The organism is Candidatus Gracilibacteria bacterium, assembly GCA_041660965.1.
GTDB lineage: Bacteria > Patescibacteriota > Gracilibacteria > BD1-5 > JAGOOR01 > JAGOOR01.
This window is the reverse complement of sequence record JBAZVH010000001.1, coordinates 1-57,671: the sequence shown is the minus strand read 5'-3', so window position 1 is coordinate 57,671 and position 57,671 is coordinate 1. Positions and strand designations below refer to the sequence as shown.

Sequence of the window (57,671 nt, the reverse complement as noted above, 5' to 3'; positions counted from 1 at the left end):
GTGAGATTGATAGTCTGTATTTCCGGAAGCACTTTTGTGACTTTCCATGTTGCGAGAATAGTTCCTTTTGAGAGATTGATTGGATTTTTTAGAGTGAGTGTCATATTTTGACTAAAATCTTCATTTATTATTGTGATAACGCCGAGAGTACTTTCTGGTGAGGAGAGCACGAGAGACTCATCATTGTAGCCGAGAGATGCAGTGATTTTTGTAGCACTTGGGATATCTTTTTGGAGCTTCAGCGAAAGTGTACCATTATTGAGTGTCAGAGCGACATCCGGCATAACCGTGACTCAGCTCTCAGTAATCGCTCATTGTATGCGGTGTCCAGCATCAGTAAAGAGAACTGTGTGAACTCCGATAGCACAAAGGATGGCAAGAATAACGGGTGCTTTTATACTCTTTTTTTGCATAATCTTAGGAGAATATTCTTTCGATCCAATGTCGTGTTTTACTTACCACACCATTATCTATGGTCACGACAATAGCAACACTTTCATCTTCTTTGTGTTCGACTGCTACAGTAAACGAAGCTAAAGGAAACAATTCACTTGTTACTTTTTCAGTAACTTCGTCGCCATCTACCATATTGTATGTGATAGTATGCTTTCGAGCATCAGGTATACCATCTTTTTGCCTGGCAAGTTCGATGATGCTTTGTACCTCATCGAAGTCATCTGCCGGTGTAATAGTGGTGTTATCATGAGCATTAAACCATGGGTCTTCTTTCCATGCATGTCGTGGAAATTGATGAAGTGTTGTGTCACAACCCTTCAAGGCAGTTCAGTTTACCATAAAAAGAGATTAAATACAGGATTTCCTGTTTTCTGTTTTTGACATGCTTCACAGATTTCTTCTTCTCCAGAGACGATATACCCACATCGTTGGCAGGTAGTGAAAAAAGGAGCCGGACGTCTTGTTTTTGTTGCTATCATAGAGATATGGTATCATAGGTTTTTCTGAAATGCAAATTTGGTAAATACTTTTTTCTCTCTACAATGAGGATATGCGCACGATTCTCCTCGATATAGCTCCAAAAGATCCGAAACTTCTCGCTTGATTTAGTCTGGAAGACCGTATCTCCGAGCTGGAAAAGCTCGTTTCCACCTATCGTGGAGTCGTCGTCTTGCAGACACTGCAAAAAAGAGACGAGCCGGATTATAGTACCTACGTCGGAAAAGGCAAGCTCGATGAAGTCCTCAATCTTGCGGTTGAGCTCCAGGCGGATACGCTGATTATCGGGAATATCCTGAAACCTCGACAGATTTATGCGATTATCCAGGAAATTGAGAAGCGAAAAATGACGCTCCAAATCTGGGATCGTGTGGATCTTATTTTAAAAATATTTCAGCTTCATGCGAAGACTCCAGAGGCAAAACTCCAGATCCAGCTCGCCTCTATCAAACATATGGGTCCTCGAATATTTGGTATGGGGATGGAGATGGATAGGCAGTGAGGAGGTATTGGCACCTCTGGTATCGGTGAGACAAATACTGAGATTATGCGACGACATTTACGAGAACTGGAAAAGAAGACGAAAGTAAGAATCGATCATTATCGCCGTGTCCGTATACAAAATAGATCTGCTCGTAAACGTTCCAACGCCCTCACGGTCGGTATTGTCGGGTATACCAATGCTGGGAAATCGACTCTGATGAATGCTCTGACCGATAAGATGGTACTGGCAAAAGATGAGCTCTTTGCTACGCTCGGTACGACTGTGGGGAAAATGAAACTACCAAAAGGTGCGTATACCAATAAAGAAGGACAATTCATTATACGTTCAGATATTCTCATCTACGATACTATTGGTTTTATCCGTGATTTACCACCTGAATTGATAGATGCTTTTTCTTCGACGCTGGAAGAATCCCTTTCCTGCGACATTCTCCTCGAAGTGGTGGATGCGAGCGATCCTCACTGGCAACATCGTATCGATGTGACAAATGATATCCTGGACAGAATCGGCGCAAAGCAACCTCGTATCTATATCTTTAATCAAATAGATAAGGTCTCACCAAAAGAATTGAAAGATCTCAAGAAAGTTGCCAAAAACTATACACCGATCTTTGTTTCAGCAAAAACAGGGGAGGGGATTGATCACATCAAAAAGCACATCCTTTAAGAGTTCGGCATAAGCGTTCGAAGAGCTCTTTTTGTCCCTCAGGTAGTTTGACTTTTTTCTTCTTCCCAACCACTCAGTAAAGTTTCGAGTTCTCCCTTGATTTCTTCACGCATTGTTGCGACAAATTCAGCTCATTTTCACGTAATTCGTACCATGATATTTCTTCGATCTTCATGACTGTGTGTACGCTCTACAAGTCCTAATTTTTCCATACGATCGATGAACCCCGTAGCAGCTGCACTAGAAAAATTCATTTTCTTGGCAATATCTGTTGGGGTCTGATAGTCCACGCTTGCGAGATAGGCAAGAAAAAAGAATTGTGGGAAAGAGACATTTCCCTCGTTAAGGGTTTTAGATAATCATAATATAGTTGATCTTTGTGCAAAGAGAACAAAGTCAGCAAGACGTTCTGCATCTGCTTGATGTTCAGGAGTTGGTGTTGGTGATGCAGGGTTCCCCATAGAATAAATTAAGATATATTTAATATTACTATATTAACTATTTATACTATGTCAAATATATTTTACCGTGTTTTTTTATGAGCCATTTTTTTCACAATTCTTTCTTACCACCAGTACGAGTTGAGAGAAACCGGTCGATCTCGAGAAGGAGAGCGAGAGAGAGACCATGAGTGGAGCCATTTGTGGCTTCATACAGACATCGAAGAAGCTCGTGTTGAAAGCCAAGAGGAAGAGCATGATACCAGTCGTAGTTAAATTCTTTTTGTGCAATAACTTCTGCGAAATAGCAATCAAAACTCGATTTCAATTCTTGGGCAGACTCACTCAGTCGAGAAAGTGCTTTTGAGACTTCTGGATTAATATTCTGTAACTGCGGAAGTATCACTTGTCGAAGGAGATTTCTCGGAATCGAGGTATCATCGTTGGTTTCATCATATCCTGAGGAGATAGAATGAATTGTATTGTAGTCTAGAATATCTTTTTTCGTGAGTGTGAGAAGTGGTCGGAAATAATATCCAGAAAATCGTGCTATACCAGAAAGACCTGTAATGCTTGTTCCTTTTGTGATACGGTAGAGGATGGTCTCTGCCTGATCATCCGCATGATGTGCTGTGAGGATGTAGTCTGCTTGATGCTTTATTCGGATCTCCTCGAGCCATTTTTTTCTGATATTTCTCCCACATTCTTCGAGCGTCGTTTTTGTCTTTTTTGCTTCCTTTCGGATATCTACTCGTAGGCATTCGTAGGGGAGGTGGTATTTTTTGCAATATTCTTGGACGAGTTTCTGGTCTCTCTCGGCGCTTTCCCGTAATCAATGATGGATATGAGCGACGACGATAGTATCTGAGGCACTTTCTCCCGAGAAAACTCGTACCATCTCAAGAAGTCACATCGAGTCAGGACCCCCAGAACATGACACGATAACTCGCTTATCGGTGATGGGCGAGAGCAGATTCTGGATATTTCTCTCTCAAATAGGTGATTTTTCAGATTTCATACGCACATATTGTATGAATATTTTTGCAAAATGAAGAAATATAGGGTACTATGTATCCGTGACACAACAAAAAAACACCATTGAAGATATAAAAAAGCTTATCACGAAGGAGTATACCGGTGAAGCTTTTTATCGATCAGAATTTCATACAATTCTAGATGATATGAAGATGGCGCTCGATCGTCAGGACTCTGATAGTGCTCTGAATACACTGATTCAGTGAGCTATTACTCTCAAGGCATCCGATGTGCATTTGGAAATTCAGGAGTATGATTCTGTGCCACGATTTCGTATCGATGGTAATCTCGCCCCTCTTTGAAAACTCTCGATGAAAGAACACGAAACACTCGTAGAACGACTCAAATATCGCTCCAATCTCAAGCTCAATATCCATAATGTCCCTCAAGATGGAAAATTTCGTCTTGGGAAAGATGGCAAAGAAGCAAAAATAGATATCCGTGTCTCTGTGATGCCGACGAGATATGGAGAGAGTGTGGTGTGTCGTATCCTCGATGCGACGAATAATGTCCTCACCATCGATGCGCTCGGTATCATCGGCACGCAAAAAACTGATATTCTGCATTCTCTCGAGAAGAAACAAGGGATGATCCTCGTCACTGGTCCGACTGGTTCTGGTAAGACGACGACACTCTACACATTGATAGATATGCTCAAAAACCCAGAAGATAAGATTATCACCCTCGAAGACCCGATAGAATACCAGATACCTGACGTCTTACAATCAGAAATCAACGAACGAGAAGGATATACATTTGCGTCTGGAGTACGATCGGTACTTCGTCATGACCCAGATATTATTATGATAGGGGAAATCCGTGACCTCGATACAGCCAATACTGCTATACAAGCTGCTCTTACTGGGCATCTTGTTCTCTCTACACTTCATACAAAAAGTGCCATTGAGACGGTAGATCGTCTCGTGAATATGTGAGTTTCAAACTATGATATTGCTGCTTCAGTCGATATCATCATCGCACAGAGATTGGTACGACGTGTCTGTCATCACTGTGGAGTAAGCGATGAAAATGCTGAAATACGTCCAGAAGATATCGAACTCCTCAAGAGATATGGATCCGAAAAGGCATTTATCCAGCACTGAGTCGGCTGTGAAGAGTGTGGATATACCGGATTTAGTGGCCGAGTCGGTATCTATGAGGTCTTCGCGGTCACTGATGCTATCCGTGATAGTATCCGATCAGGACATACTGATACTGAGATGTTTCAGCTTGCGCGCAAGGATGGATTTCTCACTCTCGCTGATGATGCTCGTGCCAAGGTCCTCCTCTGAATGACCACAACGGCAGAGTGTGAGGGGAATGGATTGCTGTAATATTTATTGTTGAAAATATACTGTTTTATCTATTATATTTCATGTTTTTGGATTCACTTTCATCCAAACTGGCGTGAGGTCTTCTCAGAAAAAAACTCTACCATAATGCGTTCCATCCGGCATCTCTTTACCAATATCCAGAGCGACGAAGTATTCTCTTTTCCTCAACAACTTTCTGATAACTGCAAAAGGTCGAGTTCATTTTGGTTGTTTTATATGTGAAAGAAATGTGTGTTGTAAATTAAGAGTTCATTGTAGACTCGTTCTGTTTTCTATTAATCACGCTTTTTGTGCATCATCAGAACCTAAGAGTATGAGGGCTATGGCATCTAAGCTTTTTTGAATCAATCGAGCAACATCTTCTGGTGGAAGCTTTTCTAGATCTCCTCGTGTGCTATCTGTTCAGGGAATTTCTGTTACTGGTGCTGCTGCATCCATGGAAGAATTTATGAAGTGTGAAGATGAACATTGTATACTGCCTATATAAATGTCAATTATCATTCAAAGAGATCTCATCCCATAACATACGTTTTTGCTTCCGGGGAATATATAGAAAGTTGGTATACTAATTTTCTTGCTCTCAATTATTTGCTTTATTTGATAGTAAAAAATAACTTTGTCATCAAAGAATGCTTGAAATGGCGTAATAATACATACTCTATCTCTATATTTCTTAATTTTTTCTATGGTAAAGTCTTCCCCGAAGAAAAAAGCTGCTCCTAAAAAAAAGGCAGCTCCGAAGAGTGTCGCAGTATCTGCCGTTCCTGCTGTCTCAAAGAAGCCCGTTAAAAAATCTGCTCCTATCAAAAAAACTGTTACAAAAAAAACCACGAAACCGGCTCCAAAAAAATCTCCTTCAAAAACACCTGCTAAAGTAAGTCCACCAGTTACGAAAAAAGTCTACAAGGAAGTTGCTCCACAAAAAAAAGAAACTAAAAAAGACACGAGCGATAAGATTCTTTCATCAACAATTATTACATTGATTCTTATTTTAGTTTTCGTAGCCACTCTCTATATTTATTCTGTGGTGTGTGTCGGCAGATTTTAGTGTTTTTTTCGATGCATCCTCATATTATTGCCAATTTTCCTGCGAGTTTCTCGAGTTATTTTGATACGAGTATTATGCGTATCGCTCGAGAAAAAGGTTTGTTTACTCCAGAGTTTTATAATCTGGGAGATTTTTCGACGCAGGCACAGCATCGTGTCGACGATAAGCCATATGGTGGGGGAGCAGGGGCATTGATAGAGATAGAGCCGATGTACCTTGCAATCATGGATATTGAAGAGAAATACAAAATACAAAATACAAAATACAAAAATGGTATGAGAAAAATATATCTCTGACCTCGTGGTGAACGGCTTCGACAGCCAAAAATAGAACAACTCTCGCGAGAATTACGAGATGAAGAATTTATCATCCTCTGCTGACATTATGAAGGAGTCGATCATAGAGTATTTGAGATGTTTGAGTTTGAAGAATATTCTATCGGAGATTTTGTCGTAAGCAGTGGAGAGCTGGCAACGATGGTATTTCTCGATGCTCTAGTGCGTTTGATCCCAGGAGTTGTCGGGAATACGGTCTCACTTCATGAAGAGTCTTTCTCTGAGGCGTTGGAGTGAAAAGCTGAATACCCGCAATACACACGTCCAAGTGATTTTATGGGATATAAAGTTCCTGAGGTTCTCCTCTCAGGTGATCCAAAGAAAATCCAGAAGTGGAGAAAGGAAAATAGTTTTTAGGCAGCTGCAGCATGAGTTGGCAGAATTGCTAAAATTCTTGCTTTGTTAAGCACTATAGTTTGGTCTCATCATGTAATCTTATCTGGCAATAATTGGATACTCGCTGTGATATCGCGTATTTGGACTCATTCTCCTTGCTGAAGTATCTGTGCTTGTTTTACTAATCTTGAAAGACGCACATGTTCAGCGAGATCACAAATTGTCTTGTTATAATTTCAGTTATCCCTTCTCTCGCAACTATCATGGACATATATGTTTCTATTCTTGAGGAGTGATTCTCTGGAGAGCATTCTGCTCAATTCCTGAGTAGTTTTTTCAAGTATTCGTGTGATACATTCTCCTGTATTTTGAGCGAGCTGAAGTATTCGAGAATATCATTCCATGAGCTCCTCTTCTGTTGCCTGATTGACTCAAGCATTTGCTCGTTGCAGGTGCCAGAGGGCATCTTTTAGTTCCAATTCATCCATGAGTTCTTCGAATCGAGGTGAGAGTGGCATAAAAAAATGATTAAAAAAAATCTCCTAAACAGGAGATTGGAAAAGAAAATACAAAAAATGAAATGCAAAACGAGTTTCGTTTTTTAATAAAGAGACGTGTAGGCGTTTGTGCTTCATCAAAAACTTATTGTATGTATTTTTTCTGAAAGTAAAATTTTTTATTTGATTTGCGATTGGTGTAATTTTCTTATAATTGAAATCCTATGGAACCTTCTCTTTCTCTCGGTTTTTTGGCCAATTTGGACATCAATATGCTGATGCGTGGGCTGATAGCATATATTTTTATTATCTGGTTTTGTATCGTCGTGTGGGTAGCAAAGGATATCAACAATCGTACACGCTCTGTTTTGTTACAAATCTTTTGTATCCTTATTGTGCTCTTTTTGACTCCTCTTGGTATCTTTATTTACCTCTTGATTCGTCCGCAAAAGACTCTTTTTGAAAAGATATTTGAAGAAGAATTTCTCAAACTCGATGCAGAATATAAACAAGAAATCTCTCCTGAACAAAAAAAAGCACATATTCATCATAAAACTCCTGGTATCGACATCCAAAAAGAAAAACATCATCACAATCCTCAATAAATATGCTCGTGATGACTTTTGGGACATTCGATAGATTTCATCCTGGGCATGAATACTATCTTCAGGAGGCGAAAAAGCTCTGAGATACTCTTGTGACTGTCGTAGCTCGTGATAGTACTGTGGAGCGATTAAAATGAAAACCTCCTCGTGATACTGAAGATATACGCCTCCGGAATGTTCTCGATTCTGGCTTGACAGAACAGGCGATTCTCTGATCCCTCTCGGATCCGTATCAGGTTCTTCTCAGCTATACACCAGATGTTCTCTGTTTTGGGTATGATCAAAACTCTTTTAATGGTGTAGCGTTGGACGAATTTTTGCAAGAACACAATCTGACGCCGAGAATTATCCGAATGAGCTCGTTTGAGCCGGAGAAGTGGAAGAGCTCTTTGCTCTAGAAAGTAACCATTCTTCTGTTTCATTGAGTTGTTTCATAGAACCAATATCAAACCATTTTCCCCGAAGATGATATCCATAAATATCCTCTACCTTGCAAATAGAAGCGATAAGATCTCATGCTCTATCTGCTTTTCCTAGCTCAATAACATCCTGTATGTGTCAGAGGGTTGATTTCTTGAAACAATAAATCAGTGTAGCAATGAGTGTAGAAGTGGGATTTTCTGGTTTCTCAATAAAGTCTAAAATCTTATTTTCCGCGTTCATCGTGAGAGTGCTGAGTTGTTTTACGAGCTCCAAATTTTCGACATCGTAGAGAGCGATACTATCTCATTTTTTTTGAAATATTCTTATCATCTCAGAAAGGTCATCTTCGAAAAAGTTATCTCCTCCGAGTATCATCACATCTTCGGTAATCTCATAGTTATCAATCACAAATTGTATATCTCCGAGAGATCAGAGGCGATCCTCATTTGAGAGAGTTCCATCATTGACGATGATGATGTCATCTCTCCTTTTCTCTTCTTTCCAGGCATCAAAAACATGAGCAAATTTATCATTTGTCACGATAAAAATCTGAGTGAAGCATCCAAGAGCATTGATTTTGTCTAATAAATAGTCTACCATCGGTCGGCCTCATACGGGCACCATTGGTTTAGGGGCATTGAGAGTCAGGGGATAGAGGCGAGTACCATACCCGCCTGCGAGGATAATTGCTTGCATCGTAAAAGTATATTTGTATGAAGAGTAGTTTATGCGGTCGAGTTTTTTTGCAAATTAAAACTTTTTCATATACTACTGAGACATATTTTATACCTATTTTTATGGCTCAAAAAAAGTTTGAATTCTCCGATGGTGTCAAGAAAAAGCAACTTGAAAGCTCTGGGGCTGGCACTCCAGGTGGTAAAATGAAAAATAAAAAGCCCATGAAGCAGAGTTACTCGGCTCTTTTGGTATTACTCATTATTTCTCTCTTATTTTGAGGGGTATTTTTTGCTTTACAGGGATCATCCGAGGTAGAGGATGTCACTATCTCCGAGCTCGTTCAATCCTATAAAACAGGGAAATATTCGGCTCTTGAAGTGCGGGATCAGACTATCACGGGGACTTTGCAGGAAGGTCTTCCTGGAGAGACAGTAGCGACACCACCGAGTTCTGCTTTTTCACTGATAGCGACACAAATCACGCCAAAACAAGAAAAAGCGATTTTGCCACTCAATGATAATCTGAAAGACATGGGAATAGATATCGAAAATCCTGGTACAACAAAGATATCTGTCAAAGATACGACATCGCTACATTTTTGGGCCGATCTCGCCCCTACCATTGTGGGAAGTGTGCTTTTTCTCCTTATTTTTATCGTCCTGATGGGGAAAATGATGTCCGGAGGTGGTGGGCCGATGTGATTTATCAAAAATAAAGCAAAGCGCTATGAACCCCAAAAAGGAAAAATCATGTTTATCGATGTAGCTGGTTCACTTGAGGAAAAACAAGACCTCCAAGAGTTTGTGGACTTTCTCAAAAATCCAAAAAAATATCAAAAGCTCTGAGCGAAGATTCCTCGAGGAGTGCTGATGGTATGACCTCCAGGTACAGGAAAGACGTTGCTGGCTCGTGCAGTAGCAGGAGAGGCAGGTGTACCATTTTTCTCTATCTCTGGTTCAGAATTTGTCGAGATGTTTGTCGGTGTGGGTGCGGCACGAGTGCGTGATCTCTTCGCAGAAGCAAAAGCAAATGCACCAGCGATTATCTTTATCGATGAAATCGATGCTATTGGTAAAAAACGTTCAACTGGATTCGGCGGAGGACATGATGAACGAGAGCAGACACTCAATCAGATTTTGACAGAAATGGATGGTTTTGATAATGAAACAAATGTCATCATCATGGGAGCAACAAACCGTGCAGATGTCCTCGATAAAGCGCTGCTCCGACCAGGACGCTTTGATCGTAAAGTCACTATCAATCTGCCAAATCTCGAAGATAGAATTGCGATTTTGAAAGTGCATGCTCGAAATAAACCTCTGTCGAAAAAAATAGACTTTCGAAGTATCGCGAGTTCTACCATCGGATTTTCTGGAGCAGATCTCGAAAATCTCCTCAATGAATCAGCTATACTCGCTGGTCGTGAAAATGCTGAAGAAGTCACTCAGGCCATGATACAACAAAGTATCGAAAAAATCGTGATGGGAAATATCAAAGCATCACATGTTATGACAGAGTTTGAGCAAAAACTCACTGCCTACCATGAAGTCGGTCATGCTATCGTTGGCAAGATGACAAAGCATTCAGATCCTGTTCACAAGATCTCTATCATCTCTCGTGGTTCTGCAGGAGGTGTGACATGGTTTTTGCCGGATAAAGATCGTACGTATATTACCAAGGCAAAAATGCTTGATGAGCTCGTGGTCTATTTTTGAGGTCGAGCAGCTGAAGAAATCTTCTTCTGAAAAGAGTATATCACTACGGGTGCTTCCTCTGATATAGAAAGAGCGACAGACATCGCACGAGCCATGGTGACTCGATATGGATTTGATGCTGATATCGGTATGGAAAATATCGCAGGGCGAATGGTAGCGGATAATTACCTTGGAGAAACAACAGATAGTAACGCTATCTCTGATGAGACAAAGTTTTTGGTTGACAAGAAGGTACGAGAACTCCTCCAAAAATCCTATGAGGAAGCGAAGAGAATTATCTCAAAACACAAAGATCTTCACGAACAAATCTCTGCTATTCTGATGAAGAAACAAGAAATGCTCCGAGAAGAATTTGATCTTTTCTTTGAAGGCATGGATGTGCCAGAAAAGATGGCTCTCTAATATTATTATGTCTGACTCTTTATCGTCCCCAACCTGAGAATGAGAAATACCACAACAAGCATCGTGGGTACGACTTCCTAATCCATGATTTTGGCGGTCTTGGATAAATAGCAGTATATACAGTTATACAGAAACTTGGGAGCTTCTGGAATGAGCATACCTGTGAAGGAATGGGGCTATAATATTTGATACAGATGGAAACTATTTATATGAAAGATATTGTAGAGGTATAGTGGCGTGTGACCCAGGAGCAAGAAAGATGTCAAAGATCTTACCCGATATTTTTTGTTGAAGAATTCTTGCCGTGCTCGATGCAACGGGAACTCCTGACAGGAGCATCACTTTCCCAGAAGCAGTACAAGAGGGATGGCTCGAGGAGAAGACCTATCCAGAGGCATGGAGATATGTAGGTATAGAAAACCCGGTACTCAATCCTGGCCAGGAAAGACTCATCCAGACAGGTATCGTCCCACGAGAGGTATATCAAGTCACACGCTCCTGAGCTGGAAAAATAGATATTACTGATTGGGAGGTTCGAAGACCGAGTATTTTTCATTTCTTTGGTTTACGTCCTCGTACCTAAGCTATAGTTACTTTTCGTATATTTGCAAGAAAAGATTTTATTATAATAAATAATATTGTATATTTGTACACAATAAAAAATAGTAAAGTATTATACTTGTTCTTGATAAAAAAATAAAGCAGGTAATATAGAGGTATTCTATCTCCTATATTTCTATATGAATTTTACAGATAAATTAGAGCAATCTATAAAAGAAAAAGATTCTCTTCTCTGTGTAGGTATAGATCCTGACATCTCAAAAATCGAAGGGGGAGCGAGTAAGATGGTGGATTTTTGTAAAAGATTTATCGATGAAACTGTATCGTATGCTGCTATGTTTAAGCCACAATTTGCATATTTTGCAGCATACAAGTGATGAGAACAACATTTATTGGAGATAATGGAATATTTAAGAAAGATCTGAGCAATCACTGGTCTCGATGTAAAACGAGGAGATATCGACAGAACGAGCGCACAATACGCAGAAGAAGTATTTTGAAAATTTGGTGCGGATGCTGTTACTCTAAATCCCTATATGGGGCAGGATGTCGTAATCCCATTTATAGAGAGATATCCAGATAAGTGACTATTCTTACTGGGGAGAACATCAAATGAACACGCGAGAGATATCCAGGACCTGGAATTAAAAGATGGCAGAAAAGTATATGAAGAAGTTGTTCGTATGATGTCTCATGAGTGGAACACAAATGGGCAAATAGGTATCGTAGCAGGAGCTACATTCCCAGAGGAATTGGCGAATATTCGAAGCATAGTAGGGGATAGGGTCAATCTTCTCGTACCTGGAATAGGCACTCAGGGTTGAAGTATCGCAAATGTCGTACCAGCCGCTCAGAATTCACAATGAGCATGATGCGTTATCAGTTCATCCAGTGCTGTTATGTTCCCAAAAAAACCAGGAGAAACTCCTGCGATTGTTGCCAGGGCAACTCGGGACGAAATTAACAAATACAGAAGAAAGGCAGCATAGTTCTTTATTTTTAACTTTTCTCTTATGTCAGCACTCGATAGGGATCCTAATGGTGTTCTAGTTTCCATGAAAGAAAACTGTTCTTATGTAGACGGGATTCACGTCGTCTATAAGGCCAGTACTCATGGCAGGCGATACCTCGACAAAGATGCTCATCTCAAGCAACCAGGAGTAGCAAAAAGAGTCATCGAATTGCTCTCACAGGGAATAATTCCTGGAGCAGTAATTATCGCTCCAGAAACAAGTGCTGAGACGAATCTTGGACAAGAAGTGGCACGTCTTATCGGGGCAGATTGTATACCAACAAAAAAAGTAGCAGACAAACATACTTTTAATCCAGAACACTTACGATGACTTCATGGACGGCATCCACGGATCCTGATAGATGACATCCTCAACAACTGAGCGACTCTGGAACAAATCCAAGAGGCATTATGAGGTTTTGGACTTACGATAGACCAATTCCGTGTCATGGTGGATAGGAATCCTGAAAAATCTTCACAACTTTGAGTCCCAGTTTCTGCCTTGGCAACTGTACAAATGGATCAATGGAACGAGAGTGATGTCCCAGATGATTTAAAACAACAGTCAATTACTACTAAATTAGGAAAAGCACGAAATTGGATATTAAAAGATGGCAATCAACCGAATGGACAATTTCTCCTAGAAAGACTTCATAAAGAGAGATTTGGATTCCACCTGGATGATGGTATGAAAGTAGGTGGCTCAGAAGAAGAGAGTCTCATACTTATACCGAGATAGGACAAAATTTTACTTCGCGCTTCTCCACGTCTTGCCAGAGCCCACCTCGACGGTCATCGGGATTTCCCAGGTGACGATATGTTCCATGATATTTTTCATAGTATCTTCGACGACTTCGATTTCTACATCAGGACATTCGACCACGATTTCATCGTGCACGGACATGATGAGTTGTGCCTCGAGTTTCTTTGCTCGAAAACTTTCCTCGATTTTTACCATCGCGTATTTGATAATATCGGCACAGGTTCACTGTATCGGCATATTCATCGCCTCACGCTTTGCCTGTTCTCGTGCCATAGAGTTATTATCTGAGAGTCCTTTTATCGCACGTCTTCTTCAAAAAAATGTCTCTGCATACCCGATGCGTTTGGTTTCCGAGACGATATGGTCGAAATATTCCCGAGTGCGAGGATAGAGTGTAAAAAATCCATCGATAAACGCCGCACATTCTGCTTGAGTCTTGGCAATCATCTTCGAAAGTCCAAATGGTGTGATACCATACATCACGCCAAAATTCACTGCCTTTGAGAGTTTGCGTTCGGCTGAAGTAATTTCTTCTTTGCCGAGGATAAATCGTGCAGTTTCTAAGTGGAGGTCTCTGCCATTATGAAAGATATCGAGCATCGTCGGATCACCAGAGAGGCAGGCGAGAATCCGTATCTCAATCTGAGAATAGTCAGCCACGACATAGGACCAGTCAGGATCTTCAGGACGAAAAGCGCTCTTTATCTCATCACTCCACGGGTCTCATGCGGGTATATTTTGGAGATTTGGACTATCGCTCGACATACGACCCGTCGAAGCTCCGAGTGAATCATACGTGGTATGGATCCTATACGTCTCAGGATTGATATGTTTGGTCAGTCCTCTCACATAGGTGCCAAGGAGCTTGCTAGCATGTCTGTGGACGAGGATTTGCTGGCATATCTCATTTTCTTCTGCAAGTATGGCAAGCGTTTCTTCGTCGACGCTCCATCATGTTTTCGTCTTTCTGATAGGTTTTATCTTGAGTATTTCGAAGAGAAGCTTCTGAAGCTGAAGAGGGGAGGCGAGATTCACGGATGTTTCTCACGTCTGTTCCGCTACCGTAGCTTCTATTTTTTGAATGGTTTGCGTGAGCTCTTCTTCGAGCTTACTCAGTATCGTGACATCGATAAATACTCCTCGTACCTCCATCATAGCCAGCACTTGTGCCATCTGACATTCGAGGTCGAGAATAGGATGTTCCATCGTCTCACGCTCTATCAGCTGCATCGAAGCGGCTTGTGTCGCGACATCAGCTCAAGAAGGGAGTTTTTGTTCTGTCATTTGTTCAAAAAAAGCCTCATAAGAGGTATTTCTTATGTGAGGCCAAAAGAGGGCATTTTCGAGTCGGAAATCTCGCATCGTGAAAAGTGGTAAAGATTTACAATCACTTCGTTATATCATCCACAAACGCATCCAATTCTTTTGTAAGATCCTCGGTTGAAACGGTTGGTTTTGGTGTGTTATCTCCTGGAGTTGTTGGAGTCTTTCCGGTAGGAGTTTTGGTTGTATTGTCTGGGGTTTTGTCCTCTCAGGAAACTGTTGCAGGAGTTGTCGTGTCTGGAGCAGTTATCGTGGTCTCTACTACAGGAACACTCTCATCTGGTATTGATCGTATCAGAGAACAGCTTGAGAGTGTGAGAGAGAGGATTATGAGAGGGAGGAAAGAGTGTTTCATAGTTAAGAAAGATAGAATTAGAGAAAGAGCTAGAGCAGAAGCAGAAGATAGAGAAAGGAACTTATTGGTTTGATAACAACTTATTAAACTTATTAAACCTATAAAACTTACTAAACTTGTAAGCCTATTTTAGTATACTTGCGAAAAGAAAAAAGCAAAAAATTTTGCAACTCAAGACTTTTTGCTATAATCCCTGCACGCGCTCGTAGCTCAGCTGGAAGAGTACCGGTCTTCGAAACCGATGGTCGTAGGTTCGAACCCTACCGGGCGCACCATGTAGAATCAAAAAACCTCTGTTTTTCACGGAGGTTTTTATATAAAATCTTATTCATAAAAACTTTATGGTGGACCCACCTGGGATCGAACCAGGGACCAATCGGTTATGAGCCGACTGCTCTAACCCCTGAGCTATGGGTCCATATGCTGATAGCACGTGATGATTGTATGCAAAAATCGTGACGAGCAAGTTTTTTTCAAATTCTGATAGTATTTAATTGTTCTCTTTTTTTTCACCGAGATGGAAAAACATATTTTCCTCTGGAAAATTCAGCGTTTCGAGTGATTCACGAAAGGCCTTGATTTGAGATTTGAGGAGGTCGAGTTTTTCTGGTATATAGTCGAAATAGAGACGATTCACGGTCGCTCATGGGGCATCTTCTACGAAGTCCAGAGCGCCTCGTACGAGTGTGCGAGATTCGCCGATTCCGTCCCAGAGGAGCTTATAAAAATAGAGTTGTCGCTCATAGTCTGCGAGTTGTTCAGCAGATTTTTTTGCTTTGCCCGTTTTGAAGTCTATGACTTGAGCATTGTTGTCTGGCAGATACTCCACTCGGTCGAGGATACCCGTGATTTGCATCCCTTCGACGATGACTTTTTTCCAGCCAAATTTTTCTTCCACTCGTGCTTTTTCTAGGAGAGGGCAGTCAGTTTTTGCGAGGTATTCTTCGAGAGTTTTAACCGTCAAAATAAGGAACTCATCCTGTTCTCTTTGGGTAAGTATTTCATGGAACAACACCTTTCACACCGCTTCATGCCAGAGCTCAGACCCAGGGAGTGTGCCATGCTCATTGACATATTCACCAATAAATGAGAGTCCTGCATGGACGGCTGTACCAAAGGACGCACTTGGCATCTTACCCGCTGGCTGACGAATCAGATATTTCTCCATAAACTGCCGAGGAGAGGCGAGCCAGGTGTTGAGCCCTGTGACGGAGAGGGTGTATTTCTTCGCTCGTTGCTCCAGCTCAGCTCGTGTCGCTGCCAGCCAATCAATCGATGGCACTGGCGCCGTCGTCATCACACTGATGGTCTCGATATTGTCGACGAGAGGAAGGAGAGTGGTTTGCTCTTCTGGTATTTCAGCAGCAAAGGTTGAGGGTTTACTTCTCATATCATCGTTATCGGTCGCACAGATAGTGAGGTAGCGCTTGGCACGCGTCATCGCGACATACCAGAGTCGGCGTTCTTCTTCGAGCTTCAGGTCTTTCTTTTCTTCCTTGGTCAGGAGTTCTTTTTCAAAGAGAGAAATAGTGACCGAGAGTTTGGATGGATCACGAGAGGACTCCCAGTTTCCACTGGTCGCATTAAAGATATACACCGCTTCAAATTCTAACCCTTTACTTCCGTGGGCAGTCATCAGCTCGACAGCATCGCTCTGTGTGCGGATGGGCTGTGTCATAGGGGAGAGACCATAGTGGTCGAGGTCTTCCATATAGGTGATAAAGTCGCTGATGCTGTACTCAGGATGAAGGTAGGCAATATTTTTTATCTCATCAAAAAAGCTATTCAAGACTGAGAGTCGCTCGATACGATCTTCTTGGGCAAGAGCAAAACTTCGGTATCCAGATATTTCAAGGAATTCTTCGAAAAATTGTACGAGTGTCTTGTTTGCCGAGAGCTTTTCAAAGCTGATAAGTTTTCGTACGACAGCGGTGATAAACATATCATTATCTGCGAGAAATGCTTCAAAGAGCGAGTTTCTGAGATGATGATCCTGAGATTTTGCTTTATTCTGAAGTCGCAAGAGATGTCCGAGATCCATTCACCAAAAATCAAACAGCATCACTTCCCAGAAAAGATCATTGCGATGCATATTCCCGATAAGCATGAGCGTCTTCATCAATTTCTGCGCTTCGGGATGGTGAAGAAGATTTTCACCTTTTTGCTTGTGAAAGGGGACACCCTCTCGGCGCATCACTTCGATGAGATGGACAGGATTGGCATTCTTTCGGTAAATAATCGCTATCTCAGACCAGGGTATGCCTGCAGCGTGCTTGGTTTTGATATCGTGAATCAATGTCGCTATTTCAATCGCTGGATCTGGTGCCTTTATGAGAAAAATCGGCTCTTCACTAATATCGGCTCTTGCTTGGAGGGATTTATCAAGTTCCAGTGCGCGTTCGAGGGATTGAGTATTCTCTCGGATAACTGCACGAGAGCTATCCAGAATCGTCTGAGTTGAGCGATAGTTTTCGACAAGAGTAATGATTTTGAGGTCTTGAGAGCGGTATTTATTACAGAAATTGAGGACATTTTCCATCACAGCTCCTTGGAATCGGTAGATAGATTGTTCATCATCACCTACGACGAGGATGTTGGGTTGTTCTTGCTCATCCATAATACCATCGACGATGCTGGCCTGAAGCCCATTGGTATCCTGGAATTCATCGACCATGATATACTGGTACTGTTCTCGGAGGAGTGTCGCAAAATGAGCGTTGGAGATTATCTGGTCACGCACCATCATGATCATATCATCATAGTCATACCAGCCCTCTGTGAGGAGAGCATCTTCATACTGACGATAGATGTAGGAGAGTTCTCTTTGTCGGAAGAGTCGTTTCTCGGCTTCAGCATATTCGGCTTTTCTCTCACCTTTCTTTCACCATTTGGTATCTTTTTTGTAGTGAAGATCTTCATTATTTGGGAGATCTGCAATCGCTTCATCCAGTTTCACACGAAATGATTCTGGAGAGACTCATTCGCGCTTGAGTTGCCCTACTATTTTTATCACATCGAGCATATAGAGCTCAGGATCATGGCGTGGCTTGAGGTGTTCCCATGGTCATTCAATCAGGAGTTTACCAACCAGTCGACGAGCGTCCAGTTCTTCGAGCATTTTCATCCCGCGAGAACGAGCAAAAAGCTCAGGATATTCTTCATCAATAAGTCATTTACAAAATCCATGAAACGTTGAAATATTCACCCGGAGCGCATCACTTCAGATAAAGCTCTTGAGACGATCTCGCATCGCAAAAGAACCCGCTTCGGTATACGTGAGAGCGAGGATATTTCTCGGCGAGGAATCCGTTTGTTTGAGGATATTGGCTATTCGGAGCGTCAAAAGCTGGGTCTTACCGGTACCAGGTCATGCGATAACAGCGACAGGTCAGTAAATCGTATCGACTGCTTGTTTTTGTGCAGCATTAAGACGGGAATAGGCGAGTTCAAATGGGGTCATAGATAGTAATAAGTATATGAAGAAATACTAAAAATCTATTTTTTAGAAGGAGGATTTCAGTCTTTCAATTTCTATGAAATGTAACGTAATAAAGTCAATATATTTTATCTCATTAGTAGGTATCAAAAACACCTTCTGGACGAGTCACTGGAGCCACACGAGATGGTCAGATAATATTGTTTGGTATAAAAATTAACAGGTATCCCACAATAGTCATAATAACGAGAATCACCGTAAGTATGCGTGCTACTAGAGGGACATATCGACTCAAATTCATAAAACGTTTCAACTGCAAAAAAATCACTCCAAAAAATATCCAGGTAGCAATACTGATGCATGTAAAGTAGATGAGTGACCAAATTTGTATTGACGTCATAATTTTCCTCCTATTATAGACAGGTTTCTTTGAGTGCAAAACTTTTCGTGAAAAAGCTTGCATTTACAGTAAAAAACGGATACAATGTTTCTGTAAATATTCTTTTATGGCAATAATACAACAAGGGAAAACGACTTTTACTATTCTCGATGAGCTTCAAGCAAAGCATCCTGAGCTGATCAAACTCATCCTCGCCACCGAGTCTATGGATGATAGTGAGCGTCAATATTGGTTTGATATCTTGCCAAGCATGAATGATGATCAGGTCAAGAGACTCTATGATATACTCGAAACTGAAAAGAAAAAACTGGATGAGCTGGAACAAAAATACCAAAAAGAAATCGAATCTCTCAATCAAAAACATACGACAGAGTGGCAAGCACTTGAAATGAAAAAACAGAAAGAAGCTATTGCTGCCAAAGAAGCTGCTGATACAAATACCAAACAAGAAGATGCTACTGCCGTTCTCGGTAATTGGTAAAATATGCATAGATCTGATTCTGCTCATTGAGCTTACGATGCTGATACAACTAGAGAAGGATTAAAACCATCAATGCTAGAAGAATTGTCACGCACAGGGATTCCTGCGGATTATCTTAATGCACTATGAATGACATATCGGGTGAGAATGTCTACAAAAATCGCTGAGCTTAGGATGGCAGAGGTACCTATTGATTTACCTTGTGTACTAAGAGACGTCTTATCTGAAAGACTCCACGAGTCTCCCGGACTGAAAATTCCAGATTATTTTGAGTACCATTCTGAGCCGCGATCCTCATATCAGACCCCATTGCCAAGACAATTATTAGAAAATGACCAGAGTCGAGACACCATTGTTGCATTAAATAGTCATATTGCTGTTATGAATCATGAAATAGCTTGCTTGGAACGAGATAAGACTTTCAATCCAGATAGATTTTTATCTGCATCGAAAGCCGCAGTTTCTCTTATTTATTGAAAAGAAAATACTGAGCCATTTTAAACACAATTTTTTACTGGAAATATCATCCCGTTTTTTGCCTCGAGAAGTCCATAGGTTATTTCGTCGTATTGTACAAAGTACTTGCCATCTTTCCCCTTATAAGGAATTGGGGTACTTCCTGTCCTGAGATGGGTTCGTTCTTCGATGGTAAGATCTATAACAGGGATATCTAGAAAGAGTTCTTTGTGTGAAAGGGGGACATAAAATATATCATTGTGCTGTATCCATTCCCGAGATTTCTCTAGTAAGACATGTCAGAGCGAAATTCGTTCGAGTTTTTCGAGGTAACCCCCTGTTCCGAGGATTTTCCCTATGTCTCGAGCAATAGAGCGAATATAAGTACCGTGAGAGACGGTTATCTCGCATTCAATTCTTGGCCACTCGTAGGAGAGAATTTTAAACTCATGAATTGTGCGTGGTTTCGCTTCCAATTTTAAATCCGTTTCTCCTTTTCGCATTCTCTCATACGAGCGTGTTCCATCTATCCAGATGGCGCTATAGAGGGGAGGGGATTGGAGGATATCTCATAAGAAATGCTTTTTTACAATATTTTGAATGCTCTCAAGAGTAATATTTTGAAGAGTTTTTTTATCTACAGGAACTTCTATAACTGGTTTTTCGAGATCATAGGATTCGGTTGTTCCATCGAGACGAATCGTAGTTTGATACGTTTTTTGGAAGTGCTCAATCATCGGAAAGAGACGAGGAGACCCATCTGTCCCCACGATCATCAGCCCACTTGCCAGAGGATCAAGCGTTCCCGCAAAACCAATTTTCGGCACATTGATAACTCGTTTGAGGATTTTGACAACGAGATTGCTAGTGATTCAGAGAGGTTTTCGGATGAGATAGAGCATAGTAACAAGGTTTAATCAGTTTTATTCGTTTTGTTGGTTTAATTGGTTCCTGAAAGAATATTCCTTCCTATGACTATCACTATTACTGTGACTGTTTTTCATCAAACATTATCATAAAAAATTTGAAATACCCAAAATTTTATTATAATCGCCATCATGTGGATGCGGGGGTAGCTTAAATGAGTGAGAGCACTAAGGCTTCAACCCTTGGAGGTACCAGTTCGAACCTGGCCCCCCGCTCCATAAATGCAGACATAGCTCAATTGGCTAGAGCGCCGCCTTGCCATGGCGGAGGTTGTGGGTTCGAGTCCCATTGTCTGCTCCAATAAAGAATTAACTATCAATGGGGCGAGAATCGAGCATCAAGAAGTGACTTTTGTCACTTCGACTGCGAGAGCGCCGGTCGTGGCAGAGAACGACCGAGTCCCATTGTCTGCTCCATAAAATATTCTTATTAAAAAAAACCTTCTTGTAATAAGAAGGTTTTTCTAAAATAAAATGTCTTGAATTTTATTATTCTGTTCATTTATCATTTTTTATAATAATATCAAAAAACTTTTCTTTTGTTCCCCTTTGAACTCCTCAAGCACAAAAAGAGTATTCAAATACTGTCTGAGGATCTCCATTTTTAGGAGGAAGCAAACGGCAAGCACGAAGTATAGAACCTTCTTCTCTTTTTTCTCAGAGAATACAATTCCCACATGAAACACCCTTTATTCAACTTTGTTCTGGTAATTCTGTAGGATTAGACATATATAATCTTTATAAAATAAAACTATAAAATAGTATTTATTTTTATACTGTTGTCAAATAGACTTTTTTGGATTCCCTTTGAAATTTCCAGAGATTTCCTATACTCTCTATAATTCGTATTTACTTTCCTATGCTCTGCCCTAAATGTAAAAATCTCGAAACTCGCGTGATAGACTCACGTATATCAGAAGATGGTCTCTCTATCCGACGTCGACGTGAGTGTGAAAAATGCACAGCTCGTTTTACGACGTTTGAACGAATGGAATTTGTCAGTTTTTTTGTTACCAAGACGAGTGGTAGAAAAGAGCTCTATGATAGATCAAAGCTAGAAACGAGTATATTGAAGGCCTGTAATAAAAGAGATATTCCTCGGGAAAAGATCGAATCAATGATCAATGTCCTGGAAATAGAGTGGGCTGAGAACAAGACGGGAGTTACGAGTAAGCGAGTAGGCAAAGATGTCCTCCATAAGCTCAAGGATATCGATGAAGTCGCTTGTCTCCGATTTGCTTCTGTTTACAACCATTTTGATAGTCATCAGGACTTCGTAAAATTTATTATCGAAGAATTCGAAGAATGATCACCGTCGTAGACCTCAATCTCATACCCTCTCTTGAGCCCCTTATTTCAGAGGTTTTGTTTTTTAAAATACAAGACACTCTCTCTTCTGGCAAGAAAGTTCTATTATCACTCAATCGAAAAGGTGCGATGAGCACACTACTCTGCCGTGATTGTGGATGGGTCGCACGATGTCCCGCTTGCGACCTCTTGATGCGAGTACATCATACTCCAGAGAACTTTCTTCTCTGTCATTTTTGTGAACAAAAAACTGGAATTTTGACTACATGCCCAAAATGTAGGAGCTTCAATCTGATTCAGAGCGGAGCTCGTGTTCAGACTATCGAAGAAGGCATTCAAAAGCTTTTTCCCAACAATAAAATCCTCCTCGTAGAGTGAAATACTCAGCTCCTTTCACAAAAAAGTCTAGAAGCAAATGAGATATTTATTGGCACCCAAAAAATCACATCTCTCCCAATAGAAAATCTGTGATTAGCGGCTTTTTTGCTTCTCGAGGCTGATCTCTCCGTACCAATCTATGATATCGAAGAAGAAATCTATAGTCAGGTACGATATTTTTTCTCACGAACGGATGAGGTCATTATCCAGACTCGTTCACCGAAGTTACAGATTATCCAGGATCTTACGGGAGCGAATTTTCGTACTTTTTATCAGAGAAGTATTCAGGAAAGAAAAAAATTTTGACTACCTCCATTTCTTGAAATGGTTGCTATACATATCAAAGAAAAGCAAGAATCTACTCTAAAGCAGCGTGTAGCAACATTGGCTTCTATGATTATGGAGGCGGCAAAAAATTCTGCTACCAGCGTAACATATGATCATTTACTTATGGAACGAAGAGGGGGTGAATTTTATCAAAAAATACTTATAAAATCTTCTGATATATTGTCTTTTTTAGAACCATTTCGTAGCAACATCGTGCAGGGGAGGGGGGTGGAGGTGGAGTGGCTTTAAATTTTTAAAGCAGAAAGAAAAAATAAAAAAGAAGAAAATTAAAATTCTTTTTACTTAAGCACCTACATACTTACGCACTTCAATTACTCTTCTTAAAAAGAGGGGAGTTGAAAGAGATATTTTCCTATGAGATCTTCCCGAGAGACATAATAAGTATTTTGTGTATCACAGGAGATAGCATCTGTACATCATCGTGAATCGCGAGAATTTTCTCGATTATCACCGAGTATAAAATAGGCATTCTTTGGAACTGTAAATATCTTTGGGCTCAAATCTGTGCAACTTCCCGGTACACAGGTACGTATATTTTGGTTGAGATAGGGTTCTGAGATTTTTTTCTCATTGAGATAGATCCCCCCATCTCTGATGACAAGTACTTCTTTTTCTATCCCCAGGACACGTTTTATCTTTGGAGTTCTATCTTCATGTATATAGACGATGATATTCCCTCTTTGAATAGTGCCAATACGCGCTTGCAAGGTATCGAGGAGAATAAGAGTGTTATTTTGTAACATGGGAGCCATGGAGTCCCCTAAAACACGATAGGGTCTTATAAATAAGACGCAATAGAGGATACCTATTATGAGAAGACACGATGTCAGGAAGAAAAAAAATCGTTTCATAATTATGAATCAAGCTCTGGATATGTGTGCGTATTGAGAATATTTTTCCCTCTCCAGGGAATGACTTGTTTCATCGTACCCCACTTCGGCGAAGGAAGTATCCTCTCAAACATATCAAAATGCCCAAGCGCATATCCAACACGTCATGAAATAGATGGTGCGGGTATATATCTGATGTCACTTCCATATTCCTCACAGTTTTCAAAACAGTGTCGAGAATCCAGCGATGCGGGCCTATTGTCTCCCATCAGGAAGTAATGTCCTTCTGGTACATGAAATGTCACTGGGTCATCTCAGGCACAACCAAGATAAATACACGTATTCCCATAATTTTCTCCCAGATAGGCTGATTCATCGATTTTGACAAACAAATCAGGGCGTTTTTTTGTTGCGATAAACACAAATTTATCAGCTATTTTTACAGTGTCTCCTGGGAGACCAATAACTCGTTTGATGAGATATTTTTTTGTGGGACCTATTCGTGGAGAAAATACTACCACATCACCACGTTTTGGTTTCGTAATCCGATACGACATCTTATCGACGAGGATAAACTCACCATCTCCATATTGTCCATTTGCATTTTTATGGACATTCCCACCATGAAATGTTTTTTCCATTGATGGACCAATAATCTGAAATGGGGAAATGATATACAGACGAATAAAGAGGACTAGTGCTATAACAAAAAGCAAATCAAGCACAGAGTCTGTTCCAATATATTTTTGTTTTGGATAAATATGAAACGGATTTCTATCCCAATCAAAAATAAGAACCAAGACTATCAATATACATCCGAGTACGCTGAGAAATATTTTATAGTTAAAATCTATTTGATAGATAGTCCAAATTGAAAGTATTGTAAGTCAGATAACACCATAAAAAAAACATCGGTCAGCTATTGACATCCCACCATTGTAGAGAAATGTTTCTGTATCTTTTTTGAGGCCCAACAAGATGAGCGGGGGAAATATGAGAGCCATGAGCCCCATACCAGTATCATATCCTAGTGTGCGAGATCTCTTGATAATAACTGAAGAGAGTATCCAGAGAGCCAGTATAATACCAATTATGGAGAGAATATACTGAACAGCAAATCATATATCTGTTGTTCCGCCTATGAGTTTCCAGTTTGAAAATGGTTGCATCAAGGCATCTAATGAGACACATGTCAAGAGATACCCATAGATGATTCAGTAGATAAAGTCGGCTCGCCCAATTTTCCCTTCAAAAGAAAAAAGTATTTTTTTAAGAATATTCATACGGTGGATTATAAGGAGTTTTCTGAGAGTGCAAAAAACTTCTCCTAATTTTTTATTGAAAAAGACCGAATACGGTTATACTACACTGTAGTTTTTTATTAAAAAATATGCGCATTGTTGTAGGGACTAAAAATGCTTGAAAAATAACATCCGTAAGAGAGGGGATTGAAGAATATCCGATTCTGATGGGTGCAGAACTAGTCTCTTGTGATGTGGATTCTGGGGTTTTAGCTCAGCCAATAGGACTCAAAATGATAGTTTCTGGAGCAAGAAATAGGGCGCTTGCAGCGTATACATCAGGAAAATATGATCTTGCTTTTGGTATAGAATCAGGCATATTCGAAGTTCCATATACAAAATCAGGTTATATGGATACAACATGTTGTGCTATTTATGATTGAATCAATTATCATATTGGTTTTGCATCATGTTTTGAATATCCGAAGAAAATGATAGAGAAAGTGCTGTGAGAGAATAAAGAAATTTGTGATATTGCTCTCGAGATGGGATTTGCTGAGCATCGAGAATTTCGTGAATGATTAGGTATGATTGGTACACTGACAAAAGGTCGTGTAACACGTATAGATTATACATATCAAGCAGTACAAATGGCCCTCATCCATCTTGATAACCCAGAGCATTATTGCACATAACATACATTATGTGAAAATAGATTTGTAAGAATTCTATTCTCCCCTATACTCTCTATACGTATACCATTTGTATTTTTTGTATGTCTCTCCTCGAAGCCGTTGAAAAATTTCTGATGTACCTCACGATTACTCGAGCGATGAGCCCGAGAACGGTGGAACAATACGGACGGCATATGTGGGCCTTTATTGGATTTGTACATCCTGAGATCCATCACATCATTCCAAAAGGATTCGATTTAACGAGTTTTTTTGCCTCACAGGTGTCTATACAGCCCAAGAAAAAAATAGAGGCCTCTTTTACGGGGATGGATTCTAGGATCAAGTCCGAGGATGACGGGATGAGAGAAAAATTGGAAAAGATAGATTGGATTTCCACAAATCATATCGACCAACATATTTGTGATCATTTTCGGTTATCACTTGCTCAATGAGCTATCAGTATTTCCACCGTGAATGCGTATATGATTTCTTTACGAGCATTTTTGCTTTTCTGTAAAAAAAGTCATATTCCGACAGGACTCGAATCATCAGATATTGAGCTTCAAAAAAATCGTGAACGAAAAGTCGAATTCTTGACGGCTGAAGAACTGCAAACTCTCACAGACTCCATTGGTACTGAAGAAATTTCTGATTTGCGTGATCGAGCGATTATCTTTACGATTTATAGTACTGGTTTACGTGTTTCAGAACTCACTGCACTGGATATAAAACATATTAATCTTGACACTCTCGAGTTTGCTATCATAGGTAAAGGAAAGAAGGTACGAGTCGTCTACCTAACCGATTGGGCCTGTGATGCCATTCGTGAATACCTCGCAAAGAGGGAAGACCACTTCTCTGCCTTGTTTCTCAAACACGGAAAGCACTTCCCTGTCGATGCAAGCTCGGATGAGGTACGATTTGATCGATTTTTGATTACTAAAATGATTGGCGATAGAGCTCGCAAAGCTGGTATCGTAAAGCCCGTTTCGGCTCACACACTACGGCATTCATTCGCCACTACCCTCCTCTGAAATGGAGCAGATTTACGATCGATTCAAGAGCTTCTCTGACATAAAAACATCGCTACCACTCAGGTTTATACTCATGTTACTAACAAGCAATTACGAGAGGTGCATAAAAAGTTTCATGTGTAGATAAGATTTTCCATACAAATTATTTGACAAATAAAAAATACTATTAATATTTCTTTTAGAATTTATATTCTAATTTTTTTAATATGCCTTTTCAAGATAGTGAATTAGTAACAAAAGAAATGTTTGAGTTAGCTCCTTGCATAACAGAGGTTGTTCGGGATTGGAGGTGAACATGAAAGTCTCTCAATGAGTTATTTCGAGAAGCAACTACTTCTGAAAAAATAATAGGCCTTATGTCTCATGTAATTGAAAAATTTATTACAGTGGCATGATGGGAAACTGATACAACTAACCATAGCAGAATCAGAAGCAGACACCTCATGAGAATTAAGAGGTAAATCTTCACATAGCAATGTTGCGAAATTGAAAGAAGTAAGGTTCTCTGAACAAACTCAATGCAAAACAGATTGGAAAAATGATACAGATTCTTCAGCTGCCTCTCTTATATTTCTTGCATCAGAAAATCCAACTGCACAGAACATCACTCTAGTTGCATGAAAAAGTGTACCCATATCTTGAAATGCTAAACGAAATACAAGCTTTATAAGTGTAAACAGTATAGATGTTCCAGGTGTGGGGAGAAATACTGGAAAATTCCATACATTTCCCTCAGGTGCAGATACTTTTAATGCTATCCTGCACAGATTAGCATGTAGATTCGAAGAGATAATGGAATTAGAGAGTTCCTGTGAACAAGCAATAAAGACAGCAAAAACTACACAATTACCATAAAGAATTCTTTCTTTTCTTACACCATCAAATCCTGAAATGCTTTTTCTCCATAGATAATCTCTGAACGGTCTGGAGCGTAGGTGGAAATCAGTTTTTCTCACGTCTTCGCACATTGTCTCTCATAGAGGCGATGAGCATTTCTGAGTTTGGATCGTTCGAGGTGTCGTGAATCAGGGCACACATCGGGAAGAGGTATATGATGCTCGATATAGTAGACGAGTTCTTGGCTAATAATCTTAAATGGTTTCCCGGTAAGAGAACATTTGATAATTCACTGAAGACAATCCTGAATATTTTTTGTCGCCTGTTCGAATCCAACGGTTTTCTCATCATATTGATCTATACTCAGAGGTATATACCATTCTGCCTGGTAATTACTTTCCTCTTTTTCGTGCCAGGTATATCCTTCTTGTAGCGCAGTTTCTTCTGTCAGAGGATAATAATCTTGAGCGACCGATTCATTATAGGCAAACGGTGAGAGTCAGATGGGGAAATACTGCCCCCACTCCCCTGTTTTTTGCATATGCTGAATTATCTTTTTCATAGTTTTGAAATAGTCTTCCGGTGAATATTGTTTATTAAATATACAATAATTCTTATTTCTGAGCCCGACACATCCAAAACAATTATTACAGGTAAAACACTGTTCACAGTACCAGAGATCTCGACTATGAAAAACATAGAGACAAAAATGGCAATTATAGGTTTGAATCGTTCCAAGTGTTTGATAAGAAAATTCTGGCTTGATATACATGTTCGAACAATCGACGAGCGACTTTGCGCTGACTCCGAGCTGCACATGATAGCAATCTTCAGAATCTGACATATCGTAGCAGTTGATACAGTTTTTTGAGTTGGTGATAAAATCTCCTGTGCATCATTCAGACTTTGTGATTTGTGCGTATTTATGCGGTTGAGTAAGAGCGAATTCTTGAAATTTTTTCCAAATAAGTTTTCTCTGGTCTAGTTTTTCGAGATGAAGCTCTACAATCTTTTTTTGATACTCTTCCTTTGAATATTTCTTATTCATAAAGTAATACTCCTTATTTTTGAGATTAATACATCCAAAACAATCATGGCATCCGATGCAGTTTTCGAGATACATACTATCGTTACAATTGATACAATTGATGAGATATTGGCTTCGGAAACATTTGTCACAGTTAAAGCATTGAAAGAGATATTCTGAATTGTAGATAAAGCTACTATCAATAATATTTTTGCAGCTTTGGAGAAGCTTCCCATAATAACAATCCTCACAGTATTCTGATGAATTGATAAGGTAACAGTTTTTACAAAACCCCGTTCCGGTGGTATATTCAGAGTTTTCATTATTGAGCGTCACAGTTGCTGCTCTCGGTATCCGTTTTTGGATTGATTGAAATTGACGGAAAAATGGTTGTGAAAAATCTGGATCTTGACCATATTCGAGTGGATTCCAGCTATCGGAGAACCATTCTTCTCGAGTCACAATCCTCCATTCGGTATTTGGTCTATAGAGCGAAATAACTGGTTTTTGAGAAAAAGCAGAAATATTTTTGTAGAGCACTTGTTCATTTCTATGAAGTGTCCTTGCTTTTGCTCGTTCATCAGGACAAGTTTCTGGGAGAGGAATCTCAAAGCGTTCCCCATCTATTTCAGGAGCAATTTTTTTCAAAAAATCTTGCTCAAACTGTGATATCTCAAAAGGTATTCAGGTTTTCTGACAGTTTTTTGGTATATTCATAGAAAAATGGTTTATTTCACAGGCATGGTATATACTTTCGAAATTAAATCAAATTTATCAAAAAATAATTTGCATTTTATGGCTTAAATTAGTATAATAAAGATGTCGACTATAATCCGACAAAATTATGAAAAATCTCCTTACAAAAGTTGGGCTTTCAGAAAAAGAAGCCGAAGTCTACCTGATTGGACTCTCCAGTATCAAACCGACAGCACAATACTTCGCAAAGAAAACAGGCATAAAACGAAGTTCTATTTATGATATATTGAATAGTCTCTCTCAGAAATGACTTATCTCAAAATGTATGGAATGAAAGTCTTCCTATTTTCGAGTCGCATCACCAGAGGAATTACTTGCCTATCTGGATCGCAATAAGAGAGAAATAGAAAAAGATATCGAGCATAAGAAGTATTTCCTCAAAGAACATCTTGTGGAGCTTCAGTCCCTCCAGAATATCCGAACCACCAAACCGCAGGTTCGATTTTTCGAAGGAGATCTTGGTATGCGAGAGGCCTATGAAGATACTTTGCGTTGCACGGAAAAAAAGATTTCTGCCTTTGCCAATGTAGAAACTATGCACGGCGCATTGCCAAATTTCTTCCCAGAATATTATATGCGTCGAAAAAATGCGGGCGTCTCTATTCGAGCAGTGATTCCTGATAACCCTCTCTCCCTAGAACGACGAACATTTGATTCTCGCGAATTGCGCTCCACAAAAGTAGTCGATATGAAGAAATATCATTTTACACCAGAGATAAATCTGTATGATGATAAAGTACTCATCGTCTCATGGCTTGAAAAAATGGCAATAATGATAGAGTCGGCTGAAATAGCTGATTGTTTCAAGAAAATGTACGATCTTCTCTGGGAAAATATTCCAGAGATGTACAATGCTAAAAAATAATATATCACATGGTATCTATCCCCTCAAATCTCCTCTCACTCTTGGAGCAATTCCCTGCTGAAATTCAGACAAAAATCATCGCTGGCTGGTCACAACCTCGCTCAATTGTATCATTTCGAGTAAACCATCTTAAATCCTCTACAGAAGAAGTAGTGCAAGCCCTCAAAACCGCTTTACTCCCCTATCAGGTTTGGCAATATTCAGACGACGCTTTTTCTCTTCCAATCGATCAAGAATATACACTTCGGGGTCTTGATATCTATCGTGAAGGGAAAATCTATGTGCAAAGTTTTTCGAGTATGATTCCAGCTCTTTGTCTCGATTTACAACCTGGACAGAAAATTCTCGATATGGCAGCCGCTCCAGGTTCTAAAACAACACAGATAGCGAGTATACTTCGTGGAAAATGTCAGATTACTGCGCTGGAGAAATTCGGCATACGACATGAGAAACTTCTTCATACTCTCAAACTTCAGTGAGCAGAGGGCTGTGTTGAAGTGATAAAAATGGACGCTATTGATTTTGCAAAAACAGCAACAGAAAAATATGATCGCATCCTCCTCGACGCTCCATGTAGCTCTGATGGTCGTATCAATCTCGCTGATGAACGAACCCATAAATGGTACTCCAAAGAAAAAAGTATATCAAAAGCTGAATTACAACTCCAAATGCTCGAAGCTGCCGGGAAACTCCTCTCCCCTACTGGGAAAATCATCTATTCTACCTGCTCTCTTTCTCGATGAGAAAATGAAAAGGTTGTAAAAGCATTTCTCAGAAAGAGTCCTTCATTTACCACAATCCCCTGCCCTATTACATGGGATTATTTCCTCCCAGAATACGAAGGTATGTATTTTGGACGTTGGCTCCCTACCGATAAGCAAGAAGGATTCTTTGTCTGTGTTTTAGAATACTCTACATAAAAAAACCTGCCCTATTTTAGGAGATATTCTCTTCCTTTCATAGAAATTACTCGTCCTCGAGGAGTCCTTTCTAAAAGCCCGATTTTGATAAGAAATGGTTCAATAACATCCTCGATAGTAGCCGCTTCCTCCCCTATCATAGCGGCAAGCGTATTGATGCCCATAGCATTACCATTATTTTCTCCGAGGAGTCGAATGAGTTGTCTATCGATATCGTCAAGACCATATTCATCTATATGTATTTCACGAAAAAGTTCAGAGAGTTCAGAGAGTTTCCCGAGAATATGGTAATCTCGAACGATTTTTGTCAGACGATTAGCAATTCGTGGTGTTCCACGACTTCTTTTGGCGATTTCCAGGGCTTCATCATCTCAGAGCTCAACTCAGAGAATTTTTGCACTGCGACGAACGATCTTTGCCAAGTCTTCATTTTCATAGAGATCCATCTTCCAGACATGTCCAAATCGGTCACGAAGTGGATGAGAAAGCGATGAAAGACGAGTGGTTGCACCAATAAGCGTAAATTTTGGTAAATCCATCTTTACTGATGTCGCTCATGGACCACTTCCTACCATAATATCTATCTGATAATCCTCCATTGCTGAATAGAGGATCTCTTCTATCACTGGCTTCAGGCGGTGTATCTCATCGATAAAAAGTATATCACCCGGTTGTAAACTCGTGAGCACAGAGAGCATATCGGCTGGTTTATCAATTGCTGGACCAGAAGTATGGCGCAGACTTCCTCCTGTTTCAGCCGCTACGAGCATAGCAAGCGTGGTTTTCCCAAGACCTGGAGGACCATAAAAGAGAATATGTTCCACGGGCGCTGAACGAATTTTTGCCGCATCCATGGCGACCTGAAGATGTTTTTTTATCATCGTCTGTCCGATATACTCAGAAAGTTTTTTTGGACGCAGTGATTCTTCCCCACTATCTTCAGCGATTGGATTTGGTGTTGATACTCGTTCTTTGAGAGGATTATGCGATGTTTCTTTTATAGCCATAAATTACAGGCATTATAGGGTATCTCGGGGGAGAATCAATTTTTTATTCTATTCCTATCTTTCCAACACCTTCTTTAGTTATCATCCATAAAGCATTATCAATGCCAGGATTCTGACGTAATAAATTCTGAACCCGATTAATGTCAACACCGTCTGCTCATAAATATAAAAATAATCTTTCATACGTAGTACTTGTTATCCATCATTGATTCTCAGCATCAAATAGAGTAGTCTGACGAACTCTGCCTCCAACATGTTCTGTAATTCTTAAGAGATCATCTCATAAAATATATCGCCATCTACACCGAGTATGAGCGAATCATGGATCGATTCCACAAAACCTATTTTTAGCAATCGGAGCTAATATTTTAGGATTCATGAAAAGATTATAGTTAATTATTCGTTCTCAACGGTATGAAAAATATGTACCATCTAGTGGAAACCCTCTCTTGGAGAAAGAATTTATAGCTGTTTTTACTGCTGTTACCTGTGGTACATCAAGCCAAGAAGCACGTTGAGTAGTATCTGTGGGGGGCTTTACTGCTGCATTCATATATGAATAATAATTATAAATTATTAATAGTCAATTAAAAAACTGAATTCCAAAATGAGACGCAACGAAGATGCTCTGCATTGAAAAGGAGGGGAAATATATATAATCCCTGGGATTGTACCAGTATAACTCTATAAAGACTATGAAGAAATTTACGCTCCTTACTGTCGCTGATTCTTGGCATCACTTTGAAAAACCAATCAAAGAATACGAAAAAAGGTTACAGAAAGAGCTAGAAATCATCTTATTGAAACCAGCAAAGTATGATGATACTGAGGCATGCCGTCAACGTGATACGAAAAATGTTATCGAAACACTCAAAAAATATCCTCATTCGTATATTGTTTTCTGCGATATTGGAGGCAAAAATCCATGAACTACAGAAGAATTCGCTGACTGGATCAGTATAAAAAGCCAGCAATACAAAAGTATTATTTTTGTTATTGGGGGCTCATATGGTCTTGACTCCGAACCAATGAAAACAGTTATTCACGAATCGATTTCTCTCGGAAAATGGACACTCCCCCATGCCCTTGCGAGCTTAATCGTCCTCGAACAGCTCTACAGAGTGACGAATCTGCTTGCTGGTGGAAAATATCATCATTAAAAAATTGACAATACCTTATATTATATAATATATAGTATATATGAGCGATTGATCTACTACCAAAATATTTACTTTTGATACATTTACTGGCATACCACAGCTTGAAGTACCTGTTACTGTGACGTCGCTTCAAATTCTGTCTAGAACTAACCAATCTGTAACAGTTACAGGAGTGTTTTCGATACCTCTACCTCAAGATGAGAATAAATCTCTTATAGCTCGAAGATTGCTATTAAAACACGGTAGACGTAAACTTTTTTTACCAATCTTACATCGATTTTTTAATATTGATAATGAATTATTACAACAATGACTTACAAATGAGTCATGAGAAACTACATGACCTATGAGATACAAACATTGATTTCGTGTATTAAAAATAGAAGAAGCAACAAGTGCTTCAATCTTTGAAATAGTTTTCTCTATGAAACGTAATCCTCAGCAATGAAGACCGGTATAGGAGAACGGAAAATGACGATAATAAAAAATATTTTTTTTGACAGAACTCATACTTTTTATACAATGCCTCCATCTTTGTTGTGCGGGTGTAGCTCAATTGGCTAGAGCTCCTGCCTTCCAAGCAGGTTGTTGTGGGTTCGAGTCCCGTCGCCCGCTCCATACAAAGATAAATAACCCACGAAAGTGGGTTTTTTATTGTCTTTCAAAAGATCATTTTTTTACTTACAATAATATAATATTATAAGTCAATTCATATTGTCCCAATATACTCCAAAAAATGCTACAAAAATTGAAATAAAAGCGATAATACACTACAATAAAAATATGGCTTGAAATATCTTTTTACCGACACGCCCGATTCTTCCAGTTTCTACTGTACCGACCGTCGACCCAAACATCGTAAATCAGGGGATGAACTTTATGGATTATTTCCTTATTTTGGCGGTAAGCATAGTCATACTCTCTCTTCTGGTATGGTTGATAAGGGTTATTATTGAGATAATTCTCTCGCGCAACCTCATCTATATCCAGGTCACACTTCCCAGATCTGACTCCAAACTCGATAAAGAACATGAAACAAAAAAAGATTTCAAGGAAAAGGCGGGTATTATGAATTTGGTTCACAATGCCCTTTGGAAACTTTCATCGACTTCACTACGATATACTATTACCAATTTTTTCTTTAAACATATCAAGATCTCTTACGAGATGGTGTATCAAGATGGCCAGATGTATTTTTTCCTGGTCACGTATAAGTCGCTCTTTCATACTATCGAGCAAACTATTACCTCTATCTATCCCGATGCTGAGGTGGTCCTTCGAGATAAAAAACAATATGTGACTTTTACATGAGAACATGCTATCGTGAGAACAACAAGTATTGGGAAAGCGAATGATAAATATTTTCCTATCAAGACCTATAAGTATTTCGAAGATGATCCTCTCGGGACATTTACAAATGTTTTTTGAGGACTAAAACATACAGATGTTGCTGTATATCAAATAATTGCAAAACCACTTTCCCATCGCTACAATGATAAAGCAAAACAAGTAGCAGGAGATTATAGTAAAGGAAAATATAAGCGCTGAGGTGGACTGTTACGAGGATTACTCGGGTTGAGCAAAATTTTAGCTCCCCTCGGATGGATTATCACTAATTTTGTGCAAAATAAACCTGAAGTAAGTGGTGCTCCATGAGCTGGTGCGTGAGATTCATACAAGATATTTAATCAGGCCGAACAAGAGGCGCAAAAAATGGTCGGCGAAAATGCAGCACAAAATGCATTTAATGCAAGTATGATAGTGCTTGTTGGGAGTGATTCTGCTGCGTCAGCTCAGGATGGTATCGATGCCATCTTGGCTGCTACGAGTATCTATACCAATGAATACTGTAATAGTCTCGATAATAATCAGGTCTTTGAGGGTATGTTTCGTCCCTTGGTTCGATGGATTCATCGTTTTTCCTTTCGTTTCAAATTAGCAGGATTTTTCACACGGACGAGTCCGTACTCTGTTGATGAACTCACGACGCTCTATCATTTTCCTGATGTGAATTATAACAAATCACCTATTATCTCTTGGCTGGGTTATAAAAAAGTACCCCCTCCGGTCAATCTCAAAGCACCAAAAGAAATATTGACTATGCCTGATTATGTACGTGATGGCGAGTATATCATTACCGAAGATGGCACACGTCTCAAGACTGATAAATTTGGGAATATTTTGCGAGGGAAAAATGATGGTTTTATAACTGAAAAGGATGAAGAGATCCCGATAGAAACAAAATGAGAAAAACGTGGGCAACCAAAGGATGAAGGGAAAATGCCAAAATCTTCTGATCAAACCCGTATGCTCGGATGATTTCCTGTATACAAAGATGCGGTGCTCCTCTGATGGAATGAGTATAGAAATAAAAAAACACCTATCTATTTTGATAAGCAAGACAGAGGGAGACATCACTACATTATCGGTAAATCATGAGGAGGTAAATCCGTTTTGATAGGATATTTGGCGCGCCAGGATCTCTGGGCAGGTGATGGTATTTGTGTCATCGACCCACATGGAGACCTCATAGAGGATATCCTCTCTTTTACGCCAAAAGAAAGAGCAAAAGATATCGTAATCTTTGACCCCTCTGACTATGAACGTCCTATGGGTATGAATATGCTGGAAGTTATCGCGACTGATCCAGATTTGCGAGCAATTGAAAAAGACAGAGCCGCTCTCGATGCCACTGCTATATTCATCAAAATATTTGATGAAGAGATATTCGGCCCTCGAATTCAGCATTATTTCCGGAATGGTGCACTGACACTCATGGATGATGAAGAAGATGGTGGTACACTCATTGATGTTCCTCGTCTTTTTGTGGATGATGCTTTTATGAAGTACAAAGTAAGTAAAGTAAAAAATCCTGTCGTAAAATCCTTTTGGGAGCATGAATATGCTCAGACTGGTGATCGTGAAAAACAAGAGATGATCCCCTATTTTTCAGCCAAATTTTGACCATTTATCACGAATACGACTATTCGTAATATCATTGGGCAACCAAAATCTGCCTTTAATATCCGTGAAATCATGGATAATAGACGCTGTCTTCTCGTAAATCTTTCCAAGGGAAAAATAGGTGATCTCAATGCACAACTCCTCGGTCTGATATTTGTCTCAAAGGTAAATATGGCAGCCATGAGTCGTGCCGATACTCCTGAAAAAGATCGAAAGGAATTTTATTTTTATGTGGATGAGTTTCAGAACTTTGCGACTGATACCTTCTGAGAAATTCTTTCTGAAGCTCGTAAATATAAGCTCGCTCTTATCATGGCACATCAATACATCGCTCAAATTGGTGGAGCACAAAAGTCTATAAAAGCCGATAAGCCGTCTATCAAGGATGCGGTCTTCGGCAACGTAGGTACCATGATGTCATTTAAAGTTGGAGCAGAGGATGCAGAATATCTGGAAAAAGAATACGCCCCTACCCTCTCTCAACAGGATATTATCGGCATTGCCAATTTCACCACCTACTGTAAACTCAATATCAATAACGCTTCCACACGACCATTTGATATCAAAACTATTTGGGATAATTTTTATCGCAATGATAGGGCCGCAAAAATCATCAAAGAATACTCTCGCAAGATGTATGGTCGAAAGAAAATCTATGTCGATATGGAAATCGAGGCACGTCTAGGAATCACCAAAATCGAAGAAGACACATCAACAGCTGCAGAAAATACAGCTATCAATACTTCAGAAACTCCTCCTTCTACCCCTTCATAGTTATGAAACGCTCTTTCCTTCCTCTCCTAAAATATATCGTGCCTATTTTTGGTATTGTAGGGGTTTCTCTCGTTATGTGAAATACTCCTGGACTGACTCAGATAGGACAGACAGGTTCTTATTATCAACAATTCAATACCTATATTACAGGTCAGTGAGCACAAAATATCTTGGTAAACCTCTTTTTTATACTCGCTGGAATTCTTTTTATCGTTGCAGTAATAGTGGCATTTTTTGCTGCAATTCGTCTTTTTGTATCTGATAATTCTGGGGAAGATTTTTCAAAATGGGCTATGACTCTTACTTGGAGTATTGTTGGGTTATTACTCGTGTCTTTTGCTTATGGAATCCTCTATACTTTTGAACATAATGTACTTAACTATAATGTGGGATTTAATATAGACACAATCTATGAGATTACTGTCGGAATTGTTTATCCTATCCTAAATTTTTTACGATATATTGCAGCGATTATGTTCTTTATTGTTCTGATTTTCGCTTTTTATAAAATTATCATTGCTTGAGGTGACGAGGAATGATTTCAAAATGGTAAAAAAACATTTATCGCTGCTGCTATGGGTTTTATCATTATGGTTCTCGCGGAACCAATAGTACGAATGGTATACGGATGATATGATTGTCATGGGAAGAAGTTTTTTGGCATCCCCACTGAATGTGTTAACCGCCAATTCAACCCTGATGGCTTTTTTAATCTTGTGATCAAAATTATTATTTTTCTCAATGGATTTATCGCTCTTGTAACGGTGATTATGATTATGTATGCTGGTTTTTTGGTTTTAACGGGTGGTGGGGATGAAGAAAAATCTGAAAAAGCAAAGAAAACTATCCTCTATGCTATCATAGGTGTCCTGATAATTCTTTTTAGTTACGTTATTTATCGTGCTTTTCTTTTTAATATCACTTAATGGATATAGAAAAATGAGAAAATATGCAGAACAAGGATCCGATCCCCCCCCCCCCCCGTGTTTCTCTAACTAATAACAGTACTTCTTCGGAGTAATAATAGGACAAGGCCTTTCTCGTCCATCTTTGATGATTTTTTCACAAACACGAGCAGATATTTCTTCGCCACCATCGGGTCGAGATTTGATACGATATTGGAAAAATTCAGTAATAGGCTTTGGGTTGAGATCTGATTTGAGAGTATAGGTATATTCTACACAATAAATAGCCTCTGTTGGTTTTTGTTCTTTTGCTTGAGTGATATTCTTGACCTGGTATCCTCCATTTATTTTTTCTAGAAATTGAGAAAAGCTATAAATATCACGTTTAGCATTACAAATCGTATTTGAGAGAAGAGAACATGCGATGCGATATTCTCCGGTTTGAATCGTAGAAAAATATGTATCAAGTAGACCTCGTCCGCGCAAACTCAGCGTCTCTGGTTCACGAGGATTGTACCGGCTTATATCGGCATCGATAGGGCTCGTAGATGATGAAGGTATGGGGGATGCTATCTGTGTATTTTTAGGTGTGAGATTATTGGTCCGACGAATTTCTTCAATATTTTTTATTTCTTCTGATGCTGTTTTTTGTACAAATTGTTTTTGACCATAAACGAAATAAATCAGAAAAACAAAGAATAATACAACGGAAATAAGTGAGAAAAGTATAAGAAGATATTTGGAATCAGAATGCTCTGGGTGTGGAGGATGGAGATGGTTCATAAAAGTGTAATACAAATCCAGTATATATATCTCTTTCACGGGTCGAGTCTTTTTCTATTGCTAAGATATGTTTATGCTCTATAAATATACTAATTCACTTCTATAGCACTGCGAAATTTTTCGGCCCTTTCTTCATAGTTCTGAAACATATCAAAACTTGAACAACCAGGAGAGAGAAGGATGATATCGCCTTCTCTTGTATTTTGAGCGAGATACGATACGGCATCTTCCATAGTGGCACTCGGAATAGCTGGTATATAGGCGTCGTGTGCGGCTTGTAGGAAAATATGCTTTGTCTCCCCTATTGCGACACATTCAACACAATATTTTTGGAGATTTTCAGCGAGATTTTCAAATGGATCCCCTTTATCTTTTCCTCACGCTATTAAATATACTTTTTGAGGTGCAAATGCCGCCAAGGCCGCATAAAGAGATTGGGCAGTAGTAGATTTACTATCATCTATCCACACTTTATTATCTTTCCCCGAGACCTTTTGTAACCTATGAGGAAGTGCTGGTATATTTGCTAATATTGCTGAAAGCTCTTTCACAGTGATGCCCATTTTTACAGCGAGAGATGCCGCGAAAAATATATTTTTGATATTATGGTCACCATAGAGCTGCCTTTCTGAGATATCTAGGAAGAGCTCCTGACTCAATTGTAATATACCATCTGGTGCTTGAATTATCTCATCTCAAAGACAGACTGACTCCATCGGAAAATCTTTTATTTCCGGAAAAATAGACAGTACTGATTGAGGATACAGAATGGTTCATCTTGTGTGCCCAAGTAGATTGAGCTTCGCATTATAATACTCATGGAGATTTTTATGCCAATCGAGGTGGTCCGGATGGAGATTGGTTAATATTGTATTATCAGCTGTAAACTTTTTGATATTGTACGCCATAAAACTCGACACCTCTAGGACTATATGTCCACTTTTTTGTTCATTTTTTTTGATATCTCCTATGATATCTGCAAGTGGTGTTCAAAAATTTCCTCCTAAATATACTGGTGAATCTGGGAGACCAGATTTTAAAAAATGGTAGAGTATCCATGCTGTAGTAGATTTTCCATCGGTTCCTGTAATAGCATGAATTTGAAATCATGTAGGTATATGGGGAAAGAGAAAATCAAGCTCTGAAACAATTATATCGGTTTCATAAATTTTATGACTCGAAGGAATACCAGGTGAAGGGATAATTTTTTCAAAGGAACTAAAATCCTCTGGAGCATCACTGTCATCACAAATTGTATAGGAATATTCCATGAAATCACAAAAATGAGCCAGAGAATTTCCTACCTTTCCACGACCATAAATAAGAATATTTTTCATATAATGTATCATTGTATGAAAAATCTATTTCTATCAAGTATATAAGACAAGTATTATACCTCAGCCCGACAAATTCTTATATCTTGTAGATATTCTTGATTTTTCGAAAAGATACACGTAAACCAGACAAGATGCCTTCTTAAGATACGAAAATCGGGATATTCTAGAAAAAGTGTTGATTTGTCTATTTCGACAACAAGAGCATTGAGGTCATTAACAAATATTTTTGTATCTAAATTTTGTCCACTTGAATCTTTAAGATTTTGTTTTAATACGAATACATAATCATCTTGTTTTTCAAAGTATGTATCTTCGAGCACTTTCTTGAGATGTGAAAGTGCATCATTTGATGCTTTCACGATAGCATCTTGGTGTTCACCGGATTTTAAGATTTCTCCCAACCGAATCATCTCGGTCATTATTTTCAGTGAATATGGACTTCAATTCTTTTCTTTTCATAAAATAAATGTCAGATAAAGCCACATTTCATACGTAGGGTCATCAGAGGACCGTATCATTTCCAAGATAGAGCTATCTCGTATATTGATAGCAAGGGGATTTCCTGAGAGAACATTAAGATGATATTTTTGAAAGACGGATTCCCACGAAAACGATGCATCAGGATTACTATTTTTTCTCACCCACATCAGTAGAGGATCTTCTAATCATTCAAATATTGTTGGATCGATTATTTTCCCCTTCCGAATACTATCGGTTATAAATTTAGAACAAGCCACTGGATTATTTCAACACTTTTTCTCCTTACGAGTTTCCTTGAGATAGTTATTTATGTCTTCTAATAGTATCCGGACATGGAGATCTTTTTTAAAAAATACACTCCCAGAGTTTTTTTTATCGGGTTCTCTCATGAGTAATATATCGATATTTTTTATTATTTCTGTTTCTGAAAAACCACTAAAGACCTCTTGTTCATCTTTAAGCGCATTATCACGATAGAACTTCCAAAGATCTTTCGGGATTATCGCCTCTATGGAGCCAAGATCAAAAAAAGCAATTTTTCCATTCAGCATATAAAATGATGGTGGAATCTTTTCAGATTGTTGTCATACGAGCGATGCATCGATACTGAGCATGGTATTTTTTTCTATATCAAGGAATATGGTTCCTTTGCTATGAATTGTTCCTGAAATATTGCGTCAAGAGAATGCGAGATCTATAGTAGGATCTATGGAACGTATCAGCCATACTCACCCAATAAATTTTATTGTTCCATTGTGTATTTCCGGTTTTTCTCCGATGCCATACAGGAGCAGTTGCTGATCTCTATAATGGATAAAATTCCCAGAAATTTTTGTATTTTCTTGATTTTTAGCCATGATATTCTTGGTATTTTCAGACATTGGAGGTATATGAGAATACCATGAATACAATATCCATGTGGCGAGAAAAAGAGAGAGAATTCAGATAAATATACGCTTCTTCATACCTCTAATATACCAGATTTTCCTCTAAAATGCAATAGATTTGTCCCAATCTTTTTGAAATGAATTGACAATTGTACTAATACTCGCACCTTCTATAAAAATACCCAATTCCCTATTTTTTTCGAGTGAGTTTTGAGTGAAATTAAAACTTCATACAAAAGCTTGTTCATTATCACGGATAAGACTTTTCGCATGGAGTATGGGCTTTTTCATCATACGAATTTCTGGACATTTTGGCTGCACTCATGGTATTCTAGATTTGATATTTTCTTCATTTTCATCTATGATAATATATATTTCTCTCCCAGAATTACATATTTTTCTCAGTTCTGATATAACCTCTGTATCAGTAATGCTTGGGGTATAAAGAGATAAGAATTTTTGGCTTGATTGTGCAAACTGTATCAATCTTTCCCGTGCGTGTGTTGGGCCTATGAGAAGTATACTCGTATCAAAAGATCATTTTCTCCCATTAAAATCTGTCTCAAAAACAGTTTTAAGCTCATTGAGCACTCGTACATCCCCACCTATGAGAAAAAATTCACGATTGGAAGAAAAACTACTCCGAGTCCAGTTTGCTGTCGATATGATCCACTCTTCATCAAAAATCATATATTTCGCATGCATAAAGGAAAAATATCTCTCATCGCTTTCATAAAAGGCAATTTTATTATCTGTAAATACTTTTTTTGTTTCCTTGTTAATTCCTGTGAGATTATAGGGACTTTTTTCTAAAATGACTCTGACATTGACTCCCCTGTTTTGTGCCCTAATAAGTGCATCTCTCAGAGATGGAACGGTAAAAATATAGACTGCTACCTGTATATTTTTTTGAGCAGAATCCATCATCTGGAGAAGCCATTTCTCATCTTGAGGAGTTTGAATAATGTCTATGTCCTGTAAAAATGTCTCCTTCTCCCCTATGGACAAAGTTTTTTCAGTAACGTGATACTCCTGATATGATTGTATATCCAGACTTTGCCATACGAGTACCCCTATTAAAAATGTCAGTATTGCAGGAGTAATGAAACGCATTACTTATAATTGATAAAAATTTCCCCACTAAAACCGTGTTGAATCAGTGTTTTTTTTAAGAGATCTTTGATAGACCCTTCGTGCATTCTGAGTTCAAAATTGATAATTGGCTTGCCAGTGACTATTGTGATGACACTTCCTTGAAAAAAATTCACAGATGTTATCATATCAGCTAAATCCCCTCTTTCTATGGACTCTTTTAAGTGTTTCTTTGTCAAAGATGTCAATAGAGCCGCTATCGCTAGCGGACTATTCCTCTGGACTGATTTGGTATCAAGAATGTATGAACGAGCTGATGCCATAAATATATTAAAAAAGAGGAGGAAGAAGGTATGCTATAATTCATAGTGTTGACAAAATCGCACCAATGAGCCAGGATTTCATGACTATTGTTTCTTCTGACATACCTTTTGCTTCAAGATGGTGATGAAATGGAGCTATCAAAAAAATCTTTTTACCGTGGCGTAATTTCTTGCTTGCTATCTGTAGCATCACGGAAAGAATCTCCCAAAGATATACTCATGAAATAATGAAAAGTATGGGAAGTGTATCCGTCATAAGAGCCATAACTGCTAATCAGGAGCCAAGAGCCAACGCTCCAGAATCGCCAAGATAAAATTTTGCAGGCTTTATATTGAACCAAAGAAATGCCGTCAATGCTGCTGCTATGACGATGCAAAGTGTTGATAAAAGAAAAAGTCACTCATGAAATGTGATAAAAGCATAGAGGAAATAATTCTGTACCAAGAGTCCTCCTGCGAGACCATCGAGCCCATCAGTAATATTGACACTGTTCGCCATGGCTGTGATCAAAAATATACAGACAAAAATATACCATCCACCTATATGGATTTGTCCAAAAAGAGGAAGAGATATCGTATCATAGCCGAGCTTATAAAAAAACCACCATGCTCATAAAAATGCAAAAAGAGTAATTCCTCCCATTTTTACGCGAGCACTCATCCCCTTTTTTCCTCATATATTTCGTACATTCAGATAATCATCGATAGCCCCGAGTATTCCCATCGAAAAGATAGCAAAGAGTGGAAGAAATGTCTCAGCACGTTCCCAGAGACTAAAACGTATATTGATATCAAAATATTCCTGATAATATTTCGCTAAAATCGTGATAATAACAACCAGTCAAAGGACTATCAAAATCATCACTCATCCCATATTTGGAGTTCATTGCTTATGAATATGAAGTGCATGGTATCGTGTTGCATGTCACCCCCCCATAGATGCCTCCGTACGTATTTGTTTTGCGATACGAAAATGACGAAGAATATATATATAATACGGCGTGATCAACATGGCAATTCAAAAAGCGAATAAACCGAGAATAACTATTTGTAAAATATAAGATTCCATAATGTTCTCATTATAAGCAAGCTCTCCATAAAGCAAATATTTACTTCGACTCTTTTCTCTCTAGAAAAAAAAGAAAATTTCATATACTTGAATCACCCAAAGAGCCCCTTATGTCTTTTGTCCATCTTCATCTTCATACCCATTATTCTTTTTTGCAATGACTCTGAAAGCCAGAGGCATTTGTGTCTATGGCAAAAGAGCTTGAAATGCCAGCCCTTGCCATCACAGATAATAATAATCTTCACGGGGCTTTTGAATTTTATCTGCTGTGTAAAAAAAGAGGTATCAAGCCCATCATTTGAGTAGAACTTTTTATCTGTGAACAGTGACAAAACTATCAAGGGAAAGATGCAAAAGTATATAGTATCATACTGCTCGCAAAAAATCTCAAATGATATAAAAATTTGGTTCAACTCGTCACACATGCCTATTTAGATGGCAATCTCAGTGGTCAACCGCGTATTGATTTTCCTCTTTTGGAACAATTTTCTTCTGATATCATCGCTCTTTCTGGAGATATGATGGGCGAGCTGGCTCAACACGTCGTCTCTGGAAAAACAAATGATTTCATTCTTCCAAGAGTTGCTTATTATCAAAAAATATTTTGACCTGATCATTATTACCTCGAAATCGGCGAACATCCTGATCGTGGATCGCAGGGTGGATATAACCAAAGGATCTTGGAACTCTCTCGACTCTCTGGAACGCCCATCGTCGGGACAAATGATGTGCACTATTCACACAGAAATCTCGCAGAAGCTCAAGACTTTCTTTCCTGTATTTGAAGCGGACGTAGAGTAGACGATCCTGATCGCCGTACACTCATCGATGGAAACTATGGACTTCGATCCGCTGAAGAAATGCAAGAGCTCTTTGCTTATGCACCAGAAGCATGTGCAAATACACTCAAAATCGCCGATATGATAGATATCGATATTCCACATTGAAAACCACTCCTCCCCACGTATCGACTCAATGAGAAAGAAACTATTCTTCAGAAAAAATATTTTCAAATGTACGACGAAGATAGAGCGTCCTTGAGTGACCAGGAATGGCTTTTACGTCTTATGTGTTTTCATGGGCTCAATAAGAGATATGATTTTTCTCTCTCGGAGGAAGATGTATTTTCCTGTGTACACAGAGAAATTCATTGAGAAATTCCTGAGCTCACCGATCTTTCCCCTACTGATCTTGCTGAGCTCCCAAAACAATGGAGAAATACGAAAAAAGATACTATTTATACGTGATTATCTGCTTCAGAGAAGATAATTTTTGATCGCCTAGAATATGAGCTCAATGTCGTTCATCTGATGTGATTTGATGGATATTTCGTTATCGTGGCAGATTTTATCGGATGGGCTCGAGAACACAGTATACCAGTGTGACCAGGACGTTGATCGGCCGCAGGATCTATCATTGCCTATCTTTCATGAATTACAAATATTGATCCTCTTCGATATCAGCTTCTCTTTGAACGGTTTCTCAATCCTGCTCGTATTTCAATGCCAGATATCGATATCGATTTCTCTGACGAATGAAGATGACAGGTGATAGAGTATGTGCGACAAAAATATGGAAAAGATCAGGTTGGGCAGATTTGTACATTCGGTACTCTCGCAGCACGAGCAGCTGTAAAAGATGTCGGAAAAGCTCTCGGACTTCCTTTTTCTGAAATGAATGCTTTTTCAAAGCTCATCCCAGCGAGACCGGGTATCACTATCGCAGATGCTATTAAAGAAAATAATGATTTACAAAAAATTATTCAAGAAAGCCCTCTTCACAGCAAGCTCATTTCAAATGCACAAAAACTCGAAGGAACCATTCGACAGCTCGGGGTCCATGCCTGTGCCGTCATCATCGCACCGAGTCCGATAACAGATTTTTGTCCTCTGCAGCATCCTCCAAAAGATACTAACGGTATTGTAACACATTTTTCAGCATACCCGCTCGATAATATGGGTCTTTTGAAGATGGACTTTTTGGGCCTTCGAAATCTCACTATTATCGACAGAGCCCTTCGTATCATAGAGAATAATCATGGGGTTCGTATTGATATGGATCGCCTTAATATGGAAGACCAAAAAGTTTTTGATGTCTTTACTAAGGGTGATACAACTGGTGTTTTCCAGTTTGAATCCGCTGGTATGCGTCGCTATCTCCAAGAACTAGCACCAAATACATTTGAAGATATTATCGTTATGGTCTCGCTGTACCGACCTGGTCCATTGCAATATATCCCGACGTATATCCGCCGAAAACATGGTAAAGAAAAGGTAAAGTATCCCCACAGTTCTCTTGAACAAATCCTCAAATTGACCCAAGGTATCGCTGTCTACCAAGAACAAATTATGCAAATCGTGCAAGCGTTTGCTGGTTTTTCTCTCTGAGAAGCCGATATCCTTCGCCGTGCAATGGGTAAAAAAATTAAGAAATTGATGGATGAACAAAAGGACAAATTTATCGATGCAGCGATGACACAGGGGCACAGCAAAAAACTCGCAGACTATATCTTTACTGACATTATTGAACCATTTGTAGGATATGGTTTCAATAAATCTCATGCTGCTTGTTATGCGATGATTGCCTATCAAACAGCCTATCTCAAAGCTTATTATCCAACAGAATTTTTGACCGCACTGATGGTGTCTGATGAAGATGATACAGAGAGAATTGTACTGGAAATCAATGAGGCAAGGTCCAAGAAAATACAAGTACTGGTCCCAGATGTCAATGAGTCTCGCAAACATTTTACCTATATTAACCGAGATAATATTCGTTTTTGACTGAAGGCAGTGAAATGAGTTTGAGAGGGTCCTATAGAGACTATTCTGCGATGACGAGAGGGGTGAAATTATACGTCTCTTGAGGATTTTATCGAACGGACAGGTGGTGATGTCATCAATAAAAAAACTCTTGATGCTCTGGTAAAAAGTGGAGCATTGGATAGTTTTTGAGAACGTGGACAGCTGCTCATCAATGTCGAAAAAATGTCACTTTTTCTGAAAGAAAGAGAACATAAAAATGCTACAAAACAAATGGATATGTTTAGTCTATGATGAGAGCATCAGGAGCACTCATGACTTATCTTAGCAGAATGTCCTCCTATGTCTTTTGAAAATCGAATCAAAGAAGAACGTTCAGTCATCGGTATGTGCATCTCAGGAAATCCTCTCGATGGACTTACCCGATATATTGAAAAAAAATCTCTCGGCCTCAATTATGTAAAAACTTTTCTGGAAGAATTGAACAATATCGATACGGCGGCTGATCCTCTCATGGCAGAAGAAATCTGAGAGGTCAGTACAGAATCAAATACCCCTGTGATAGAGAACTGAGATTTGGCATGAGATATACAAGATGCACCGACAAAAAAAGAATCAAAAGTGAAACCAATCGTACAAGTGATCGGTTATGTAGATACTATCCGAAAAATCCAGACTAAAAAGGGCGATACTATGCTTATCGTCACGTGCTCGAGTACTGGATGGAATTTTACTGTTGTCGTATTTCCAAAATTTTATGGACTGGTGGCACCGAAAATAGTAGAGTGAGAAATTATCCTCGTCAAATGAAAGCTTTCTCTCAAACCAGAAATGCGAGAAATATCTATCGAGGCAGAACAGGTAAAACGCGCTACCATATCTGGACTCAGAGAAGCGGCACAAATGGAAGGGTTATTCTGAGATGAGAAAAATAAAAATTGAGAAAAGCCCATCCCTATGCCAAAAGCAATTGCACCATCTATTTCTATCTCTTGAAATGAAATAGCTGGGAATAATCAAGATTCTTTCCTAGACGATTTTCTTCTCTTGCAATCACGTTTTGTCTGTGCTCTTGAAGAAGAATGAGTCATCATTAAACTCTCAAAAGAAACTTCTCGTGAGACTTTGTTGACGATAAAAAATCTTTTGGAAACTTTTTCAGAATGAAATACTCCAGTATGGCTCGATATAGGTGGAAAACGTATCTACACAAAGAAAAAAATCACTCTTACTTCTCTTTCTTAAACCACCTATGGCAATCATTCTCGGCATCGATCCATGAACCACAACTGTCGGTTTTGCAGTGATACAAATTGAAAAAAATATACGGACCATTATTACGTATGGTGTCATCCATACCACCCCAAAAGCTCCTCAGAGTCATAAACTTCTCGAGATTGCGACCGATCTCGATAGGATCATACACACACACAAAGTGACACATTGAGCCGTAGAAAAACTCTATTTCTCAACTAATCTCAAAACAGGTATCGATGTGGCTCAAAGTCGCGGTGTCATACTTCTCTCCCTCGCAAAGATGCATATTCCTCTCTATGAATATACTCCCCTACAGATCAAAAAAGCTCTGTGTGGAAATGGAAAAGCTCTGAAATGACAAATCGGACGTGCTGTACAGCTTCTCTTTAAACTCGAAAATATACCAACCCCGGACGATGCAGCAGATGCTCTCGGGATCGCCTATGTTGCTTCTCTTAATCCTGCTGTATTTTGAAATAAGATTCTCTAAAATATGTTTATCGATACCCACTCTCATCTCTTTCTTGGTAAACTCGCAGATGCTATTCCTGAGGCAATTTGACATCTTCAAGAAGCGAATTTTTCCCATAGTATCCAGATTGGAACCAGTATTGATGCTTCACGTACCTGTATTGAACTCGCAAAAATATACCCAATCATTCGAGCTACCATCTGAATTCATCCCTGTGAAGCCCAAAATATAAGTGAAGAAAAGATATCAGAGTATACTATGGAATTAGAAAAAATGCTTCTCTCAGAAGAAAGAAAATACATTGTAGGAATAGGAGAAATAGGATTTGACGAATATCATCTTTCAAAAGATTTTATCGAAGCTGAACATCAAAAATTGCGTCAAAAATTATGGTTTGCAGCACAAGCAGAGCTTGCGCTCAAATATGATATACCGGTCGTGATTCATACGAGAAACTGCCCAGATAAAACTCTAGAAGAACTGAAGAATTCAGGACTGAAAAAATTTGTTATTCATTGTTTTAGTGAGGATTGGAATTTTGCTCAGAAGATTTTTATTATTTCTGAGGAAGCAAAAATCAGTTTCACAGGTATTCTGACCTATCCGCAGTCAATTGAAGTTCAGGAAGTAGCAAAAAAATGCCCTCTTGAGAAAATTATGATAGAAACCGATGCTCCTTATCTGATTCCCCAGCAGATGAAATGAATCGCAAAATATTGTGAACCAATGTTTACTCGATATGTTTTTGAAACTCTTTGTTCTTTTCGAACTGAAGAAAAGGAGGTTATTGAATCAACCCTTTGGGATAATTCAGTCAAATTTTTTGGTCTCTAAAATTTCTTATTTTTCAGCACAAAATGGAGTAGTAAACTCATTGCTATCATGGCAAGAGACAGAATATGTCAGAGCGTCATCCAGTCACCAAAGATATATCCGATCTGTAAGTCTGGGTCACGAAAAAATTCTGCGATAAACCGGACTGTTCCGTATCCACCGAGAAACCAGACACCGAGCTCTCCAGGATATCGGATATGATTTCTTTTCCAATACAATGCACCTCAGAGGAGTACCCCTTCTCAGAGTGCTTCTAGGAGCGGTGTTGGAAAATAAGAGACACCTTGCACCATTTTTGCAAACCATCCAGTATATCCTGCCAATCATAAAAGCTCTCCATTAATATAATTTCAGATTCTTCCAAAAAAGAGCCCTATCGGCACAATCCACACGAGTTGATCAGAAAGTTTTAAAAAAGGTATATGCATTCTACAGGCAGCATAATACCAGGCAAGAATAACTCCGAGTGCTCACCCATGAAATGACATACCTCATCTCCACGGCATCAATATCTCCAATAAATGATCTCGATAATAAGGAAAATTATAAAAAAACACATACCCCAATCTTCCTCACAGAAGAACTCCTATGAGTGTGTATAATAAGAGAATATCAATATTTTTTTCTGATATTTTTTGTTTTCGCAAAATCAAGAAGAAAATATAAAAACTCAGAGCATACATAAGCCCATACCAAGTAGGAGCTAGAGTAAATAATCAAATATTGAGGGTAAAAATGGGCATAAAATTGTAATACTAATTTTATTTCTATAATCTGCTTGAACACTATGGTAGCTGATTTTCTAAAAAAACAATTCGATATTCTCGCAAAAGAAATAAAAAATACTTTCTCTTGAGAATATGTTTATTTCAAAAATATCTGAAATGCAGGAGATGAGCTTATTTATGCTGGAACAAAAAAATTCTTCTCAGAATATGGAATCCCCTATAAAGATTGCTCTATAAATTTCACAACAAAAAATAAGGAGTTTATAAATAAGTTATTGGTCATATGAGGTCTTTTGCGATGTTTTTTGTATAGACTAAATTCGCCATATATTATCTATTGAGGAGGAGGTGGGTTTTGTTCATATTACTGACATTCATTCAAGTTCATGCGTTTTTTTTATCTCTTAAGATTTAAGGTAATTATTCTCCCCTCCTCTTATCCAGTAACCCCCTTATTTCAATCCAAATTCCAATATTGGTCACGAGATGAATACGAAAGTCTCTCTCGGCTACAAGTGAAGAGATTTTGTCATGATATGGGAATATACTATTTTTTATGAGAAGAGATAGGTAGCGAACAGGGTGAGAGGAAGATATTGTTTTCTATGAGAACAGACCTAGAGAGTCTTCATCGAATACCAATTCAAAAAAATAATCAAGACATCTCTCTATTAGTGGACAGACATGACGATTTTATCAAACACATAGACCAATATTCTACTATATATACAGATAGGCTTCATATTGCTATTGCTGGAACTATGATGAACAAAGAAATATATTTGTATCCAAACGCATACTTTAAAAATAAAGCCATTTATAAGACTTCGCTTCACTACTTTAAAAATTGTCATTTTCTTTCTAACTCGTAAAAATTAGTTTTCACGTCTGGGAAAGAGAGAGTTTATGCCGTTCAATATACCTTTCAAGCGCTACAGCTGACTCTTCTGATGGATCTATGATTTTACAGACTGGAAAGAGTTTTTGAAGATGTCTTTGAAGATATGGATAGTGTGTACATCAGAGGACAATTCCTTCTTTAGGATGATACTGTGAAAAATATTTTTGTATAAGGTTTTCCCAGTCATCGGAAACACAATTCCATTCACCTTCATTATAGAATTGAAGAATCTTTTGAAAATCTTCCTGTGAATGACATTTTTGGACTGGAAGTAGCGACTCTATTTCTTTCACAAGATATCAAGAAAGGGCTATTTCTTCAATTTCTACTGATTCATCAAGTATTCCTACTCTATCACGATAGGTCCGAGAATTCACGGTTTGTTGTGTTGCAAATACAGTGACTTTCTTTAGTCCAAGTTCAATCACTTTTTCTGCACCTGGTATTGTCACTCAAAGGATTCTTTTATCTGGGAATACTTCAGTTTGTAGCTTCCGTAATGTCCATGCAGAAGCGGTATTGCAAGCTAAGATCACAATCGTCGCACCAGCATCAAAGAGTTTTTGGACACCTGCTGTAGTGAATGTCTGAATTTCCTCGGGACTTTTTGCACCATAAGGGCAATTATCATAATCGCCAAAATAGATATATGAATATTTTGGACATCTTGCTCGCATAGCGGCCAAAAACGTCAACCCACCAGATCATGAGTCAAAGATACCTATCATACATTTTTTTCTTTACGAAACAAGATCATAAAACGACGAATTTCTGTAAAATTAAGAGTCAGAAAAAGAAGAGCATACCCGAGTGAAATCAACATAACCCCTCAAAAAAGTTGCATTCTTCCAGAAAAAAATGCTTCTAAATGTACGAAGAGAAGTCCTCATGAAAAAATGCCAATTCCAATCACATTTTTCAAAAATCCTGCCCATCGAAAACTTCCCGTGTATGCTCTCACCTCACGGAATGCAAGGAACCAGATAAATATCCAACCGATTCCAGAAGCGAGCGCTGATCACACAAGACCAAATACTTTTAAAAATATATAATTTGTAATCAGGTTGACTCATAAGGCACTCAAAAGAATAAACATCTTTGTACGTGGGCGTCCTATAGCGCTCAATATCTGAAAATCAATTTGTAATAAAAAATCAAAAATAAGAAAAGGGCTCGAGTAAAGAAGAATTTTCCCAGAAAGAGCATATTGTGGTCCAAACAATACTTCTGTAAATTCATCGCCAAATATCATAAAGAAACTCGTCATAAAAATAGCCGCAATGGCAAAAAACTCATAACAAAATGTATGAATTTTTCTTACCTTCTCTCTATCTCATTTTTTTATCAAATCGGTAAACACAGGAAATAGGAAATATACGCCTGGTAATAATAATACAAATGGTATCCTGATAATGGAAAGATAGATATTGTATATACCCGCCTGTGTTGTCCCGAGCATCACGGTAATCATCTGCATATCGACCTGGCTCAATAGGGTACCTACATTTGCTGAAAGCATCACAAAAATAGCATATCGAAAAATACGCATAAAATCTATTTTTCAAAAGAGCCATCCGTGTCGCAAAAAATAAGTATTATACTTTTTATAGACTAAAAGAAGTGCCAAGAGTACACCCCCGAGAGCAGCAATATTGTATGCCCAGGCATATCGAATAATAGTTGCTCAAGTGCTCACAGAGATGACGATGATGATGATAATCTGAAGTAAGTTGCGAATAAAGTCTATAAATTTTTGGAGTTTCGTATCTTGGACAGCCTGAAAAAACATACTCACTGAACGGAAAATATTATCCAAGAAAAAGAAAAGAATAAATATATGAAGTAATGGTGCTGCTAGAGGGGCTTCGAAATAATATCTTGCTAAAAAATCAGCTCCAAAAAACAGAATAATCGCCAATATGCTCGATGACAGAATCTGTGTTACGAGTGCAATAGAAAAGGTTTGTGTGATATTGTGTTTTTCTTTTTTATCTATATGTTCCGGGAGGAAAAAATTGAGACTCTCAGCCATACCAAAATCATTATAGGCCCCGAGCATGATCACAAAACTCATAACTGCCGAAAATACCCCATAATCCTCACTTGAAACCGATCCTGTCATAGCTATTTTCCCAATGTATGCCAAAGGAGCTATCAAAAAAGAAAAGAAATAAATCCAGAGATTTTTCTTGAGTAAATTAGAGAAGTAGTGGTGATTGGACATCGTAGATTAGACTTTCATGATTTCTTCTTCCTTTATTTTGACGATGTCATCGATCTTTTTATTTGCTTCCGTGATATATTTCTGGAGATCTTCCTCATATCACTTGATGATATCTTCAGACAGGACTTTGTCTGTCTTGGCTTTCTGGATCTCCTTATGAAAATCACTACGAATACTACGGATGGCCACCTTTGCATCTTCCGCCATAGTGCTCGCTATTTTTACGAGATTACGACGATTTTCCTCAGTCATCATCGGTACGATGATGAGGATGTTATCCCCCCTATCCTGAGGATTGAGTCCGATATTTGCCACAGTGATGCCTCGCGAAATATCAGCATTGGTTGACCGATCAAATGGAACTATTGAAAGTGTTCTCTGATCTACCACAGAGACTGTGGCTACATTCTTAATAGGCATAGTACTGCCATAGACCTGGACCAATATATCTTCTATAAGTTCTGGTTTTGCACGACCTGCCTGAAGTTTGGAATATTCAGACTTAAGATGTTCAATTGATTTAGTCAAAAGAGTAGAAAGTGTGGAAAGCATAGAAAAAATTAACAAATAAAGCTCGTTCATTATAGTAAAAAACGCATTCTTCCAAATTTTTCTTCCAAAAAAAATCAATCTCACTATACTATGCAAATCTAATATACCAACTGGATAATAGTAACAGTCATCCGCCTAGGCGGATAGGAAGGATTATTTTTTATTTACGTACCAAAGCGCATACACACTTACGAACAAAAACCCAAACACTCAATACGCTCTTTTTTTATGCCCTCTCTATTTATTGACACACTCTCAGCTCCTGCCTCTATTTGCCTTTTTGATGAATCTCGAAATATCATAGATACTCTTTCGTGGTCATGAAAACATGTCGAGTTTGATACCACGATAGAATCAATCGATCTCCTCTTAAAACGCCACAATCTCTCCTATTCAGAATTACAATCTATCGTATGTCTCGTATGACCAGGTGGTTTTACTGGTATTCGTGTGACGACACTCATTGCAAATACTCTGTGATATAGCTTTAAGATACCACTTTATTCTGTCACTGTAGATGATTTTTTTCGTTTTCAGGACGCCCCTACCCCATGGATACTCCCTCTTACAAAAACTGAAGTTCTCACTTGGGATACTCCCAAAAATACAAGACCAGACATTAAAAAAATAGATACTTTACATGATATTTCACAGTATAGCTCAAATCAAGAATCTTCTCTTTTACAAGAGAGCATCCCCTACAAGCAAGCTAATAATTATTCATTATTCCTGCAAAATATTCCTCTTCGGGATCCCGTTACAATATTGCACCCTCTCTATGCTCGTGATCCAAATATTTTGAGGAGGAAATAGAATTGTAATTTTCGTCAAATATTATAAAATATCTCTATGGAAGAAAAAAATCCCTTTGATGACATAAAATGAGGACATGGCTGCATCCTCTCCGATCTCGAAACATGAGAAATACCTCTTTTGCTCATAAGAAAACATTGGATCGTTCTTTTGGAGATATTTACATTGGTTGTGATAATGGCGTGACTCTGTATATGTATCATTTTATTTGGCCAGTTTTGAAATCTCGATCCGCTTTTTACATGGCTCACAGCTATTGGCGTAGGTATGGTGGGTCTTCAATATATCTTCGTCCAATGGACCAATAATGAGTTCGATATTTTTATTATCACCAATAAACGAATTATAGAATACGAACAGGTGAAACTCCTGAATCGAAAAATGTCACAAGCCAGTATCGATCAAGTACAAGAAGTGAGAGCATCAACAAACGGATTTTTTGGCAATGTACTTCGTTATGGTAATATGATAGTAAAAACTGCCGGTGATGCCTCCGATTTTCAGCTCACAACGATTCCTAAAGCACTCGAAACGTCTCGCATTATCCATACTTTGATAGACGAATACCGTCATAATCTCAGTGGTCCTACAAAATAATATGCCTGACATCAAACTACACGAAAGCTGGAAATGAGCACTCAAAGAAGAGTTTGAAAAACCCTATTTTCAGAAACTTTCACAATTTGTAAAAGATGAAATATTGGCTGGAAAGACTCTCTATCCTCATCCAAAGAATATTTTTGCAGCACTCGACCAGACACCATTTGATGCTGTCAAAGTCATCATACTCGGGCAAGACCCCTACCATGGTCCTGGGCAAGCACATGGGCTCTCTTTTTCCGTGCAAGAATGAGTCAGAAATCCCCCATCCCTTGCAAACATATTTAAGGAAATCGAAGATGAAAGAAAAAACTGATCTCTGCCCCCCTGTCAAGTGGGAATTAAGGGAGGTTCGGTATCGAATGGTGACCTTACTCGATGGGCACATCAAGGTGTTTTACTCCTGAATACGACTCTGACAGTCAGAGCCGGTCAGCCGATGTCTCATGCAGGAAAATGATGGGAAAATTTTACTGATGCTATCATCCAGACACTTTCGAAGGAACGAGAATTTTTGGTATTCCTCCTGTGGGGAAGTCATGCACAAAAAAAACGCTCACTCATAGATACAAAAAAACACATCATCCTCGAGGCACCGCACCCTTCTCCCCTCTCTTCATATCGTGGATTTTTCGGTTGCAAGCATTTTTCTCAAACCAATGCTTTGCTCCGTGAACATGGAATGAAGGAAATTGAGTGGTAAAAATTCATTTGCACCACTGAAAAAAACCATACAATGGGCACATAGTGATTTAAAAAAGTCTCTCAATGGCACTTCCGCTCGAAAAACTCTTCTGATCAAACTGTCGAAAAAAACTCCTGGAAAAATTTTTCTTGGAGCATACTTTCAATCCCAAAAAGGATTTCTTTATCCGTGAACTGTGTCGCGATATCGATGAACAGATCAATTCTGTCCGACGTGAGCTCGAAAATCTCGAAAATCTCGGCATTCTCAAATCTCGCAAAGAAGATAACACAAAGCATTATTCTCTCAACCTCCAGTGTGCTATACTGCCAGATCTTCAGATGATATTTGGTAAAACATTTGATGCCATCGGAAAACTCAATGATTTTTTCAAAGGGAAACACAATCTCAGTCTCCTTATCGTCGGATGAGGCATCGAGGATATGACTCGAGAATCTACCAACAATCTCATAGATATACTTATTATTGGCGAGGTTGATAAAGAAAACTTTGGCCTTTTCCTCTCCAAGCACTTTTTTGGGAGAAAGATAAAATATGCTGTTATCACGGAAAAAGAATTTAAGGAACGTATGAAATATGGCGATAAACTTATTTCCCGTATTCTCACACAACAAGGAAATATCATCCTCAAAGACTCTCTATGACTCAAAGAAGTATCAAAATAGTCTAAAAGGATAACAATATTATGTCTTTTATCCCCCTAGGAGAAAACATCATAGAGAAGAAAATATGTCCTGTCTTAGGCAGAGAGTTTATTGTTACTGACAAGGACCTGGAGTTTTATGATAAAGTTTCTCCAGTATTTGCCGGTCAAAAATATCTCATACCCACTCCAACACTCTGTCCGGACGAGAGACAGAAAAGAAGATTAGTATTTCGCAATGAAAGGAACCTCTATAAAAGAAAATGCGATTTCTCTGGAAAAGAAATTATCTCAATCTACTCTCCAGACAAACCATGTCTTGTGTATGATCAAAAAATATGGTGGGGTGATGACTGGTCTCCGATAGACTATGGGAGAAATTTTGATTTTGAAACACCATTTTTCAGTCAATTTCAAGCACTACAACACGCAGTGCCTCGTGTTAATCTCTTTGCAAAGAACTGTGAAAATGCTGAGTTCACAAACCATACAGACCATATCAAAAATTCATATCTTTGCATCGATACCGCCGATTCAGAGAATATCTCTTATTCAAAGTGGGTTATAAGTTGCAAGGACTGTATCGATTGCTACCAGATTAAAGAGTGCCAATTTTGTTACGAATGCCAATTTTGTGTAAATACTCACGGTAGTTCTTTTTGTTTCCTATGCGATGATTCTTCTGAATGTCTCTTTTCATATAGGCTCCAAAATTGTAAAAACTGTATGTTTTGCACACATCTGAGAAATAAACAGTATTGTATTTTTAATGAACAACTCAGCAAAGAAGAATACGAAAAAAAGAAAGTAACACTTGAGATGAAGAATACTTCACAACTCAAAAAAATCAAAGAAATTTTTCAAAACTTTAAGCAAAAATCTGTCGTAGAGAATCTTATTATTGATCAGTCAGAAAATGCTTTCTGAGATTTTATACACCATTCCAAGAATGCCTTTAATTGTTTTGAGATGTTAGAGAGTGAAAATGTGCGGTATTGTTATGAAGATATAGAAATAAAAGATAGCTATGATGTTTATGAGTCTGGATTTGAGAGCGAACAACAATATGAATGTCATGCGAGCAACAGAGTAAAATTTTCATCTTTTTGTTCCCTTGGCTATGATAATTCATTTCTCCTCTATACCGAGCTTTGTAATAACTCTCAGCATTGCTTTGGAAGCATTGGGCTGAGAAGAAAAGACCACTGCATCCTCAACACCCCCTACTCTGTCCAAGAATATGAGACGCTCTGTGGAAAGATCATCGATCATATGAGAAGTACAGGAGAATGGTGAGAATTCTTTCCTCATAAACTCTCTCCTTTCTGATACAATGAAACAGTGGCACAAGAATACTTTCCTATGACAGAGGAGGAGGTGAGAGCAAAAGGATGGAACTGGCATACAGAAGAAGAGAAGGTATTTGAGTGAAGTGTTTATCATCCTCTTCCCATCTCTCAGTATGATGAGAGAATTGTAGGTTTTGAAACAGCA

The 57,671-nt window shown here is 38.7% G+C and carries 59 protein-coding genes and 5 tRNA genes (1 of these 64 running past the window's edge); 35 read left to right on the top strand and 29 right to left on the bottom strand.

Annotated features, from left to right (window positions below; translation table 25 throughout):
* The 3 genes in view from WC753_00320 to WC753_00310 are tightly spaced (at most 4 nt apart) and all read right to left on the bottom strand, a layout consistent with a single transcriptional unit that may run on beyond the window.
* Positions 1 to 413 carry the 5' portion of a hypothetical protein gene (locus WC753_00320; GenBank protein MFA6079912.1) on the bottom strand. It extends 67 nt beyond the left edge of the window, so the window shows 413 of its 480 coding nt (coding positions 1-413); its start codon is at positions 411 to 413; its stop codon lies beyond the left edge, outside the window.
* 4 nt (positions 414 to 417) lie between these two features.
* Entirely contained in the window at positions 418 to 795 is a 378-nt protein-coding gene (locus tag WC753_00315; protein ID MFA6079911.1) for a hypothetical protein, read from the bottom strand.
* Complete coding sequence (locus WC753_00310) at positions 789 to 935, bottom strand: hypothetical protein (GenBank protein ID MFA6079910.1); 147 nt, start codon at positions 933 to 935, stop codon at positions 789 to 791. Before WC753_00310 ends, WC753_00315 begins: the two co-directional genes overlap by 7 nt.
* A 71-nt stretch (positions 936 to 1,006) precedes the next feature.
* Between WC753_00310 and hflX the strand changes: the two genes are divergently transcribed.
* Complete coding sequence (hflX, locus tag WC753_00305; GenBank protein MFA6079909.1) at positions 1,007 to 2,125, top strand: GTPase HflX; 1,119 nt, start codon at positions 1,007 to 1,009, stop codon at positions 2,123 to 2,125.
* On the opposite strand, the gene WC753_00300 is transcribed toward hflX, so the two are convergent.
* Together WC753_00300 and tilS are read right to left on the bottom strand one after the other, a co-directional pair.
* The gene (locus WC753_00300) at positions 2,122 to 2,586 is read right to left on the bottom strand and encodes a MarR family transcriptional regulator (GenBank protein MFA6079908.1); all 465 of its coding nucleotides are present in this window, start codon (positions 2,584 to 2,586) and stop codon (positions 2,122 to 2,124) included. The two genes, hflX and WC753_00300, sit on opposite strands and share 4 nt — an antisense overlap.
* 46 nt (positions 2,587 to 2,632) lie before the next feature.
* Positions 2,633 to 3,583: a tRNA lysidine(34) synthetase TilS gene (tilS, locus tag WC753_00295; GenBank protein MFA6079907.1), complete on the bottom strand. Its 951-nt coding sequence runs from the start codon at positions 3,581 to 3,583 to the stop codon at positions 2,633 to 2,635.
* Between the two features lie 13 nt (positions 3,584 to 3,596).
* Here tilS and WC753_00290 point away from each other — a divergent pair, with 13 nt between their 5' ends.
* Entirely contained in the window at positions 3,597 to 4,934 is a 1,338-nt protein-coding gene (locus WC753_00290; protein MFA6079906.1) for a GspE/PulE family protein, read from the top strand.
* A gap of 3 nt (positions 4,935 to 4,937) precedes the next feature.
* Here WC753_00290 and WC753_00285 read toward each other — a convergent pair whose 3' ends face one another.
* The gene (locus WC753_00285; protein ID MFA6079905.1) at positions 4,938 to 5,372 is read right to left on the bottom strand and encodes a hypothetical protein; all 435 of its coding nucleotides are present in this window, start codon (positions 5,370 to 5,372) and stop codon (positions 4,938 to 4,940) included.
* A gap of 247 nt (positions 5,373 to 5,619) precedes the next feature.
* On the opposite strand from WC753_00285, the gene WC753_00280 reads away from it, so the two are divergent.
* On the top strand, positions 5,620 to 5,982 hold the full coding sequence (locus tag WC753_00280; protein ID MFA6079904.1) for a hypothetical protein: 363 nt from the start codon (positions 5,620 to 5,622) through the stop codon (positions 5,980 to 5,982).
* Positions 5,983 to 5,993: 11 nt separating this feature from the next.
* A complete protein-coding gene (gene trmD / locus WC753_00275) occupies positions 5,994 to 6,674 on the top strand; it encodes a tRNA (guanosine(37)-N1)-methyltransferase TrmD (protein ID MFA6079903.1) in 681 nt (226 codons plus the stop codon).
* Here trmD and WC753_00270 read toward each other — a convergent pair.
* The gene (locus tag WC753_00270; protein ID MFA6079902.1) at positions 6,671 to 7,171 is read right to left on the bottom strand and encodes a hypothetical protein; all 501 of its coding nucleotides are present in this window, start codon (positions 7,169 to 7,171) and stop codon (positions 6,671 to 6,673) included. The two genes, trmD and WC753_00270, sit on opposite strands and share 4 nt — an antisense overlap.
* 203 nt (positions 7,172 to 7,374) lie before the next feature.
* Here WC753_00270 and WC753_00265 point away from each other — a divergent pair, with 203 nt between their 5' ends.
* Together WC753_00265 and WC753_00260 are read left to right on the top strand one after the other, a co-directional pair.
* Entirely contained in the window at positions 7,375 to 7,755 is a 381-nt protein-coding gene (locus WC753_00265; GenBank protein MFA6079901.1) for a hypothetical protein, read from the top strand.
* Between the two features lie 2 nt (positions 7,756 to 7,757).
* Complete coding sequence (locus WC753_00260; protein ID MFA6079900.1) at positions 7,758 to 8,153, top strand: adenylyltransferase/cytidyltransferase family protein; 396 nt, start codon at positions 7,758 to 7,760, stop codon at positions 8,151 to 8,153.
* Here the strand turns inward: WC753_00260 and WC753_00255 are convergent.
* Positions 8,101 to 8,874: a nucleotidyltransferase family protein gene (locus WC753_00255; GenBank protein MFA6079899.1), complete on the bottom strand. Its 774-nt coding sequence runs from the start codon at positions 8,872 to 8,874 to the stop codon at positions 8,101 to 8,103. The genes WC753_00260 and WC753_00255 overlap by 53 nt on opposite strands.
* A gap of 101 nt (positions 8,875 to 8,975) precedes the next feature.
* Between WC753_00255 and ftsH the strand changes: the two genes are divergently transcribed.
* From ftsH to WC753_00235, 4 genes are all read left to right on the top strand, one after another.
* A complete protein-coding gene (ftsH, locus tag WC753_00250; protein MFA6079898.1) occupies positions 8,976 to 10,973 on the top strand; it encodes an ATP-dependent zinc metalloprotease FtsH in 1,998 nt (665 codons plus the stop codon).
* 259 nt (positions 10,974 to 11,232) lie between these two features.
* Positions 11,233 to 11,556: a hypothetical protein gene (locus WC753_00245; protein MFA6079897.1), complete on the top strand. Its 324-nt coding sequence runs from the start codon at positions 11,233 to 11,235 to the stop codon at positions 11,554 to 11,556.
* Between the two features lie 157 nt (positions 11,557 to 11,713).
* The gene (pyrF, locus tag WC753_00240; protein ID MFA6079896.1) at positions 11,714 to 12,523 is read left to right on the top strand and encodes an orotidine-5'-phosphate decarboxylase; all 810 of its coding nucleotides are present in this window, start codon (positions 11,714 to 11,716) and stop codon (positions 12,521 to 12,523) included.
* Positions 12,524 to 12,547: 24 nt separating this feature from the next.
* Positions 12,548 to 13,285 carry a phosphoribosyltransferase gene (locus WC753_00235; GenBank protein MFA6079895.1) on the top strand — a complete coding sequence of 246 codons (738 nt, stop codon included), beginning with the start codon at positions 12,548 to 12,550 and terminating at the stop codon, positions 13,283 to 13,285.
* Positions 13,286 to 13,294: 9 nt separating this feature from the next.
* Here the strand turns inward: WC753_00235 and WC753_00230 are convergent, their stop codons facing one another.
* Both WC753_00230 and WC753_00225 read right to left on the bottom strand, forming a co-directional pair.
* Positions 13,295 to 14,671 (bottom strand): DNA polymerase, encoded by a 1,377-nt coding sequence (locus tag WC753_00230; GenBank protein MFA6079894.1) that lies wholly within the window; start codon positions 14,669 to 14,671, stop codon positions 13,295 to 13,297.
* Between the two features lie 19 nt (positions 14,672 to 14,690).
* The gene (locus tag WC753_00225; protein MFA6079893.1) at positions 14,691 to 14,987 is read right to left on the bottom strand and encodes a hypothetical protein; all 297 of its coding nucleotides are present in this window, start codon (positions 14,985 to 14,987) and stop codon (positions 14,691 to 14,693) included.
* Between the two features lie 199 nt (positions 14,988 to 15,186).
* Between WC753_00225 and WC753_00220 the strand changes: the two genes are divergently transcribed.
* Positions 15,187 to 15,262 (top strand) — tRNA-Arg (locus WC753_00220).
* A 67-nt stretch (positions 15,263 to 15,329) separates the two neighbouring features.
* Here WC753_00220 and WC753_00215 read toward each other — a convergent pair.
* From WC753_00215 to WC753_00205, 3 genes are all read right to left on the bottom strand, one after another.
* Positions 15,330 to 15,405, bottom strand: a tRNA-Ile gene (locus WC753_00215).
* Between the two features lie 72 nt (positions 15,406 to 15,477).
* Positions 15,478 to 18,447 (bottom strand): ATP-dependent DNA helicase, encoded by a 2,970-nt coding sequence (locus tag WC753_00210; protein ID MFA6079892.1) that lies wholly within the window; start codon positions 18,445 to 18,447, stop codon positions 15,478 to 15,480.
* A 112-nt stretch (positions 18,448 to 18,559) separates the two neighbouring features.
* Positions 18,560 to 18,724, bottom strand: coding sequence for a hypothetical protein (locus WC753_00205; protein MFA6079891.1), 165 nt, complete (start codon positions 18,722 to 18,724; stop codon positions 18,560 to 18,562).
* A gap of 205 nt (positions 18,725 to 18,929) precedes the next feature.
* Here WC753_00205 and WC753_00200 point away from each other — a divergent pair, with 205 nt between their 5' ends.
* Positions 18,930 to 19,304, top strand: a complete 375-nt coding sequence (locus WC753_00200; protein ID MFA6079890.1) for a hypothetical protein — start codon at positions 18,930 to 18,932, stop codon at positions 19,302 to 19,304.
* A gap of 3 nt (positions 19,305 to 19,307) precedes the next feature.
* Positions 19,308 to 19,805 (top strand): hypothetical protein, encoded by a 498-nt coding sequence (locus WC753_00195; protein ID MFA6079889.1) that lies wholly within the window; start codon positions 19,308 to 19,310, stop codon positions 19,803 to 19,805.
* Here the strand turns inward: WC753_00195 and truB are convergent.
* Entirely contained in the window at positions 19,802 to 20,662 is an 861-nt protein-coding gene (gene truB / locus WC753_00190) for a tRNA pseudouridine(55) synthase TruB (GenBank protein ID MFA6079888.1), read from the bottom strand. The two genes, WC753_00195 and truB, sit on opposite strands and share 4 nt — an antisense overlap.
* A gap of 164 nt (positions 20,663 to 20,826) precedes the next feature.
* Between truB and WC753_00185 the strand changes: the two genes are divergently transcribed.
* From WC753_00185 to WC753_00170, 4 genes are all read left to right on the top strand, one after another.
* Positions 20,827 to 20,905, top strand: a tRNA-Gly gene (locus WC753_00185).
* Between the two features lie 5 nt (positions 20,906 to 20,910).
* A tRNA-Gly gene (locus WC753_00180) sits at positions 20,911 to 20,987 on the top strand.
* A gap of 558 nt (positions 20,988 to 21,545) precedes the next feature.
* Positions 21,546 to 22,007, top strand: coding sequence for a transcriptional regulator NrdR (gene nrdR / locus WC753_00175; protein ID MFA6079887.1), 462 nt, complete (start codon positions 21,546 to 21,548; stop codon positions 22,005 to 22,007).
* Positions 21,992 to 22,948 (top strand): hypothetical protein, encoded by a 957-nt coding sequence (locus tag WC753_00170; GenBank protein ID MFA6079886.1) that lies wholly within the window; start codon positions 21,992 to 21,994, stop codon positions 22,946 to 22,948. Before nrdR ends, WC753_00170 begins: the two co-directional genes overlap by 16 nt.
* 92 nt (positions 22,949 to 23,040) lie before the next feature.
* Here WC753_00170 and lepB (WC753_00165) read toward each other — a convergent pair whose 3' ends face one another.
* Together lepB (WC753_00165) and lepB (WC753_00160) are read right to left on the bottom strand one after the other, a co-directional pair.
* Positions 23,041 to 23,571, bottom strand: coding sequence for a signal peptidase I (gene lepB, locus WC753_00165; protein ID MFA6079885.1), 531 nt, complete (start codon positions 23,569 to 23,571; stop codon positions 23,041 to 23,043).
* 2 nt (positions 23,572 to 23,573) lie between these two features.
* On the bottom strand, positions 23,574 to 24,833 hold the full coding sequence (gene lepB, locus WC753_00160) for a signal peptidase I (GenBank protein MFA6079884.1): 1,260 nt from the start codon (positions 24,831 to 24,833) through the stop codon (positions 23,574 to 23,576).
* Positions 24,834 to 24,940: 107 nt separating this feature from the next.
* Here lepB (WC753_00160) and yjjX point away from each other — a divergent pair, with 107 nt between their 5' ends.
* The 3 genes from yjjX (at position 24,941) to WC753_00145 (ending at position 27,354) form a co-directional block, all read left to right on the top strand.
* A complete protein-coding gene (yjjX, locus tag WC753_00155) occupies positions 24,941 to 25,486 on the top strand; it encodes an inosine/xanthosine triphosphatase (protein ID MFA6079883.1) in 546 nt (181 codons plus the stop codon).
* 80 nt (positions 25,487 to 25,566) lie between these two features.
* Positions 25,567 to 26,622 carry a tyrosine-type recombinase/integrase gene (locus tag WC753_00150; GenBank protein ID MFA6079882.1) on the top strand — a complete coding sequence of 352 codons (1,056 nt, stop codon included), beginning with the start codon at positions 25,567 to 25,569 and terminating at the stop codon, positions 26,620 to 26,622.
* A gap of 246 nt (positions 26,623 to 26,868) precedes the next feature.
* Entirely contained in the window at positions 26,869 to 27,354 is a 486-nt protein-coding gene (locus WC753_00145) for a hypothetical protein (protein MFA6079881.1), read from the top strand.
* A 16-nt stretch (positions 27,355 to 27,370) separates the two neighbouring features.
* On the opposite strand, the gene WC753_00140 is transcribed toward WC753_00145, so the two are convergent.
* Positions 27,371 to 29,080 (bottom strand): hypothetical protein, encoded by a 1,710-nt coding sequence (locus tag WC753_00140; GenBank protein MFA6079880.1) that lies wholly within the window; start codon positions 29,078 to 29,080, stop codon positions 27,371 to 27,373.
* 127 nt (positions 29,081 to 29,207) lie between these two features.
* On the opposite strand from WC753_00140, the gene WC753_00135 reads away from it, so the two are divergent.
* Positions 29,208 to 29,984, top strand: coding sequence for a helix-turn-helix domain-containing protein (locus tag WC753_00135; GenBank protein ID MFA6079879.1), 777 nt, complete (start codon positions 29,208 to 29,210; stop codon positions 29,982 to 29,984).
* Positions 29,985 to 29,992: 8 nt separating this feature from the next.
* Positions 29,993 to 30,904, top strand: coding sequence for an RsmB/NOP family class I SAM-dependent RNA methyltransferase (locus WC753_00130; protein MFA6079878.1), 912 nt, complete (start codon positions 29,993 to 29,995; stop codon positions 30,902 to 30,904).
* 11 nt (positions 30,905 to 30,915) lie between these two features.
* Here WC753_00130 and ruvB read toward each other — a convergent pair whose 3' ends face one another.
* Positions 30,916 to 31,911, bottom strand: a complete 996-nt coding sequence (gene ruvB / locus WC753_00125; protein MFA6079877.1) for a Holliday junction branch migration DNA helicase RuvB — start codon at positions 31,909 to 31,911, stop codon at positions 30,916 to 30,918.
* A gap of 43 nt (positions 31,912 to 31,954) precedes the next feature.
* Positions 31,955 to 32,464 carry a hypothetical protein gene (locus WC753_00120; protein ID MFA6079876.1) on the bottom strand — a complete coding sequence of 170 codons (510 nt, stop codon included), beginning with the start codon at positions 32,462 to 32,464 and terminating at the stop codon, positions 31,955 to 31,957.
* Between the two features lie 142 nt (positions 32,465 to 32,606).
* On the opposite strand from WC753_00120, the gene WC753_00115 reads away from it, so the two are divergent.
* The 5 genes from WC753_00115 to WC753_00095 all read left to right on the top strand — a co-directional run bounded on the left by WC753_00115 (position 32,607) and on the right by WC753_00095 (position 37,735).
* Positions 32,607 to 33,071, top strand: coding sequence for a 23S rRNA (pseudouridine(1915)-N(3))-methyltransferase RlmH (locus tag WC753_00115; protein MFA6079875.1), 465 nt, complete (start codon positions 32,607 to 32,609; stop codon positions 33,069 to 33,071).
* A 40-nt stretch (positions 33,072 to 33,111) separates the two neighbouring features.
* On the top strand, positions 33,112 to 33,531 hold the full coding sequence (locus tag WC753_00110; protein MFA6079874.1) for a hypothetical protein: 420 nt from the start codon (positions 33,112 to 33,114) through the stop codon (positions 33,529 to 33,531).
* A gap of 81 nt (positions 33,532 to 33,612) precedes the next feature.
* A tRNA-Gly gene (locus WC753_00105) sits at positions 33,613 to 33,689 on the top strand.
* Positions 33,690 to 33,854: 165 nt separating this feature from the next.
* Positions 33,855 to 36,809, top strand: a complete 2,955-nt coding sequence (locus tag WC753_00100) for a type IV secretory system conjugative DNA transfer family protein (GenBank protein MFA6079873.1) — start codon at positions 33,855 to 33,857, stop codon at positions 36,807 to 36,809.
* Between the two features lie 2 nt (positions 36,810 to 36,811).
* Complete coding sequence (locus tag WC753_00095) at positions 36,812 to 37,735, top strand: hypothetical protein (protein MFA6079872.1); 924 nt, start codon at positions 36,812 to 36,814, stop codon at positions 37,733 to 37,735.
* A gap of 69 nt (positions 37,736 to 37,804) precedes the next feature.
* On the opposite strand, the gene WC753_00090 is transcribed toward WC753_00095, so the two are convergent.
* The 6 genes from WC753_00090 to WC753_00065 all read right to left on the bottom strand — a co-directional run bounded on the left by WC753_00090 (position 37,805) and on the right by WC753_00065 (position 43,685).
* A complete protein-coding gene (locus tag WC753_00090; GenBank protein ID MFA6079871.1) occupies positions 37,805 to 38,497 on the bottom strand; it encodes a hypothetical protein in 693 nt (230 codons plus the stop codon).
* A gap of 89 nt (positions 38,498 to 38,586) precedes the next feature.
* Positions 38,587 to 39,834, bottom strand: a complete 1,248-nt coding sequence (gene murD / locus WC753_00085) for a UDP-N-acetylmuramoyl-L-alanine--D-glutamate ligase (GenBank protein ID MFA6079870.1) — start codon at positions 39,832 to 39,834, stop codon at positions 38,587 to 38,589.
* A gap of 53 nt (positions 39,835 to 39,887) precedes the next feature.
* Positions 39,888 to 41,279, bottom strand: coding sequence for a hypothetical protein (locus WC753_00080; GenBank protein MFA6079869.1), 1,392 nt, complete (start codon positions 41,277 to 41,279; stop codon positions 39,888 to 39,890).
* Positions 41,280 to 41,303: 24 nt separating this feature from the next.
* Positions 41,304 to 42,314 carry a phospholipase D-like domain-containing protein gene (locus WC753_00075; GenBank protein ID MFA6079868.1) on the bottom strand — a complete coding sequence of 337 codons (1,011 nt, stop codon included), beginning with the start codon at positions 42,312 to 42,314 and terminating at the stop codon, positions 41,304 to 41,306.
* A complete protein-coding gene (locus tag WC753_00070; protein ID MFA6079867.1) occupies positions 42,314 to 42,616 on the bottom strand; it encodes a hypothetical protein in 303 nt (100 codons plus the stop codon). Before WC753_00070 ends, WC753_00075 begins: the two co-directional genes overlap by 1 nt.
* Positions 42,617 to 42,623: 7 nt before the next feature.
* Positions 42,624 to 43,685, bottom strand: coding sequence for a hypothetical protein (locus WC753_00065; protein MFA6079866.1), 1,062 nt, complete (start codon positions 43,683 to 43,685; stop codon positions 42,624 to 42,626).
* Between the two features lie 110 nt (positions 43,686 to 43,795).
* Here WC753_00065 and dnaE point away from each other — a divergent pair, with 110 nt between their 5' ends.
* Genes dnaE through WC753_00050 form a run of 3 tightly spaced genes read left to right on the top strand, consistent with a single transcriptional unit; the run spans position 43,796 to position 49,010 of the window.
* Positions 43,796 to 47,692, top strand: a complete 3,897-nt coding sequence (gene dnaE, locus WC753_00060) for a DNA polymerase III subunit alpha (protein MFA6079865.1) — start codon at positions 43,796 to 43,798, stop codon at positions 47,690 to 47,692.
* 7 nt (positions 47,693 to 47,699) lie between these two features.
* Entirely contained in the window at positions 47,700 to 48,194 is a 495-nt protein-coding gene (gene ruvC, locus WC753_00055) for a crossover junction endodeoxyribonuclease RuvC (protein MFA6079864.1), read from the top strand.
* A 3-nt stretch (positions 48,195 to 48,197) separates the two neighbouring features.
* Positions 48,198 to 49,010 (top strand): TatD family hydrolase, encoded by an 813-nt coding sequence (locus WC753_00050; protein ID MFA6079863.1) that lies wholly within the window; start codon positions 48,198 to 48,200, stop codon positions 49,008 to 49,010.
* Here the strand turns inward: WC753_00050 and lgt are convergent.
* The 4 genes from lgt to frr all read right to left on the bottom strand — a co-directional run bounded on the left by lgt (position 49,007) and on the right by frr (position 53,415).
* Positions 49,007 to 49,753 carry a prolipoprotein diacylglyceryl transferase gene (gene lgt / locus WC753_00045; protein ID MFA6079862.1) on the bottom strand — a complete coding sequence of 249 codons (747 nt, stop codon included), beginning with the start codon at positions 49,751 to 49,753 and terminating at the stop codon, positions 49,007 to 49,009. The two genes, WC753_00050 and lgt, sit on opposite strands and share 4 nt — an antisense overlap.
* Positions 49,754 to 50,599: 846 nt before the next feature.
* Positions 50,600 to 51,367 carry an aspartate/glutamate racemase family protein gene (locus tag WC753_00040; GenBank protein MFA6079861.1) on the bottom strand — a complete coding sequence of 256 codons (768 nt, stop codon included), beginning with the start codon at positions 51,365 to 51,367 and terminating at the stop codon, positions 50,600 to 50,602.
* Complete coding sequence (locus WC753_00035; protein MFA6079860.1) at positions 51,361 to 52,863, bottom strand: oligosaccharide flippase family protein; 1,503 nt, start codon at positions 52,861 to 52,863, stop codon at positions 51,361 to 51,363. The genes WC753_00040 and WC753_00035 overlap by 7 nt, the downstream gene beginning before the upstream one ends.
* Positions 52,864 to 52,869: 6 nt before the next feature.
* A complete protein-coding gene (gene frr / locus WC753_00030; GenBank protein MFA6079859.1) occupies positions 52,870 to 53,415 on the bottom strand; it encodes a ribosome recycling factor in 546 nt (181 codons plus the stop codon).
* Between the two features lie 228 nt (positions 53,416 to 53,643).
* On the opposite strand from frr, the gene WC753_00025 reads away from it, so the two are divergent.
* The 5 genes from WC753_00025 to WC753_00005 all read left to right on the top strand — a co-directional run.
* The gene (locus WC753_00025; protein MFA6079858.1) at positions 53,644 to 54,228 is read left to right on the top strand and encodes a hypothetical protein; all 585 of its coding nucleotides are present in this window, start codon (positions 53,644 to 53,646) and stop codon (positions 54,226 to 54,228) included.
* A 36-nt stretch (positions 54,229 to 54,264) separates the two neighbouring features.
* A complete protein-coding gene (locus tag WC753_00020; GenBank protein MFA6079857.1) occupies positions 54,265 to 54,825 on the top strand; it encodes a hypothetical protein in 561 nt (186 codons plus the stop codon).
* Between the two features lies 1 nt (position 54,826).
* The gene (ung, locus tag WC753_00015) at positions 54,827 to 55,531 is read left to right on the top strand and encodes a uracil-DNA glycosylase (GenBank protein MFA6079856.1); all 705 of its coding nucleotides are present in this window, start codon (positions 54,827 to 54,829) and stop codon (positions 55,529 to 55,531) included.
* Positions 55,532 to 55,596: 65 nt separating this feature from the next.
* A complete protein-coding gene (locus WC753_00010) occupies positions 55,597 to 56,199 on the top strand; it encodes a hypothetical protein (GenBank protein ID MFA6079855.1) in 603 nt (200 codons plus the stop codon).
* 20 nt (positions 56,200 to 56,219) lie between these two features.
* Positions 56,220 to 57,671: hypothetical protein (locus WC753_00005; protein MFA6079854.1), on the top strand; the 1,452-nt coding region annotated here is incomplete at its 3' end.